Below are 57,011 nucleotides of genomic sequence, written 5' to 3'. Positions count from 1 at the left end.
CTCTTTTGCCACGCCCAAAATAGCCATAAGTTCTGGCTTTGAGCCTGCTTCTAAGCCAACAAGCCCGCTTGGATGCGCTAATAATTTACTTACTACAGAGCGCTGTTGATTTACTTTAATTGGATAAACACAGGTGTATTTGCCGTTATATTCACGATTTGCTCGCGCTTGCGTAAACGCGTTAGTAAGTGTGTCTACACGATTTTTTAAAATATCAGTAAAGCGCACTAAAACCGGCAACGTTAAACCTTGTTGCTTAAACTGCTCAGTTAATTGCGTTAAAGAAATGGCCGGTTTTGTTTGGTCGCCATCTGGGTAAGCCACCAGTTCGCCTTGTGCATTAATATCAAAATAACCATCACTCCAATGAGCAACGTTGTAAGTGGCGCGTGCTGTTTCTAAACCCCAGGTCATGGCAACTCTTCTTTAGTCAATTAGGTATAAAGGCGCATTTTAATACGTCACTATCCACTAGGCTAACAAAAATTGAACTTTCACTCACTCCTAACTAACTTTATTCGTCAAATCAGTTAAAATGTCATTGAGCAAAACGCCAAGCACTGGCAGAATTGCCCCTTTTTCATACTCAACCTAAAAAGTGTAATAGTAACTATGGCAAATTTAGATCAAAGTAAGTGGTTTACTGAAATTAGCGACCGCGATGGCAGCGCATTTTCATTACGTATTAATAAAAAGTTAGATGAAAAACAGTCTCCTTTTCAAAAGGTAGAAATGTTTGAAACCACAGACTTTGGTAATTTAATGATCATCGACGGGTGTACTATGGTAACAACCCGCGAAAACTTCTTTTATCATGAGATGATCAGCCACCCTGCACTTTTAGCGCATCCAAACCCTAAAAACGTCGTTATTATTGGCGGCGGCGACTGCGGTACTTTACGCGAAGTATTAAAACACCCAGGCGTAGAAACTGTAACGCAAATAGATATAGACGAAGTAGTAACGCAAATGTCGTTAAAATACTTCCCAGAGCTTTGTGAATCTAATAACGACGCCCGTGCAACGGTTATGTTTGACGACGGTATTAAATACATGCGCGAAGCCGCTGGCGAATCTATCGACGTGGTTATTGTTGATGGCACCGATCCGGTAGGTCCGGGTGAAGGTTTATTTAACCATGCGTTTTACACAAGCTGTTTAGATGCACTGCGCCCAGGAGGTATTTTAGTGCAACAAAGTGAATCGCCACTTATGCACATGCCATTATTAGTTGAAATGCGCGAAGCAATGCTAAGCGTAGGCTTTAACGATTTACAAACATTACCATTCCCACAACCAATTTACCCAAGCGGTTTATGGTCAGTAACACTTGCACGTAAATCACAAGCATTTGACGGCTTTAGAGAAGATGGCGCGGCACAAATAGCCGAGCACAGTGAATACTACAATAGCGGTATTCATCATGGCGCACTCGCTACACCTAACTACATGAAACGCGCATTCGATAAAAAATAATACCAATCTGCTTATATATGGGGTCTATTTAACGTTAAGAAAATTACGCTAGAACTAGGCAAAAATTTTTGTATCTAGTTGTTCTAAATAAAAAATTTTTAACGACGTTATAGTGCAATTTAATTCGTTAAATTGATCAAAGATTTATGCAGGTTGGTATAATCTATACCAATTTTATTAAACTAAAAAGGGAGCTTTAAATGCTCCCTTTTTTATACTTTTAAAAACGCCATTGCGCATTTAGCATTATTTGCTGCTGCGAGATTCGTTCATTAAATCCAATTGGCTCTCTATTTTTAGCAACACTTTTAAGGGCTGAGCCTTCAACCCCTATTTGTAGTTTATTAGTAAGCTGGTATCGCCATGTTGCTGTTAAACCTTCGCCATTGCTTGCATTAGGGTCAAACGCGGTTGTGTCGTTGTCAGCAACTTTAAAATAATCGTAACGTACTGAAACTCGATGTTTGCCTTCTTTATGGCTTAGCATTAAATAATGACTATAAAAAGCATTATCAATTAATGCGTTACTGCCCATTTCAGTTTTGCCATTGAGTGCCTGAGCAATAAAACGTGTCTTGCTGTTAAATTTATAAAGCCAAGCGGCGCTCGTAAATCGAGTATTCCAAGCATATTGCCCGGAACTATAATTAACAGTATTAGGATCACCATTATTATCATAATAGTAGATTCTAAATTGAGACTGCTTTAAGTAATCCCAATGTATACCGGCGTAATAACCAAAGCGCCCGTCTACTTCCTCAAACGGTAAAACCTGATTAGCTTGCCAGCGTAATTCGTATTCGTTTAATGCCGCTACAGGCGCAAATTGCACGCTTTCGTTAAACGTTGTTTGTCTATCGTGTAATGCAAAGCCACGCCATGCGAGTAAAGTACCTGCGGGGTCATTGCCTTTAAATGTCGCTCCTACAAAGCTAAAGCTATGTCTGCTGTTAAAACGTTTTGCTGGGCGCTTAATGGTCACTTCAGCACCAACGGTACGCACTTCCTCACCTATCCAGCTATTAATAGCTGAATTTGTATAGTTATAAGGAGAAGTCCAGCCTATGTCAGGGTTTTCAAGCGACATAAGCGGATAAAATCCCCCTACGCGCACGTGCCATTTATAGTTACTGTTAGATAGTGGCTGATACTTTACAAAAGCTTGCGTAAAACCAAGGCCAACGTCAGGATCTTGATTCGCATTTAACACGCCGTGAGCCGACCAGCTAGATGCTAAATCAACATTAAAATCTAAAATACCTTGCGATAGAATAAGCTCATCACTTTTAGTATCGTGCCGATATAGTCCGATACCGCCTTCTTGAAAACTAAGCGTATTATCACCCTGCGCGGCTCTAATTTGTATTAAGCCTTTTACTTGTGCATACAACACATTACTAAAACATAAAGCACCGGCTACAAGTGCCAGTCTAATTAGCCTATTAATAATCATCAAATTCATCCGTAGCAAAATCAATTTGCTCCGCTATTTCCTGCTTTACTTTATAAGTGATAGGGTTGGTAGCCACAGTAATAGTTTGAGATTCAATCTTACTAATATCGCTAAACCCAGAATGCCAAACACTTAACGTGTATTCGCCTGCATTGGCATTTAAATCTACATGTCCATTTTCATCAGTGATTGCAAAAATAGTGCTATCTACCACCACAATATAGCCTAACATCCAATCATGAATATTACAGCCAAGCTCAACAACACCCGTTTGATCAAAAGTAATGGGCGCTTTTGGGTGCTCCTTATATAGCTTTAATTCAAATGTTTTAGCTTTAGAAAATGAATAAACATGATGCATGATTGAGTCCGCATTCGGAAACTCTACCTTTGCATTTTGTGGGACAACTAAAATACGCGGCTTAAATTCTCTATTTTGCTGGGTCATCGCATAAGGTGCTTCTGGAGGAATAACGCTAGAGGGGCCTCCTGCAGTTAGCCATACAACAGCATTAGGTAACGGGTCATTATTAGCATTTTTAATTGTAATATTTGCTGCAAAAACTCCAGTACTAACACTTAGTAAAAATACACAAAGTAAGCTTTTTATCATTTTCTTGTCGCTATTATCAATTTGTTTACATTATAGACCGATTAAGCCAGCAAATTCTTTCTATTTTTTAAAACATTGAATACGTATGTAGGCAGTCGTATTAATCATCAACAGTCATTATCCTTAAATGTCACCACCGACTCATCTAAGGACACACCATGAGAATACCAGCACTTGTGCTTTTAGCCTTTGCTAGTAATAGCTACGGACAAACCGTAGAGCTAAAATCGCCAGACACACAAATAACAGTAAGCATTTCTGACGAAAACAACACGCCAAGCTACGCAATAAAATTTAAAAACAAAGCGGTTATAAACAAATCTTTACTGGGGTTTGAATTTAAAACACAAGCGGCCTTTAGCGACGGCTTTAAAATTAAAAGCATTAAACAACAAAGCGTTAATACACAGTGGCAACAACCCTGGGGCGAACGTCAAAACGTTGTTGACGAATATAACGAAGTAGCCGTTACTTTTACAAAAAAGGAGCCAAATAAAGGCACCTACACCATTCGATTTAAAGCATTTGATAGTGGGATTGGATTTAGATACGAAGTACCACAACAAGTAGGCTTCGAACATACAGAAATAACCAAAGAGCTGACTGAATTTGCAATAAATAATAGTCATGATGCAACAGCATGGTGGATACCTGCTCGTGGCTGGAACCGCTACGAATATGTTTACAACACCACCCCACTTAACGAAGCTCCACTAGCCCACACACCATTTACGTTTAAAACAAGTGATGGTACTCATATTAGTATTCATGAAGCCGCACTTGTTGATTACGCAGGCATGGTACTTAATCAGCGTCGCTCTGGTACGTTTACTGCCGATTTAACGCCGTGGTCAGATGGTGTCGCCGTTAAAAAACAAGGTGCTTTTAAAACACCATGGCGCACCATTCAAATAGCCGACAGCGCTGTTGGCTTAGTTAACTCAGATATAATACTAAATCTAAACGAGCCTAATAAACTCGGTGACGTGTCGTGGGTTAAACCTGGTAAATACGTCGGTATTTGGTGGGGTATGCATATAAACACGCAAACTTGGGGTAGCGGTAAAAAACACGGCGCCACTACGCAAACCACAAAATACTATATGGATTTTGCAGCACAGTATGGTTTTGATGGCGTACTCGTTGAAGGCTGGAATATTGGCTGGGATGGCGATTGGTATTTTAATGGCGATGTATTTAACTTTACCAAACCGTACGACGACTTTGATATAGCAGCGCTTACTCAGTACGGCAAAGAAAAAGGCGTACAACTCATTGGCCACCATGAAACATCAGGCAATGTAAGCAACTACCGTGACCAAATGGAAGATGCTTTTGCCCTTTACGAAAAATCAAACGTAAGCCAAGTAAAAACAGGTTATGTAGCCGATGGCGGAAATATAAAACGTATAGACAAAAACGGTATTGCTCGCCACGAATGGCATGACGGCCAGTTTATGGTTAACGAATACCTTTATAACGTAAAACTTGCAGCTAAACATAAAATTAGCATTAACACTCACGAGCCAATTAAAGATACCGGCCTGCGCCGTACTTATCCAAACTGGATTGCGCGCGAAGGCGCACGCGGACAAGAATACAATGCATGGGGTTCGCCACCTAACCCACCAGAGCATGTACCAATGCTTGCTTTTACCCGCATGCTATCTGGGCCGATGGATTTTACGCCAGGTATTTTTGATATGAGCTTTAATGGTTTAGGAGGCAATACAAACCGCCCACAAACCACTCTCGCCAAACAACTCGCACTTTACGTTGTTTTGTATAGTCCAATTCAAATGGCTGCCGACTTACCTAAAAACTACTTAGCTAAGCCCGATGCGTTTCAATTCATTCAAGACGTACCAACAGATTGGCAGCAAAGCATTGCTCTTGATGGTGAAGTAGGCGACTTTATTGTATTCGCTCGTAAAGAGCGTAAAAGCACTAAATACTTAGGAAACGATTGGTACTTAGGTGCTGTTACTGACGAAAAAGCCCGAACTATTGAGGTAAAACTCGACTTTTTAGAGCAAGGCAAAAAGTTCGAAGCGCAAATTTATAAAGATGGTAAAAACGCAGAGTGGAAAAATAATCCGTACGATATAACTATCGAAAAACGTATTGTAACTACAGACGATAAACTAACGCTTGAGCTGGCCACCAGTGGCGGCACAGCTATTCGTTTTAAAGCACTTTAATATAATAAAACCCCTGCATTTACTATGCAGGGGTTAATACTTTTATTGGCAAATATACTTGTGCACTTAAACCGCCTTCTGGACGGTTTTCTAGTTTTACTTTACCATCGTGCATATCAACAATGCGTTTAATAATAGCAAGACCTAAACCACTGCCTTCACTGCCTCGTGCAGCATCGCCTTGTTTGAAGGGCTCAAATACAGACTCTAATTCGTTTTCAGGAATGCCGGGGCCACTATCGTTTACAGCGATAACTACATACTTTTTGTTTGAATTAAAGTAGCTGAGTACTTCAATATTGCCCTCAGAATAACGCAGTGCATTACCAATCATATTGGTAATTACACGCTTAATAGCCACAGAGCTTAACGGTATATTGCCTATATTTGGATTACTTTTAAACGTTATAGTACGTTGATGCTGAAGCTCAGAATTGACAACCTCGGCAACTAAAGCATTTATATCTTCGCAACTTAGTTCTTCACGCTTATGGTGGCGTAGATACTCAATAAACTGATCAATAATCCCGTTCATGTCTTCTATATCGTAAATAATACCTTCACGAAGATAATCATCTTCATCAACCATCATTTCGGTGGCTAAACGAATACGCGTAAGCGGCGTACGTAAATCATGAGATACACCGGCCATTAGTAAACGGCGGTCGTTTTCGAGTGCGGCAATTCCGCGCGACATTTGGTTAAACGCACGCGTTACTTCTATTACCTCTGTTGAGCCTTGTTCTTCTAACTTAGTAGAAAAATCGCCTTTACCCACTTTCACAGCAGCTTGTTGCAGTGCTTTTAATGGCCTATTAAGGTGCCTTGCAAACAACCACCCACCCAGCACACTTAAAAAACCAATACTTGATAAGTAAAACGTTAAAAACTCTAAGTTGTTCTCTTTAAAGCCTTTAAGCGGTACTTTTACCCAATAACCTGGCGCTTGCGGTGCTTCCACCCAATAAATCAACGGATCAGTTTGGCTTATACGTACACGAGAATAACCGCCAAGTTGCTCAGTCATACTACGCGATAGCATAGAATACTCGCGGCTTTGCCCAAGCCCTTGGCGCATTGCTTCTCGCTGAGTCATCACTTCAATGCCAGTGATTTCAAAAAACTTTGCAGATACTTCGTCGTTTATTTCAACGCCATCTTCCCAGTCAATAAATACCGTTTTAATTTGCTTAGCAAGCATCAAGTTAACTTGCTCAATGGTTGGTTTTACAACATAAAAACTAACCGTAACATAAGACACTATTTGATTTATGAGTAGCAGAGCCGCCACTAAAAAAACAGTTTGTCCAAAAGCACTGCGCGGAAACATGCCCATAAATATTACTTTTCACCGTCGGGAACAAACACATACCCCAAACCCCAAACGGTTTGAATATAACGTGGATTAGCAGCATCTACTTCAATCATGCGTCGAAGTCGCGACACTTGCACATCAATACTTCGCTCAAGCGCACTGTAATCACGCCCACGCGCTAAGTTCATTAGCTTATCGCGGCTAAGTGGCTCACGCGGATGCGAAACAAGCGCTTTAAGCACTGCAAACTCACCACTGGTAAGCGATATTGTTTTATCCCCTTCACTCATTTCGCGCGTTGCCAAATTAAGCGTAAATTTACCAAAAGCGATTAAGTTTTCTTCAGCAGCAGGTGCGCCTGGCACTTCTTTTGCGCGGCGACGTAAAATTGCTTTTATGCGAGCAAGTAGCTCACGTGGATTAAATGGTTTTGGAATGTAATCGTCAGCGCCAAGTTCAAGGCCAATAATGCGGTCTACTTCGTCGCCCTTTGCTGTAAGCATAACAATAGGAATTTCATTTTCTTTTTGGCGTAGACGGCGGCAAATCGATAAGCCATCCTCGCCCGGGAGCATTAAATCGAGAACCATTAAGTGAAAGTTTTCTCGCTCTAGGAGTCTATCCATTTGCTCCGAGTTTCCTGCGGTTCTAACAATAAAGCCTTGCTCTACTAAGTAACGTTCAAGCAAACTGCGTAAGCGCATATCGTCATCAACAACTAATACTTTTGTGGTTTCGTGTCCCATGATCTCTTTCTTATTTTTATATCCAATTACTAGTTAATATAAATGAAAAACTTAATAATCAAAAACTAATTACTTGCTTAGATTGTTACTGAACATTTCAAAGCTTACTTACTCGTACTTTATTATATTTTACGCTCGACAAGTTTTGACAAATTTAATAACGTGCACACCATTAGAGCCAATAAAGAATTCACCATGAAAACAAATTTAGTTACCCGCGAAGGTTACTTACAATTACAACAAGAACACGACCAACTATGGAACGTTAAACGCCCAGAAGTAACAAAAATAGTAAGCTGGGCAGCCAGCCTCGGAGATCGCTCTGAGAACGCAGACTATCAATATAACAAGCGTTTGCTACGCCAAATTGACCGTCGGGTACGCTATTTACGCAAACGCATACCTGATTTAAAAATCATCGACTACTCTCCCGTGCAAGATGGAAAAGTGTTTTTTGGTGCGTGGGTCGAAATTGAAAACGAAGAAGGTGAAGTTAAAAAATTCAGAATTGTAGGTCCTGATGAAATTTACGACCGTAAAGATTACATATCAATAGACTCACCTATGGCGCGGGCGCTGATTAAAAAACAAGTGGACGACGATTTTGAAGTACCTACTCCTCAGGGTAAAAAGCAGTGGTATGTAAACAGTATCGATTACCAAAAAAAGAAATAAAAAGTTTTGATTCAGATCATGTTAACTTTTGATTGTGTAAATTAAAGCAATAAGCTATAACTGAATTATTCAAGTTGATTTGTTTAATTTGAAAGCAGTTAATTAAGGTCGTGGTTATGTCAAACATAGTACAGCGCATATTTAGTAATGCCGTATTGTTTGCACTTTTAATGAGTGTAAGTTTGACGCTGCATGCCAGCAACACTGACGTAAACCTTGATAACGCTAAACTATCTAATCACTTTATTGCTTGTGATATTCCTGACCAAGCAAACCTCGATTTTGACGTAGACTCTCACGTTAATACTATTACCTTTAGGTCGCTTCAACCACTTCCTAATGTCGTAGATTCTTTTTATAAGAGCACCAATCTAAACAGACCTTTTAGCACTGCATACCAACGCGGACCACCTAGCTATTTAATTTAATTCATTATTTTACAACTTAATTAAATTTTATAACTACTAAGGTGACTACTATGTCTAACTTTAAAGAATTGCGTACTCAGAATGTTTCTCACGGCGTTATAGCAAGCACATTTGCAGATGACCAACCATTGATTGATTTATCATCTCCAGCGCTAAAAATGGTAAATAACTTTACTCAAAAAACGCCTATTCGTGCAGAACATACAACAACGATTACAGATGCACTTAAACAAGTTAGTGCACAACAATCTGATTTTGTTTTAGTAACCGACGAGAACCAAAAATTAATTGGCCTAGTTTCTAGCGCCGATTTACAAAGCTCTAAAATTACTATTATTGCAGAGCGCTTAAATATGCAACGAAGCGAAGTAAGCTTGCGCGATATTATGACACCAGTTAACCGTCTTACAGGTGTAAGCATGCAAAGCTTAAGCTATGCATGCATTGGTGATGCGCTGCAAACGATGGAGCATCAGGGCACAATGTTTTTATTAGTTACAACAGCAAGTAGCGAAATTTGTGGTCTAATTTCAGCTCGCCAAATAGCTAAAACATTACATATTCCACTGCATATTAGCCCTATTGCTCACTCTTTCAGTGAAGTATTAGAAAACATTGAGCACCCTCACTAGGGCGCTCTTTTAGTTGAATTGATTTACTCCCTTCCCAACCATCTTAAAGCAAGTGAAATAGCTTGCTTTAAGAGCTTTTTATTACTACCTCCTGTGATATTATTCAAGCAATTAACGGCGCCAGTAACACGCTTCTGGTCTTATTTTATTGTATAAAAAGGTTTTTGCATGAGCGATATCTCTGCACGTTTAGCCGGTGAGTTAAACGCACAGCAGCAACAGGTTGTTGCAGCTACAAAATTACTTGATGAAGGCGCAACTGTTCCTTTTATTGCCCGCTACAGAAAAGAAGTTACCGGTGGCCTAGACGACACCCAATTACGCCTTTTAGAACAACGTCTATCGTACTTACGTGAACTAGAAGAACGCCGTAGTTTTATTTTATCGACCATCGAATCGCAAAATAAATTAACGCCAGAGCTAAGTGCCGATATAACTAATGCACAAAGTAAAACTGAACTTGAAGATTTATACCTACCTTATAAAGCTAAGCGCCGTACTAAAGGCCAAATAGCAATTGAAGCTGGTTTAGAGCCTCTTGCAGATGCACTATTTAAAGATGCTAACCTTGACCCAGAGCAACAAGCCGAGCAATTTGTAAGTGCTGAAAAAGGCTTTGCAGATACAAAAGCGGTACTTGAAGGCGCTAAATTTATCTTAATGGAGCGCTTTGCTGAAGACGCAAAATTACTTGCTAAATTTAGAAGTCACATAAGCCAAAACGGTGCAATTGAAAGCACCGTAATTAAAGGCCAAGAGCAAGCTGGTGCAAAATACCGTGATTACTTTGAGCATCAAGAACTTCTCAAAAAAGTACCTTCTCACCGTGCGCTTGCTATGCTTAGAGCCCGAAATGAAGGTGTACTTCAGTTAAATGTTAACCCAGAGCCTAGCGCTGAAAATTCAGCGCAACTATGTGCCAACATGATTGCGGAGCATTACCGTTTAGATATTAAATATAAAGCGGCAAGTCCTTGGTTATTAAATGTTGTGCAATGGGCGTGGAAAATTAAGTTAGGGTTGCACCTAGAGAATGAATTTTTTGCAGCAATGCGCGAAAAAGCAGAAGCTGGTGCAATCGACGTATTTGCCAAAAACTTAAAAGATTTATTAATGGCAGCACCTGCCGGCCCTCGTACTACTTTAGGTCTTGATCCAGGCCTTCGTACTGGCTGTAAGATTGCCGTTGTTGATAGCACAGGTAAATTACTAGCTACACAAACTATTTTCCCTCATGCTCCACAAAATCATTGGGATAAATCAGTGCGTACGTTAGAGCAACTTTGTCGTCAGCATAAAGTTGAGCTAATTGCGATTGGTAACGGTACTGCATCACGCGAATCAGATAAGTTGGTTGCTGAGCTTATGAAAGCAAACAGCGAACTTAAACTTAGTAAAATTATGGTTAGCGAAGCCGGCGCATCGGTTTACTCAGCTTCTGAGTTTGCAGCTAATGAATTTCCAGATTTAGATGTTTCTATACGAGGGGCTGTCTCTATTGCGCGCCGCCTTCAAGATCCACTTGCTGAACTTGTTAAAATTGAGCCAAAATCAATTGGTGTTGGCCAATACCAACACGATGTATCGCAAAGCCAATTAGGCCAAAGCCTTATTTCAGTAGTTGAAGACTGTGTAAACTCAGTAGGTGTAGATTTAAACATGGCATCGGTACCGCTACTTACACGCGTATCTGGTTTGAACAAAACATTAGCGCAAAATATCGTTAATTATCGCGATGCTAACGGCACTTTTACTAAACGTAGTGAGCTTAAAAAGGTTGAGCGTTTAGGTCCAAAAGCATTTGAACAAGCGGCTGGGTTTTTACGTATTAACAATGGTAGCGATCCACTAGATAACTCATCAGTTCACCCTGAAGCTTATCCTGTTGTTAAACGTATTTGTGAACGCAATAGCGTAGATGTCAGTAATCTAATTGGTAACAGCGACTTTTTAACTAAACTTGCTGCTAACGATTACACTGACGAAAAATTTGGCTTACCAACCGTTACCGACATTATTACTGAGCTTGATAAACCAGGTCGCGATCCGCGTCCTGAATTTAAAACAGCTGAGTTTAAAGCTGGCGTTGAAAAAATTAGCGACCTAAAACCAGGTATGATTTTAGAAGGCGTGGTTTCAAACGTTGCTAACTTTGGTGCATTTGTTGATGTAGGTGTTCACCAAGATGGTTTAGTGCATATTTCAGCAATCACGAATAAATTTATATCAGACCCACGCGAAGTAGTAAAAGCGGGCGATATTGTAAAAGTGAAAGTAGTTGAAGTAGACGCTGCACGTAAACGCATAAGCTTTACTATGCGTTTAGATGACGATATTGATACAAGTAATAAGTCAGCAGCTCCAGCTACGCAAAAACCACAAGCACGTGCTAATAATTCACAACCTCGTGCTGCAAAGCCTAAACGTGACAACGGTAATGCGTTAATGGGTAATGCATTTGCCGATGCGTTCGCTAATGCTAAAGTGAAAAAATAATACTTGTACAGCTAAGCTAAAACGAAAAAAACCGCGTAAGCGGTTTTTTTGTGTTCATTTTACGAAGTTATTAACCATACGCCGAAAAGCCACTTTCACTTTGTGGTGAACTCGTCATTTGATAAAAATTGGCAATGCGCCCAGCTCGAGCTTCCACATCGGCATCGCGAGATTGCTCTGTATTCGTGTCGCTTTCTGATTCTGCAGTGCTGGTTTCGTTGGCTGAAAGCTTATTACTTTGCTCATCGTCTTCGCTTTGCTCTTCTTCTGGCATCGCAAGTTCAGCTTGAGCAGCTGCCATTTTTTGTGTTGCATCAGCTGCTATTGATCTATCAGCTCCCGATGGTTCTGCAGGCGCTAATGCGGCAGCCCGCACGGTTTGCATCTTATCGATGGTGGCTTGCGGATCATTGGGGACTTCAGATACATCAATTTGTACCTCACCACTTACGGCATAGTTGGTGCCATCTGGACCGCGCTCATAACCATAGCTAGGCGATCCTGCATGTTGCCCGCCAACAGCAGCATGAGCTTGTTCGTGTACACGTACTTCTGTATCACGGGCTTTAAGTTCTTTAATTTGCTGTTGTTCTTGTTCGAGCTGTTGCTCTTCTTGCTCAGTTTCTTGTTGAGACGCTTCTTGTTCGGCATCTTGATCGGCACTCTCTGAATTTTCTGAGTTGCCTTCACGCTGCTCAATTGCTTTATCGTCAGCTAGTTTACCGGTAGCATCGTAAGTAGATACATCACTATTATTGCCTGGAAGTTTGGCTTTTTCAGCATCACTTTGCGCTTTGGTTTCTGTATTGCTTGCGCTACTAGATGCGGGAGCAGGAATAACTTCGCGTAGTTGGTTGTCACGCCGTGCAGTTTCCGTATAAACATTTGCTGTGTTTATATTGATAGACGGAAATGGCGTGACAATATTCATTATTACTAAACTTTAATATCGATTAACGTGCCAAGTACATCATCGGCCGTTTGAATTGATTGCGTGTTTGCCTTAGCATTAAACTCTTCAACTTTTAAGTTAACAAGCGCTTCATCAACACGAGCTGGTTGTGCTACTGGTGCAGTAACAGCTTCTTCAGGGCGTGCTGCGCTAAGCTGACGTTGCTGCGCTAATTGTGCATCATCTTGCTGTTCTATACTGGCACGGTTAATCTCAGCACTGGCTTTTTCAATACCTTGGCTAGCGCGATTAAACCCTTCTACACCACTGTTAAATACAGATCCGATTGGCATATTAAAATCTCCACCAAATAAACATTGTTTAATTATCGCTCAGGTTCTGCTCAAAATAAAGCTTTAAACAGCGCTATTCTTAGCTCTATTTTAAAGCATTGATTTAACGACAGATAAAAACTCACTTTTATGAGAAATAAATGGTGCGTGCGACGCTTTATCTAGTACTTCGTATTCAAACCCAGTATTTAGTACTGACATTTCACTAATTGCTTTATAAGGCACTAAGGCATCAAGTCGACCAAATACTCCTTTGATAGGTACTGGGCAGTGAGCAAATAAATCACGTAAATCGTCGTTTTGTAAAATATCCAAGCCAGTACTCAGCGCTTCGACTTTTGGCGCACTATATTGGTTTAATAATTGTTTAAGTTGCTTTATATCATCACGTGCCGACTCGCTACCCATTGCTTGAATAGCTAAAAAGCGATCTATGGTTTTTTCTCTGTGATTAACTAATTGTTCTTTAAATTGGGTAAGTACTTTTGCTTTTATTCCGGGCCAATTGTCACATTCTGCAAAAAAAGGGGTGGAAGCAATTAAAATTACTTTTGACACTTTTTCGGGCCAATGCTTTGCAATATAAAGTGCAAATAAACCACCTAACGACCATCCCATTAAAATAGATTTAGGCTTTAACTGCTCACTTAAAATTACTGCTGCATCATGTAAAGTATAAGGGCTAGGGCAAACAAGGCTATTACCAAATCCCGGTAGGTCAAGGCTACGTACATTTCCTGAATATAAAGACTCAAGTTCTGGCTGTACTAACTGCCATACGCCCTGATTCATTCCCCAACCATGTAATAACACTAACTCATTTTGCATATTTGCCTAACCTTTACCAAACTTAGGCTTATCATAACGTTTAAATAGGTGGTTGTAATGCACGGAGTGAATCAATGAAACAAGCTGTTTTAAATTGGTTATTTCCCTCTTATTGCGTGCAATGTCAAAGCCCGATTACAGCTAATTTAGGGTTGTGTGATTATTGCCTTGAAGATTTACCGTTATTTGATTTTAGTAAGTATAATAATTTACTGCACCGACCCGATATTGTTGAGATGTTTCCTAATTGCGAGTTTGATAAGTTATTTGCCTGCGCTTTTTATCAACCGTCCTTTGAGCATTGGCTTAAACGGCTAAAATTTAGTAACCAAATTCATTATAAAAAAGCATTACAGCAAACTATTAAAAAGCAATTAGCGCAGTTTTTTGAGCAAAGCCCTACCTTGCCCGATACCTTTATTATTTTACCTCTTCATAAAAGCCGATTCATTACTCGCGGGTTTAATCAAGTAAGCCAAGTTTGGCAACCATGTTTAGCTAATTACGCGCCACTGAATAACGTACTTATTCGCAATAAAAAAACACAAGCCCAGTCGGAGCTATCTAAAGCAAAGCGTATTAAAAACTTAAAAAATGCCTTTATTTGTACAGAGGATATGGGCGGTAAAACAGTCGCTATTGTTGATGATGTGATGACGACAGGGGCAACACTTAATGCGGCTACACACGCCCTAAAGCAAGCCGGCGCTAAACACGTTTGGGCTTTTACAACGTGTTTAACGCCAATTTAGTTTTAACGATTAAAAACGAGCTCTTATACCTAGGCTAACTGAACGACCAGGTAGAGGTGCCTCATCTTTTAAGTATGACGAATGTACCCGCCCTTCTTTATCAGCTAAATTCTCGCCTTTAATATAAATAGTCATATCAACATCGCCTAAATCAAGATAATAATTAGCTGAAGCAGAAAGCATAGTATAACCATCTGTATTAGTTTCATTTTCGGCTATTTTATCTTGCTTACTGTTACGGATAACTTCTACTTCAGTATGCCAATTTCCATACTCGTAGTGCACAGATGATCCAAATCTCATTGGTGGTATTCTTGGTACATTACCGCCTGCATCTAATTTAGCGCGTGTATAATCGGTAAAAACTTCTAAGCGCCAGTCATCATTTAAATGCCAATCAACTTGTGCCTCGTAGCCGTATAAGCGTGCGTCTTGCTGTGCAAACGACACAACAGGTAAGCCATCGGTTTCTTCATCTGGCTCACCTGATATAGCAACTTGCTCCTCAAAGTCAGCTGATGTAATAAAGGTACCATCGCTAATAACTAAATCTGTAAAATCTTCAAAAATATAATTATTAATCTCATTATTAAACACACTAACGCTGGCATTCCATGTATCTGCATTGTAACGATAAGTAATGTCTAAATTATTTGAAACCTCTTTGTCCATGCTTTCACCAGTTTGCACAACATTATATTGGCCATTGTCGTTATTAAGCTCAAACCCACCGCCTATTTCATAAGTGCCGGAGCCAATATGAGGACCATATGCATATATTTCTGAAGCTGATGGTGCACGTTGTGAATAGGCATAATTAAAAGCAAGTGAGTGTTTATCGTCAATACTCCAAACCACTCCAGCAGAGCCTGATACGGCTGTGTAATCTTTGTTGTCGAATGAAACAATATTTGATCCACTTAACTCAGTAAAAAATTCGTTATTTACATTATGCGTTAATTGTTCAACACGCGTACCAACTTGCCATAGCAGTGAACCCACCTCTTTTTCTTCCATTAAAAATGCGGCAATACTGTCTGTTTTTGTTGGTGGAGTAAACGCTTCTTCACCTATCGCTTCAAAGTCGCTTTTGTTGTAATGCAAACCAACAATACCTTTCCAACCATAAACAGGTGCATGTTCAGCCCATAACCTTGACTCTATGCTTTCGTTTTTAAAAGTAGTGCCAATTTCAGCACCTTCGATTTCAGAATGCTCATAGTCTGTATACGCATTTTGCCAATGCACTGCTTTAATAAAACCATCGAGATTATTCCAATCTACAACCCCTTGGTAGCGGTCTTGATTTAGCTTTATAAATACCCCCTCCTCACCCGGTAAACCGTATTCAGAGTCCATATGGCCATACGCAAGAGCAACTCGGGTATCATCTGTTATCCAACCAGCACCAAAATTATAACCGCTGGCATCAATAGCTGAGTTAGCAAGTGTAGTGCTGCCACCGTCTTCATCTATATTTGCCGGCACTGGGATTTTATAATCATCGGTTTTTCGGGTATATCCATCAACATGGAAAGCGAAATCACCTGAACCTGCATTTAAATCAGTCGACACTGTTTTAGCATTCGCTACATTATCGTATTGGGCAAACACTTCACCACTTACGCCTTCTTGTCTTTGTGTGGGCAGTCGGTTATCAACCACATTTACCACTCCACCAATTGCACCACTTCCGTATAAAAGCGTGGCTGGTCCTCTTAAAACTTCAATTTGAGTTGCTGTAGAGGTTTCGGTAGAAACTTGGTGATCGGGTCCTACGCGCGATGCATCAGAGGCACCTAAACCATTTTGCACAACCTTAATTCGCGGTCCATCTAAGCCACGAATAATGGGGCTACTTGCAACAGGACCAAAGTAAGAGCTATGTACTCCAGGTACATTCTTTAAAGTATCACCTAACGTTGCAGCTTGGTTTTGATCTAGCGCTTCACCACTCAAAATGGTTACAGGTGTACTTGATTCAAGCACGGTGCGCTTTAGCGGAGAAGCCGTAATTAACACTCTTTCTATATCTGTTTCATCTTTTTGGATGTTTTTGTCAGCTGCGTATGCCGTGCTACTCATTGCTGTTAATAAGGCAATCACTAAAGGCGAATAATTATTTTTCATGTCGTTATCTCTAAAAATACACAATAAAACTCACTCGCTATCATTGAATAACGAGCGTTTGAAATACGTTTAACTGGTTAGCTTTAAAGAACGAAAGGTGGGTCTCTGTTACCTGTAATTGCAACAAATACACTGTAAAAGTGCTGACTATTTAACTTTGTAAAAGAAAAATACTGAACGCCTGACTCAAACAGAGTCACTTTAGCGGGTATAGAATCGTCTAAATCAAGAGAACTTAAGCATAGCTCACATTCTTGACCCGCTTTTAATGCGTGAGAGGTGTCGTGCCAAGCAGAAAAAACACTGAATAGCACAACAAGCACTAATGCATATTTTATTAGTGTTGTTTGGTTTCTAAGTGAATGTAATGTAAACCTCTGCATAATAGATATACTATAACGTTACCAATGTTTGTGTCGATAAATTAATTTACTTTTTACCTACCACGTATATTAAACCTGTTAATATATTCTAAAATTATCAACTCAACAGGTTTAACCTTTTATCCTTTAAAACTATCCCACGGGCCTGTAATAGCAAGCGTTTTAGTAGGTGAATATACGTTTACAAATAGCGTTTTACCATCAGGTGAAAAGCACGCACCAGCGAGCTCTGTTTGCGCGTTTAAGCGAGCAAATGTATACACACCTCCGCTAGGTGTTACACCTCGTAAATGGTTATCAACTACGTCGGTATACTGATCCTCACATACGATTAAGTGCCCATTAGGTGCAACCGTTAAATTATCACCAAAATTAAATAATGATTCATCTTCGCTTTCTACAAATAATTGCATTGTCCCTGGTGATGAGCTTTCATTCTCTTTACCTTCAAACTCTGATGGTTGGTATTTCATAACTTGACCAAGCTGTTTTTTACCGCCATTAGTGCAGCAAAAATAAAGCTCTTTATTACCCCAATGCACACCTTCACCTCGAGCAAAAAGTGCAGCACCTTGATTATGTCCACGTACTCTTAAATCATCTTTAGGACTTTGTGGCTCATCTAAATCAACCCACTCAACATCAAAACTGGTATGTAGAGGCATTATTGCTTCACTCCAATTTCGAGTATCAAACTGTGGAGTACTCTTTATAGCCATCGCTTGCAATTTGCCACCTTTACTAAGCTTGCCAAGCACATTAGGAATAAACCGATAAAATAAGCTATCGCCTCTGTCTTCAGTAAGATAAACAATGCCTGTATGTGGATCTACTGCAGCCGCTTCATGATTAAAACGCCCCATTGCAACAAGTGGCTCTGGTTTTACCAGACCTTTTGCCGTTGCGGGCACTTCAAATATATAACCGTGAGATTTACCTAACCCATCAGCTTGATCCGCAACGGTTTCTTCACACGTAAGCCAGCTTCCCCAAGGAGTAATACCACCAGAGCAATTACGTATTGTTCCGCAGAGCGATAGAAATTCTTGTTCTTTTTTATGCTCTTTAATATTGTAAATAATGTGGCTTGTACCACCAGGGAGCGCTACACCATCATTAAATATATCGTAAGCTAAAGGCGTTTTATGCAACTTAATACTTGTTGCCGCCTGCTTAATATTTTTTGGTGAAAGCTCATGGTTACGTACCAATGCCACTCTTTCATTATCAAGCGCAATACAGCCCATACCATCGGCTTTATCTGGCACAGATAAGCCATCGTCCATTTTATCGCCCAGTTGAGAAATAACGCGGTAACTAAAACCTGCAGGTAAATCGAGTAATTTATTAGAGTCAGGAATTAAAGAACCATATGCCAATACACTATCGGTCAAGTTAGCTAAAGTAACTTTACCAAATGCACTTCGGGAAAGACCAATAAATGCGAGTGTGCCAGCACTCAAAAGAAACTGTCTTCTGGAAATCATATTTAAGCCCTGTAAAGGTAATACTTTTAAATGAAGGTAGATAATAAATTAAAAATAATTATAAAAACGCACTCGGGCTATAAATTCATGAAAATGTCATATAGCAAGCAGGGAGGTAATATAATTAATAACTAAAAGTCATTAAACAAAAAACAGGCTATATAAAAGCCTGTTTTTAAATTCAAAAAGTAATTATTGTTCGCCATTTGCCCTAAAGGTATGTCCAAAAAATAGAGCATTGCTTAGTAACCTGCTAGTACCATACCAATACCCCCTAAACACAGGGTTATCTGTCATAGCGATAACACTTCCTCGCCCGTATGAGTGAGCAATTAAGCCTGCACCGCCAGCAACTTGCTCAACATTAACGGCATCGGTAAAGCCTGCCAATAATGGATTTTTAGTGTAGGTAAGCACATTTACAAACGGTGCATCGGAAGCTTCTAGCAACCAAGTACTGTTTTTGAATACGGGCAATGTATTACGCTTAAGTGAAAATGTAAGCGGATGAGTTAAATCTACGTTAGTATTAAAAATAGCACCTGCAATGCGCTGACGCCCTGCTAAATGATCTTTATCACCATAACTTAAACCTGTCGTATTAAATGCACTCGCTACATCTTGTCGTGATAGGTAGCTTGCTTTGAGTAATTGCTGATCTGCTAAAAATTTAGCGCCGCCTTTGTGACCCCAAATAACGCCGCCTTTTCTTACCCAGCTTTTGATAGCCACTTTGTCGGTATCAGATAAGCTATTGTAATTGCCATGAGCAAGCACAATATGGCTGTAGTCACTTAATTCGAGTGAGCTTAAGCGGTTCATTTCAACAATTGTTGGTGCAACACCTACAAAACGATCTAGGTAATACCATACCTCGCCGACTTCGTACTGGCTTGCGCCTAGCCCGCCAATAAGCAGTACTTTTGGAGCACTAACAACCGCCATTGATCGCGACCCTAAATCGGCTCCTTTACTTGTTAAGCCTGATGTAATTGGTTTAATTGCAATACCAAACTCATTTTGTGCTTTATTTAGCAGAGTAATCCAATCTGTATTTGTTTGTAGTCCTGCCGGTATAATAATACTTCCAGGTTTAAAATTAATTTCTCCTGATGTTGATTTAGCCGTTAACGCTTTTAGCGCTACACGTGCTTTTATACCTTGCTGTAATAGGCTATTTAACATTTTAGGTGCTAAATAATCATCCCACGAAAAACCAAATGCGTAACCCTCGGTGAGTGGAGAAAATGATGGGGTTGCTACTTTTTCCCATGCTTTATCAGCAACCTTTAATCCCCAACTACTTTTAACTTTAGAAAATGGCAGATTAAACGCATGCGCTAATGTCCAGCCTGATACATCGTAAAAAGTATTATCAGTAAAGTTTTTTTGCTCACTAAAAACCGCTTTTACCAAACGGTATTGTGGCTGCGCTAATGGTACAAAGTAGCTATGCGTACTGAAATTCTTACCATCTGCTTTTAATGATTTAGTAAGTGGGTAAGCGTTAATTTGATGCTGCTTTAACAATTCTAAAAAATGCTCAATACGGGTGTTGTCACTTGCACCTTCAACAACATAGCCTTCAAAGCTTTCATCACTGGCTAAATCAGCTGCCTGATTATAAAACTTAGCTTGGTAATCAAGTAAAGCAGTTCGGTTATCAACAGCCGCCTTAAAGGTTGATAAGCTCGTTAATAACTGATTTTTAATAGTAAAAGGAAAAGTCAGTGTACCGTTTATGGTTTCTTGCACATGTCCGCGAGAGCTGGCTTGCTCAAATAAAATACCGACACCACCATTTACATCAGGATAGGTTGAACCTTTACCGTAATAGAAGTCATCAAAGCTTTCTTCGGTAAAGTACAGTGCGTTGTTTTTATCTAACGTTTTTGCGTGATAGTTAGCAATCGCTTTGGTTAAAGTTACATTTTCATCCGGTGTTATTGGGTGTTTACGGCTTGGAATACCTGGTTGAAAAAAGTAACTGCTATTAGGCCCCATTTCATGAAAATCGGTTAAGACATTTGGTTTCCACTGATGAAATTTGGCAATACGCGCGCGCGATTCAGGATGTTGTAGTAATAACCAGTCACGATTTAAATCAAACCAGTAATGGTTAGTACGGCTACTTGGCCAGTTTTCAACATGCTCACGGGTTTTAGGGTCACTTGATAAGTTCATGCCTCGGTTACTGTTGGCCCAATTAGCAAAACGAGCGAGCCCGTCAGGATTAAGTGAAGGGTCAAGTAAAATAACAGTGTTGTTTAATAACTCATCAACTTCATCGCCTTGAGCTGCAGCTAAATAATAAGCCACCAGCAATGATGAGTTACTACCTGATGATTCATTACCATGAACGCTATAACCCATCCACACAACAGCGGGTTCATCTTGGGCTTTATCATTATTATTACTTAAACGTGCCAGATGAGCTTGGCGTGTTTGTTCTATGTTTGATAACTTATTAGCCGCAGTAATTGTTAGCATTACAAGCGGGCGTTGTTCATGCGTGCGGCCAATCACCTCAAAATTTATACGGTCGCTTTTATCAGCAAGTATTTCCATATAACGTACGAGCTGATCGTGTCTCACGTGCCACTCTCCTACTTCGTAACCGAGTACTTGCTTAGGAGTAGGAATTGAAGGGTCAAATTTTACATCTTGTTCAAAATAATACGAAAGTGGCTTAGCTACACTTGAAAAGCTAAGCAACACCACCATTAATGTTAATACCAAACGCATATAAATTACTCAAAAAATGTTCGTTGTTTGCACGCTACCATTGCTTAAAATAGATGCCAACTTTTTACGCTCAACACTAGCCGCAACACGATGAGCGGAGTATGATACGCAGTATCCGAGTAATTTAGTCAAGTATAGATGGTTTTATGATTTCTATTTCCGAAACAGCGCAAGCGCATTTTGCTAAACTATTAGCAGATCAATCACAACAAACCAATATTCGTGTGTTTGTTGTAAACCCTGGTTCATCACAAGCGGAATGTGGTGTGTCTTATTGTCCAGAAGACGCTGTAGAAGCGAGCGATATTCGCCTAAACTTTAACGGTTTTGATGCCGTTGTAGATGCAGAAAGTGCTCCATTTTTAGAAGAAGCTGAAATCGATTTTGTTACCGACAAAATGGGTACTCAGTTAACGCTAAAAGCACCAAATGCAAAGGCGCGTAAAATAGGTGATGATGCATCGTTAAACGAACGTGTACAGCACATGCTAGAAACCGAAGTAAATCCACAACTTGCTAACCACGGTGGTCAAGTAAGCCTTGTTGAAATTACAGCTGCAGGTATAGCTATACTTCAGTTTGGTGGTGGTTGTAACGGTTGTTCTATGATCGATGTAACGCTAAAAGAAGGCATTGAAAAAGAAATGATAGCTAAGTTTGAAGAAATCACCGGTGTTGCTGATATAACAGAGCACGAAGCGGGCGATCACTCTTACTATTAGGCCTTTTAAATGCTAAAGCAGCTTATCTATCGCTTAGGGAGCAACCCTAAGCTGAGCTTAAAGCGCTTTTTTCGCGGCTTAGCACTGTTTGTGCTAGCCGTGATATTCATATCTATTGGGTATTACACTCACTACAGCTTACAAATAATTGGCGTTATAATTTTACTCCCCGCATTATTTTTTGCCGGTTGGGGCTACTGCGGTATTTTTGCTAATCGTTTTTCACAAGTTTTAAAAGATATGGGCCCTAAACACCACGACCCCGATCTCTGGAAATAAACCATTCATTTATTTAATCTAATAGCTGATTATTTATTTTTAAGTGGTAATATTTAATGATTAATGTAACCCCGCGCATTAACATAAAGCAGCTCATAGCCAGCCATAACCCATTATTTTCCCAGTCTATAAACACCCAAAACACACCAAAAAACCCAACTCCAGCGGAAAGTATCATACTGTTACGCATGTTCTTTGCTCTTGTGAGTCCAACAAAAACACCATCAAACAAAAAGCAGCTCATGGCCAAAATAGGCAATACTATTAGCCATGGCAAATAGTGAGTTGCCTCTTGAATAACCTCTGGCACATTGGTTAAAAGCTTTATTATAGTGCTGCCAAATAATGCAAAAAAAGCGCTATATAACACGCCAAAAAGCATGCCCCAAAATACACTTATTTTAACCCATAGTTCTATATTTTTAACACTTCCTTGGCCTTTAGCTTGCCCTACTTTTGCCTCAGATGCGTAAGCAACGCCATCAAGAGCAAAACTCACCAACATTAAAAAGTTAAGTAAAACAGCATTAGCGGCGAGTGTAGTTTCGCCAATTCGCGCTGCGTAGAATGTCATAAAACTAAAACATAATTGCAGTATCAAAGAGCGAATAAATATATCTCTATTCAAACTCAATAATTCAGCCATTTTGCTAATACTTAGCCAATTCGGTACATTTAGTTCAATACCTTGCTTTTTAGCTAATTTAACCACTAAAAACAGTGCAAATACTAAAGCCGTATAATCAGCAATAAGTGAAGCCCACGCAGCGCCTGCAACTGCCCAATCTAAATAAACCACAAAATAAATATCGAGCACTATATTAACGATATTAGTGACGAGTAATAAATAAAATGGACCTCGACCATAATGCACACCAAGCATCCAACCCAGTAACACTAAATTACACAATGCTGCTGGAGCACTAAAAATACGAATGCTAAAATACTGATATGCTTGGGTGAGTACATCGCCATTGGCGGCGGAGAGATAAGCAATAGCGTGCTTTATTAATGGGGATAACACAATTAATAGCACAGCCACTGCGCTTGCAAGTAATAGGCTTCGTTTAAGTAAAGCGGCAAGTTGGGTTAAATCGTTTTTTCCGTACGCTTGTGCCACGAGTCCCGTGGTGCTCATTCTTAAAAAACCAGCAAGCCAAAATAAAATAGATATAACTGCAGAGCCAAGAGCAATACCCGCTAAGTAATGAGCGCTTCCTAAGTGCCCAATTACAGCAGTATCAACAATTCCTAACAACGGCACTGTGATATTTGATAGTATCATCGGACCCGCTAACAACAGCAAGCTTTTATGGTGTGCCTTATTATGTATAAGAAATTGTTTCATTTAGTATTATTTATCCTCATTAGTATATCTGTGCGGGCTCAAGCAGCCGTTATTTTACAGTATCATCATGTTAGTGAAACCCTGCCTGCTGTAACGAGCGTTAGCGCGAATACTTTTACTAAACATTTAAGCTATTTAAAAGAGCACAACTTTAACGTTATTCCTCTTAATGAGTTAATAAGCGCGCTTCAGCAAGGTGAAACCTTACCTGATAAAACTGTCGCTATCACCTTTGATGACGGTTATAACAATAACTATGAACAAGCTGCACCTATTTTAGAAAAGTTTGGCTACCCGTACACTATCTTTGTAAATCCTAAATTAATAGACGAAGGTATGAGTTACGTAATGGGGTGGGATAAGCTCAAAGAATTATCTAAAAAAGGGGCATTAATAGCCAATCATAGCGGACAACATGATTACTTACACCTTAAGCTTGAAAACGAAACTGATGCGCAATGGCAATCACGTATTAAGCAAGATATTCTTAGCTCTCAAAAGCGTATAAAAGAAGAAATAGGCCACGACTATAAATACTTAGCATACCCGTATGGTGAGTTTAATAACGAGCTGCAAGCACTTGTGACAGAGCTTGGTTTTGTGGGTATTGGTCAGCACTCCGGCGCTGTAAATAAAGATTCTAATTTTAGCCGCTTACCACGTTTTCCTGCATCAGGCTTTTACAGCAAACTAGAAACTCTTATTACTAAGCTTAACTCACGCGCGTTTAATATCACCAATTTAACTTATCAAGATAGCGTTACACAACAAAATCCACCCGCGCTCACAATTGAATTTAATATGGGTGATTTCCATAAGAGTCAATTTGCCTGTTACGTATCAAGCGTAGGACAAGCTGATTTAAAATGGATAAATAAAAATACAGTTGAAATAACCTCACCAAAAGTACTCAATGAAGGGCGCTCTCGCTTTAACTGTACTGCCCCTTCTATTTCAAGTCCTAGTGATTATTTTTGGTTTTCACAGCCTTGGGTAATCGAAGCGCCTAAACCTTAACGGCCTGATTTAAAAGCCGCTGGGTTATTTTATCCAGCGCAACTATTTCGTCTGCCGCATTTAGCTCAGCGGCAGCTTTAGGCATACCCCATACCACCGATGAGTACTCATCTTGAGCTAGGGTATACGCACCGTTTTGTTTTAGTGCAAGTAGCCCTTTTGCGCCATCACTCCCCATTCCAGTTAATATTGCTGCAACTACATTTTTAGCCCCAGTCTCTACTAATGAGTTAAACAACACGTCTACCGCGGGTTTATGTCTGTTGACCGGCTCGCCATCATCAAGCTGGCAATACAGGCTAACACCCCGTTTTTTAATACTTAAATGAAAACCACCTGGTGCTATATAAGCCCAGCCCGCGCTAAGCTTATCTCCATGTTCAGCCTCTTTCACATTTATCGCGCATGTACGATTCATTCGCTCAGCAAATGAAGCGCTAAACACAGGAGGGATATGCTGAGTAATTACAATGGGCGGGCAATTTGGTGGCATTTTAATAAGTACTTCTTTTATAGCCTCAGTTCCACCCGTTGAAGCACCTATCGCAATTACTTTATTAAGCAAAAACTGAAAATGAGTATTAATAGGCTCATTTGTGATGGCTACTTTTTTATAGCTTCTTACTCTTGCTCCAGCAGCTATTCGCACCTTTTGCTGGACAAGTAATGCATATTGGCTCAATTGCTCTCTTACGTTGTTAGTCGGCTTAGCTATAAAATCAACAGCCCCTAATTCGAGTGCTTCTAATGTGATAGGAGAGCCTTTTTGAGTTAGTGTTGAAATCATCACTACTGGCATTGGCCTTAATCGCATTAAGTTTTTTAAAAAACTAATACCATCCATTTTTGGCATTTCGACGTCGAGCGTTAATACATCAGGACTGAGCTTTTTTATCATTTCACGAGCTTCGTAGGGATCCTCAGCGCTACCCACTACTGTAATATCTTCAGCTTGTTGTAATATTTCAGTGAGTAAACGCCTTATTAAAGGAGAGTCATCAATTATTAATACTTTAATCATGCATACTCCTAAAACAGCTCTATATCAGTCACTACTTCTTGCTTTTTAAGATTTTGTAAATAACGGACTTCGCGTTTTTCAATCGTATTGTTGTGTAGGTTTTTAAGCTTTTTCATATGAACTTTACCGGTATTCGGATGAAAAAATATTTTCCGCGGCCATGGTCCACCCATATCGTGGGCAACTAGATTTAATGCCTCTTCTTTAATATACGCCGCTGCAAAACTAATATTACCTAGCCCTATATCCGTCATCGCACTAATAATTTTACCCCCGCCAAAAAGCTTTACTTTTAGGTTGCATCGAGACGCGCCATTTTTTAAAACTTCATTTATAAGATACTCCATAGCCCAGTTGCCGTAACGACAACTTAAACTATGCGCATTTTTAAGGTCTGCCCCTTTTTGAATTGGCAACATAAAATGATTCATGCCTCCAATTCCTAGCACTTCATCATAAACGCAAGCCGCAATACACGAGCCCAAAACAGTAGAAATCAGCTCATTATTTTTAGAAACATAAAACTCACCCGGAAGCACTTTGGCAACAACGCTACCTCTGCCTGAATCCCAATATCGTTTAATATGTTCAAAGTTAGGTAATACCGGCCTAAACTCTGTGTGCATCTTGTCCCTTTTGGTACATAGTTTTCCCTAAATTTTTAAATTGCGTATGCTCTTTCCCCATACTTTCTGAGTGGCCTAAAAACAAATAACCTTGTTCATTTAATATATTGGCGTAACGTTTAAACAGCTGGTCTTTTGTTTCTTTATCAAAGTAAATAACAACATTACGGCATAAAATAAGATCAAATGATCCTTTCATTGGCCAATTTTGCAATAAGTTTAAGCGCCTAAATGAAATAGATTCTTTCAGCCTATCTTTAACTTTATAGTTTTCACCATCTTTACTTTTTAAAAACCAACGCTTAAGTTGCACACCATCTAAGCCGTTAACATTCGCTGCGGTGTAAATACCCTTTTGTGCCTTTGCCAATACATTAGAATCTAAATCGGTTGCTAGTATTTTTACATCCCAATTGCTTGGAAATGCATTATTTAAAGTCATCGCCAAACTGTAAGGCTCTTCCCCTGTTGAGCAACCTGCAGACCAAATTCTTACTCGCTTACTGTCTTTATTTGCCTTTAAAAGAGCTGGTACAAGCTCAGATTTTATAAATTCAAAATGGTGTATTTCACGAAAAAAAGACGTTAAGTTAGTTGTTATAGCATTGATGAAGGCATCAAACTCTTTATCTTTGTGGTTATTTAAATACTCTAAATATGCTTTAAAATCAGTTAGTTTACGCTCTCTAATACGTCTTGCTAAGCGTGAATAAACCATCTCTTTCTTATGTTCACCTAATACAATTCCACACGCGTTATAAACTAAGTTAGCAATTTCTTTAAAGTCGCGTTCGGTACACAAAAACTCTTTCATTGTTCGCTCTCAATTAAGCCTACCGAATAACACCTCGCTGTGATTATGTATCCAGCGAGGTATATTAAGAAGATTGGTTATTAAAACTCTTCCCATTCATCAGCAGAGTCTACAAAGTTATCGCCTCTGGGCTTGTTACTCACAAAGTTACTTTGCGATCTATGAGATAATTTAGGCGTGTGCATAGTCGGCGAAATCATTGCCATCTCTTGCTGGCCTATTGAGAAAAAATTGAGTAGTCGACGCATCTCATTAGCTTGCTCAGCCATAGACTCGCCTGCTGCAGAAGCTTGCTCTACTAAGGCAGCATTTTGTTGCGTCATTTCGTCCATTTGGGAAATGGCTTTATTAACTTGCTCTATACCCGCACTTTGCTCTTCAGATGCCTCTGTAATATCAGAAATCATTTGTGTCACTCTTTGCACCGACACAACAATTTCTTTAAGTGTAGCGCCCGACTCATTAACTAATTGAGAGCCATCGGCTACTTTGCCTACGCTATCTCTTATTAACTCTTTAATCTCTTTAGCTGCACCTGCAGAGCGCTGTGCTAAATTACGCACTTCACCTGCCACGACGGCAAAGCCTCGACCTTGTTCACCCGCTCTTGCAGCTTCTACTGCAGCATTAAGCGCTAATAAATTAGTTTGAAATGCTATTTCATCAATGACACCAATAATGTCTGCAATTTTCTTGCTCGACTCATTAATTGCCGACATGCTCGTAACGGCTCTATTAACAACCTCACCACCTTGAATCGCTTTTTCACATGTTTCTTCTGCTAGATCGTTCGCTACTTTTGCGTTATCAGCATTTTGGCGAACGGTACTGGTCATTTCTTCCATACTTGACGCTGTTTCTTCAAGTGACGAGGCTTGCTCTTCTGTACGTTGGCTTAAATCAGCATTACCTTGAGAGATTTCTTCTGCACCACTGGCTACTAGCGTTGCCGATGAATTTATGCGATTAATCACTTCCGTTAACTTATCTGCCGTAGCATTTGCGTCGCGTTTAAGCTTATCAAATGAACCTTTATATTCTTTTTCAATACGTTTTGATAGATCACCACTTGCCATCGCATCTAGCATATTGCCAGTGTCGGCAACTGCATCATCAACTATTTTAACTAAGCTGTTTAGCCCTTGAGCCAAACGTAAAAAGAACCCTTCCTTCCCATCTTCCGCTACTCTTGTATCTAATTCGCCATTACCTGCAGCACCAATAAGCTCAGCAATCTCTTTTTCAAGCGCAACTTCATTGGTCCTATCTTCCCACTCAACAATAGTGCCTAAATGCTTTCCGTCTTGACTAATCCAAGGTGAAGCAATCAAGGTGAAAGTGACACCCGCTAAAAGTAATTCGGCTTTATGAGGCTTATCGAGATTTTTTAATAAATCGCGCTGATGGTTAGGGTGTTTATGAAAATCATCAACACAGGTGCCAATTAAATTATCAACAGAAAAGCTTGGTAATACAGTTTGTAATTCTTTTTCACGTACTTTTAGCATTTTCTGAACACGGTCGTTCACAAATACTATATTGAGATCTTTATCAGCAATCATTACATTAGCTTGGCAAACTTTAAGCGCATTTGCTAAATCGGCTGCTTTGCGAGATGCTTTTTCAAGCTCTTTTTGTTCAGTAATATCAGATGCATATTTGATCACTTTAAACGGCTTACCGTTCATATCATAAATTGGGTTATAAGAAGCCTGGATCCAAACCTCCTGACCCTGTTTCCCTATTCTTAAATATTCCCCTGAATCAAATTCACCGCGACCTAGTTTGGCCCAAAACTCTTTATACTCGATACTATTTGCATGTTCGGGGTCAATAAAAAGCCTATGGTGCTGACCTTTAATCTCACTGAGTTGATAGCCTAGCGCATTTAAAAAGTTATCATTGGCATCAATAATGGTGCCATCTAAATTAAATTCGATAACCGCTTGGGATTTACTTATAGCGCTAATTTGTCCAGAAGCTTCTGCTGAAATTAACTTTTGTTCAGTCACGTCGGTGGCAAATTTAACGACTTTTAATACTTGCCCTTGCTCATCAACAATTGGATTATAAGTTGCTTGAATCCATACCTCAGTTCCACCTTTAGCATTTCGCTTAAACTCATCTGAGATAAACTCGCCGTTACGCAAGCGTTGCCAAAAGTTTTTATAGTCGTTGCCCTGAGCTTCATCTGGGTCCACAAACATAGAGTGATGCTGGCCTTGAACCTCTTCAAGACGATAGCCCATCGCGTTTAGAAAGTTCATATTTGCAGTAATTATATTTCCGTTAGGTTCAAACTCAATCACCGCTAATGATTTATTTAATGCATCTACAATTAAATCGTTGCTTGATTTTGACTGCTTTGGATTACTAAACCATCCCATGCCCATCACCACCTTTAAGTTTATTATTCATTTAGTTTCTATTTGCTAAATATTCATTGTTTTTTGCAGGTCAATTAGCGCTACCATTTTTTCACCGACATTCACCAACCCCGCTACATATTCACAATTACTCGATTCAGATAAACTAGGGACCGCTTTCGCATCCTGCTCTGCAATACTGTAAACATCAGAGACGGCATCAACAGCAACACCTACAATTTTACTACCTAATTCAAATTCTATTTTGACAACGATAACCACCGTTAATGGGCCATAGTCGACACTTGGTAATCCAAAGCGCAACCGTAAATCAATAATTGGCACTATTGTTCCACGTAAATTAATAACGCCTTTTACAAATTCAGGCGCATTGGGCAGTACTGTAATTTCTTCCCAACTGCGAATTTCTTGTACTGTTAAAATATCAACGCCGTATTCTTCATCAGCCATAATAAAAGTTAAAAACTGTTTTACACCTTGCTGTTGCTGAAGATTTAATTGATTACTTAACTGGCTTTGCTCTGAGCTCATAACGCCTCCAAAGTGGCTTGCGTTTCAATCGTTAATTCTTGGCTACCTGGTTTTTTTAAACCTGAGAGCTTTATTAAGCCGCTAACGTCAACAATCAGTGATACACGCCCATCGCCTAAAATAGTGGCTCCTGATACGCCATCAACTTTGTGATAGTTAGCCTCTAAACTTTTAATAACAACCTGTTGTTGAGACAGTAAATCATCAACTAATAAACCGACCTTTTGATTATCTGTTTCTACAACAACAAGTAGCGTTTTATCGAGTGATTCAATGGCATTTTTATGATTAAAAATATCGTAGAGCCTTAAAATAGGAATGTATTCGTCCCGAAGCCTCAATACATCAAGGTTTTTACCCACTCGACTCACTTTAGCAATATCAATTTGCAGAGATTCCACAATAGAAATGAGCGGAATAATATAAGTATGCTGAGCCACCTTAACTAATTGCCCATCTAAAATAGCGAGAGTAAGTGGTAATCTAATAGTAAACGTAGAACCAACACCGGGCTCTGAGGTTACCTCTACTGAGCCATTTAAAGATTGAATATTTCTCTTAACTACATCCATCCCAACTCCACGACCAGATAAATCACTTACCTCATCCATTGTTGAAAAGCCGGGCATAAAAATAAGCTCATTTATTTCATCGTTATTGAGGTGGTTATCAGCTGGGATTAATTGGTTAGCGATGGCTTTTTCTTTTATTTTTTTTGTATTTAACCCCTGCCCATCATCCATTATTTCAATAACAATGTTTCCACCCTGATGAAATGCATTTAAGGTTACTGTGCCAACGGGATCTTTACCTGCCGCCAGCCTTTGCTCAACAGTCTCTAATCCATGATCAAGTGAGTTCCTCACTAAATGGACCATAGGGTCGGATATTTTTTCCATTACTGTTTTATCAAGCTCGGTTTGCTCTCCAATCAACTTTAGCTCAACCTGCTTGTTTAGCTTTTGTGCTATATCTCGCACTAATCGAGGAAAACGGCTAAATACAAAGTTTATCGGGAGCATACGAATGCGCATCACATTTTCTTGTAAATCACGCGTATTATGGGCAAGTTGCGCTAGGCCTTCTTGTAGTAAAGTGATTGTGGCTGGTGTGATTTCTTGTTCGCTAAGCTGATTTAGCATAGCTTGTGTAATAACAAGTTCACCAACCATATTTATTAACGAATCCACTTTATCAATGCCAACACGAATGGAGGTGGATTCTGGTGTACTTGCAGGTTTTTTTTCTTTATTAGCAGCCGGTTGCTGAGGCTTACTTGGTAACTCAGCTACTTTTATTGAATCGGATTCTTCAAGCTCAACAGCTTTAGATATTTCACCTTGATTAGGTTGTATTGGCTCATCATTGCCAAATAAGCCTCCGCACAATTCAATTGTTATGTCGGCATCGTCTTCAACCCATTCAAATACTTCTTTTATGGTTTTTTCATCATGGCTAGTGCTTAAAAAAAAGCGCCAATGTAAAAAGCATTCATCACTACTTAAATCGGTGATTTCTGGAACTTCATCGTAAAATGCTGTGGTTTCTAACTCGCCTAGCTCTTCAAGCTCACTGATCATATACAGTGGCTCGTTTCCTGTTTTAAATAAATGATGATGAGGTTTAAAGTCTATTTGATAGGTATTACTGCTTGTTTGCGGTTCTTGGCTTTGAGGTTTACTTGCTTGTGTTTCGTTTTTCATTCCAAGTACATGTTCAAATTGTACTTTTAACGAATCTGCCTCTGTTAAATCAGGCTCTTGCTCACCTTGAAGTGCAGCAAGTAAACCCCGTAAGCAGTCCACAGCTTTGAGTAATAAATTTACATGATCGGTGCTAAGCACACGTTCACCTTGGCGAATTTGATCTAGTAATGTTTCAAGTACATGAGTAAAATCAGCAACGGAGCTAAAACCAAATGTTCCACTGCCTCCTTTAATCGAGTGAGCAGCTCTAAAAATAGTGTTGATAGTTTCTAAATCTTCCTCACCTGGCACTAAGTTTAATAGCTCAGCCTCCATGGTATCGAGGCCTTCAAAACTCTCTTCAAAGAAAACTTCAAAAAACTGACTTAAATCTATACTCACACGGCGCTCCCTAGCGAATAACCTTTTTAATTACCGCTAATAGCTGATCGGGATTAAATGGTTTAACAATCCAACCTGTTGCCCCTGCAGCTTTACCTTCTACTTTTTTTTCTAAACCCGATTCTGTTGTGAGCATTAGCAGTGGTGTAAATTTATAACTCGGTAAAGTACGCAGCTCTCGTATTAATGTAATTCCATCCATTATTGGCATATTTACATCTGAAATAACGGCATCAAAGTCTTGCTGTTTGGCAATAGCGAGTGCCTCACTACCATCTTTAGCTTCGGTTACATCAAACCCGGCAGTTTTTAATGTAAAGCTCACCATCTGACGCATCGATGCTGAATCATCAACCGCTAAAATTTTTTTCATATATACCCCTAACTTTTACTTTCGGTTGTTAAGTATTGGCTTAAGCCAAGTTTATTAATTGTATGCGTTAAGGCCTCGCTACTGCCTACCCATATTATTTTGTGCTGTATGGTAAGTAGGTGCTTTTGTAAGGCGCATAAAAGTTGAATTGAGGCAGTATCAGCAGAAATTACATCGTTAATATCAAGACAGATATCATCGTTGCTATTGAGTTCTTGTAGTAAATCTTGATGTAGTGTTTCAACTTGCGAAATAGCAAGTTCGCTCGGAAGTTTTAGCATTAAGTAAGTGCATTCCCTGTCAATTCAATTCATAACAAAAGCTTAGCCCTAGTTATTAAAATTGCCATAAAATGCTTAATTAAATTTAACTTGTCGTTAAAAAACAAAAAAAGGAGCCTAAAGCTCCTTTAAAATTGTTAAAAAGTAAAAACTAGTTTTTGTAGTAATCAGCTATTTTTTTAAACTCTTCAGTTAAAGTAGTCGCATTAATTAATGGCACACTACCTTGTTTAAATTCTGGTTTAAAAATAGCTCTAACGGCTCCATTTTGATCAACCATAGCGACCGAGGCACTATGATCAACAGCATATTCTGATTCACTACTATCGCTAATGGCGTAGATTAAACCAAGCTCTCGAACTACAGGAAAAAGGTGTTTATGCTCTCCTGATACAGCTAAAAAGTCAGGGTTAAAGTAATCTATGTATTGCTTTCGTTTAGCTGGCGTATCGCGTTTTGGATCAACCGATAAAAACCAAACTTGCAGCGGATAATCTGCTTGTAAATTTTTATAAACAGCATTTAACTTAGCAAGTGTTAATGGGCAAATATCTGGACAGCTTGTATAGCCTAAAAATACTAAATTCCACTGCCCTAAAAATTGTTGTTTAGTCACTAATTCGCCGCGCTGATCGTTTAGCGTAAAATCAGACAGTGGCTTTGCATTTTCGTAAACTAATGCATCTACATCTGGTCGACTATTTTCATTTGAACATGCTGATAAAAACAAAACTAAAATAACAATTAATCCAAGCCATAACTGCTTCATAAAGGGAGCCATTTATCTATAAATAAGATTACAAAGAGTACCATTAAATGAATAATCGAAAAACGAAATAAGTCCATTGCAGCCTCATCATTTCCAGCAATTTTTAATTTAACCGCTTTATATATAAACACTGCATTTAATACACACGCACCTATTAAATATATTAATCCAGACATACCAATTAAATAAGGCAATACGCAAACTACAGCGAGTAAAACAGAGTAAGCAACGACGCACGTTTTACAAAAATCGATACCATGTGTTACTGGCAGCATAGGGATTTTAGCGCGTTCATAATCACTTTTTCGTGCTATAGCCAGCGCCCAAAAGTGTGGTGGGGTCCAGGTAAATATTATCATTACGAGTAACCAAGGGGCTGCTGCCATTTGGTTTGTTTCTGACACCCAACCTAATAATGGAGGCATTGCGCCAGCCAACCCACCTATAACAATATTTTGCGGCGTTGCACGCTTTAAAAATGATGTATAAACAAATGCATAACCTACCAATGCAAATAACGTTAATATAGCGGTTAAGACATTAGCCCACACCATCAGCATAATAAAGCCAGCAATCCCAATAACAGCTGCAAAACTAAGCGCATGTGTTTTACTTAAGCGCCCTTTAGCCACAGGGCGATGACGAGTCCGTGCCATTTTTGAGTCTATCTCGCTATCAACCACATGATTAATAACCGCTGCAGCAGCAGAAAGTAGCCCTATGCCTAACAAGCTAATAAACTGTACGACCATACCACGCCCCACATCGGGAGCCAGCGCTAAACCAACCCAAGCTGTTAGTACCAGCATGGCTACCACTTTAAATTTACTAATTGCTAAGTAGTCTTGCAGCAAATTATGAGTACGCGAAATTAGCGATTGAGTATTAACGGGTAGCAGTATTTTTTTATCAATTATAAGTGCCATTATATTTCCCCTTTATGTGCGTGATTTTAGGTAATAACACAACCTAACCATGCTTAATAACAGTATGGCAGCCATCAAGTTATGCGCCAGTGCAACTCCCAACGGAATATGCAAATGTACTAAAATAAGCCCTAAGCTAATTTGGCAAAGCAGGACAAGTAATACGCTCACAACGCAATTTTTAATTTTTTTAGAGTATGCTTGGCTGTATATTTTCCACATAATTAGCGCCAGAACGATGCAAGTAACCAGTGCCCAAATACGATGTAATAAATGAATAGACATACGCGCTTGCTGCGATAACACACCAAACTCATAATTACTGTGCTCAAGTGGTAATTGAAATACGCTACTTAATGAAAACGGTTGTGCGTAATTACACAATGGCAAACCACTACAATGTGGAGCGGCGTAATTTGCAGCCAGCCAACCACCAAGTGCAATTTGGATTACTAACACACTGAGCGCTACTAAACTTAAACCGAAATAGCGTTTTGCGCCGCTATCGCCACCCATAATGGGTTTTTCGGTTAGCCGTAAATATAAAAGCGTTATAAGTGACAAAATACTAAAGCCACCTAATAAGTGGCCCATTACAATAAGCGGCTGAAGGTTCATGGTTACTGTCCACATACCAAGGGCAGCCTGAAACACCACGAGTAGAAGTAAAGCCAAAGGCAATTTAACTGGCGTAGTTGGATATTGGCGCTTTAAAAAAGCCAACACAAATAAACCTAAAATAAGTAAACCTAAAGCACCTGCAAAGTAGCGATGAATCATTTCTTTCCACGCTTTTGCGGTTTCGAACATCATATCGGGGTAGCTTTGAGTTGCTAAGGCTATATCGGCCTCATGCTTAGGTACCGTTAAAAAGCCGTAACAGCCAGGCCAATCGGGGCAGCCTAAACCTGCATCACTTAAGCGTGTATACGCACCTAAAGCAACCACAATTAAAGCGAGTAACCCTGTTATTAATACTAAGTTTTTATAATTTTTATACATCAGATACTCCAACTTAAGCTCAACTTAATTAGCTAGAACGAGAATAGTTAAGTAATTTTTTTAGATCTTTTAATAACCCTTTTTGTACTAAACGGTTTTCTTGTGGCTCGGCCTTAAAGGGATATTCAAGTACCACTAACCCCATATGATCAATTAAATACAAACTTGCAGGATTTAAACTCTGTTGCTCGGTAATAATTTTCCATGGTAGATTTTTATTGTTGGGGCTTCCTATTACAGCCATATCAACCTTGCCTTGGTTTTTACCAAGTGCCACATATAAGTTATTAAGTGCATTGAGCTGTTCGCTGCATGGGGTGTTACATTCGTTTGAATAATTAAGTGCGATAGTCCATTGCTTGGGATTATTTTGCGGCCAATTTTTGAGTTTTATTTCTTGGCTTAAAAACTCGCCATTATTAGTAATTGCAGTAGGCAACCAATCAAACTTTAATGCGCCATATGCCAAAACTAATGGGATTGCGCAGCAACCCACAAACAACAAAAGGGGATTATTTTTCATTATGTGTCCTTTTTTTACTCGCAAAAATAGCAACAACAGCACATGCAACAGCAATTAAAAACCATTGCACAGCGTAGGCATTATGTTTTTGAGGGCTCATAACAACAGCCTCATAATGAGGTGTTGCAATCTCATCACCAGTACCTTGTCTGTAAGCCATAAAATTAATTAATGATTGCTGGCTTTGAGTGCTCAGCATATTCAAGTCGATAGATTGGATTCTTGTAGGTAAGTCGTTATTTGTAGTTTTATCTTCAAGCGTAAAGCTACTTAAGTTATTTTCTTTTATTTGCGCTTTAAGAATAAAAACACCTGTAGGCAGAGTAACCTTTGGCAGTATCTCTCTAGATATAGGCGCTTTTACCCATCCTAAATTAACTAAAATCACTTTTTCTTCGCTGTCTGGCTTTAGTAAAGCAAGTAAGTCGTACCCTACTTGCCCGTTATAAACTTGATTATCTAAAAGCCAATATTGGTTTTGTACAAACCGCCCTTTTAACTCAACCAATACACCTGTTTTGTTCCAGCTATCAGGCAGATTAAGTAATTGAGACCAGCTCATCACACCACGAGTCTGTTGCTTAGCAATAGCGGTTAGTTGCTGCTGTTTTTGCTCACCCCGCTCCAGCTGCCAAAATCCTAGTCGCACACACACAAGTACCACAACCACAACCATACAAAGTGTGATTAGTGAGCTAAGCTTTTGTTTGTGCCATAAAACTAACTGCATAAAGGGTCAACTCAGTGATTATTAAAATTATTATCGTACTGTTGTTAATATTTATACTTTTTAACTTATTTAGAGCATTGTTTATTATGGTGTCAGGGAAAACTGGGGGACGACCTATGTCTCACTTTTTAGGTCGTCGCGTATTGTTTTCGGTCGTTGTTTTAGTTGCTGTTATTGCAGCGCTTAAACTTGGTTTTATTAAAGCAAATAATTCGCCAATAAACGCTACAGCACATATACAAATACAAACAAACACAGCCACACCACATCAACAAAGTGCCAATACCAAGCCGCTGCTTGAAAAGCAAAATGCTTATCTTTAGTAAAGTGCCCTTTTAATATCCGTAAAAATATTACAAATAAAAGTACGGTTCCAAGAGTTACATGCATGCCATGAAAACCAGTCAATAAAAAGAACGTATTACCGTAAACACCTGCATCTAGCGTTAAGTTTAAATCGTTATACGCATGAATATATTCCTCAACTTGTAACCCTAAAAAGCAAACACCTAATAAAATAGTAGCGCCTAAAAAAACTTTAAGTGGAGTACGTTTATTGTTTTCCATCGCTACATGGGCAAAATGTAGAGTAACTGAGGAAGTAAGCAGTATTAAGGTATTAATAAGCGGCAAACCTTGCCAGCCCATAGCTTGAGTAGTTTCGCCTGCAGGTGTTGAAACTAGCGGCCAAACAGCTTCGAAAGTTGGCCATAATACTTCATTGGTCATTGCATTATTGCCTGCGCCTCCAAGCCAAGGTACCGACAATACGCGTGCATAAAAAAGCGCACCAAAAAAGGCCATAAAAAACATAACTTCAGAAAAAATAAACCAGCTCATACCTTGCCTAAAAGAGCGATCCATTTGTGCTGAGTACAAACCTTGATCCGACTCACGAATTACATTTTTAAACCAGCTAAACAACATATACACAAGCACAGCGATACCGGCATAAAGTAGGTAAACCCCGCTCCCCCCTTCTTTGCCTACACTCATAACTGTTAAGCCTGCACCTACTGCAATAAAAAACAATGCAACAGCGCCCACAATAGGCCACGGGCTTTGCTCTGGTACATAATAATGCTCATATTCTTGATTCATTTTATTTACTCCTAGTTTCACACTAGTTTAAAAAGCTAGTTATTACTTGCCACCAGCTGTTCACTAATATCAAATACGGTATAAGATAAAGTTAATTCTTCAATGTCGCTTGGCAGTGCTGTATCAACATAAAAAAGTAATTTAAATTTAAGTTCTTCCCCTGCTTTTAGAGGTTGCTGATCAAAGCAAAAACACGCTATTTTATGTAAATACTTTGCCGCTTTACCTGGCGAGACTGATGGTACAGCCTGCATTACTTTATCTAGGTTGCTGTTATTTTTAGCACTAAACATTACTTCACGCATTGCACCGGGTTTTACCACAACACTGTATTCTTTTGACTTAACTTCAAACGGCGCACCTCTTTGCGCGTGAGTAGTAAAACTAACGCCAACTTCTCGGTTTTGTATTATTTGCGTACTTTGCTCTGCTTGCTCAAGCGAAGGTTTTCCATTAAGCCCTGTTACGTCGCAAAACACGTCATACAAAGGTACTAAAGCAAAGGCAAAGGCAAACATACCTATGCAAATAAGTACCAAACGTTTGAGTAGCGGTGCGTGTGTCATTACTTGATTACCGGCGGCTTAGAAAAAGTATGATATGGCGCTGGAGAGTCAACTTCCCACTCAAGCCCTTCTGCCCCTTCCCATACTTTTGCAGGTACTTTATCGCCACCGCGTGCACATTTAATTACCACAGCTACAAACAACAATTGCGATAAACCAAAGGCAAATCCACCAATACTTATGATTGCGTTAAAGTCGGCAAATTGGAGTGCGTAATCGGGAATTCGACGCGGCATACCGGCAAGCCCTACAAAATGCATAGGAAAAAACAGTACGTTCACGCTCACCAGTGATAGCCAAAAATGCCATTTAGCTAACGTGATATTAAACATATTGCCCGTCCACTTGGGCAACCAGTAATAAGCCCCTGCCATTATCGAAAATACGGCCCCTGTTACTAATACATAATGAAAGTGCGCCACTACAAAATAAGTATCGTGATATTGAAAGTCAGCAGGTGTAATTGCTAGCATCAATCCCGAAAAACCACCTAAGGTAAACAGCACAATAAACGCAATACTAAAAAGCATTGGCACTTCAAAAGTTATTGAGCCTTTCCACATTGTGGCAACCCAATTAAATACTTTTACGCCTGTAGGTACCGATATAAGCATGGTCGCGTACATAAAAAACAACTCGCCAGCGACTGGCATCCCAGTGGTAAACATATGATGAGCCCATACAATAAAGCTCAATAGTGCTATGGAGGATGTGGCGTATACCATTGAGGCATAGCCAAAAAGTTTTTTACGAGAAAAGGTAGGTACTATTGTAGATATAATGCCAAAGGCAGGAAGAATCATTATGTATACTTCGGGGTGACCAAAAAACCAAAAAATGTGTTGGAACATCACCGGATCACCACCGCCTGCGGCATCAAAAAAGCTGGTCGCAAAGTACTTATCGGTAAGCACCATAGTGACAGCCCCTGCAAGCACAGGCATTACCGCTATTAATAAAAAGGCAGTAATTAACCACGTCCATACAAATAAGGGCAACTTCATCCATGTCATGCCGGGGGCACGTAAGTTCACTATGGTTACAATCACATTGATTGCGCCCATTATTGAGCTAATTCCCATAATATGTACGGCAAATACAAACAATGCAGTATTATCATTACTGTATGTTGTGGACAGTGGTGCATAAAAAGTCCAACCAAATGCAGGACCCCCACCAGGCATAAATAACGATGCCAATAGGATTAAAAATGCAAACGGTAAAATCCAAAAGCTCCAGTTATTCATTCTTGGCAATGCCATATCTGGCGCGCCAATCATTAGCGGTATCATCCAATTAGCAAGGCCTGTAAAGGCCGGCATAACCGCACCAAACACCATAATTAAACCATGCACTGTGGTCATTTGATTAAAAAAGTGAGGGTCGACCAACTGTAAACCAGGTTGAAATAATTCAGCTCTGATCACCATGGCCATTCCACCACCAATTAAGAACATGGTCAGCGAAAAAATTAAATATAAACTACCTATATCTTTATGATTAGTTGTGTAAAGCCAGCGTTTAAAACCTTTAGCTGGGTGATGAGCATGATGAGCTTCATTGGCGTTAGGTTGTTCTACTATGCTACTCATTAGTTCGCCTCCACTTTGGCATCAAGTGCTGCCTGTATTTGACTCGGTTGAATAACATCACCCGTATCATTACCCCACGCATTACGTTTATAAGTAATAACCGCTGCTAATTGCTTTATAGATAACTGCTTGGCAAATGCTTGCATTGCCGTACCAGGTCGTCCATGGATAACTACATCAATGTGATCTTTTATATCGCCAAGCACTATCGGGCTGCCTTTAAGTGCAGGAAATACACCCGGTAATCCCATGCCTGTAGGCTGATGACATGCAGCGCAATTGGCCATATATACTTGTTCGCCTAAAGTCATTAATTCTTCTTTTGGGAGGGTTTTATCAAGTAATGCGGCATCTGCTAATGCTGCTTTTTGTTTAGCCTGCTTTGCATCTGCAAGCCATGTTTTAAAATCAGCCTCAGATTTAGCAACCACCACAACGGGCATAAAGCCATGATCTTTACCACACAACTCAGCACATTGGCCTCGGTAAGTACCTTCTTCGTTTATGTTCGTCCATGTTTCGTTTATAAAGCCGGGATTCGCATCTTTTTTAACTGCAAAATCAGGTACCCACCAAGAGTGGATAACATCGTCAGAAGTCATTAAAAATCGTACTTTTTGATTTATTGGCAGTACGAGAGGTTTATCAACCTCAAGTAAGTAGTTAGGATTTTTATCTGCAAGATTAGCGATTTCATCTTGCGGGGTAGATAAAATAGAGTAGAACTCTACATCTTCGCCCATATATTCATAATGCCATTTCCATTGTGAACCTGTAATTTTAATAGTGAGATCAGCTTTGCTGGCATCTTCCATTGCAATTAGGGTTTTAGTAGCTGGTACTGCCATAGCAATTAAAATAACAAACGGAATTGCAGTCCAAAGTATTTCTACTTTAGTGCTTTCGTGAAATTGGGCAGGTACAGCCCCTTTAGATTTACGGTGATGAATAAGTGCCCAGAACATAATTGCGAACACTATCACCCCAATCACACAACATATTATAAATATGGTCATGTGCAGCTGATATACATTATTGCTTATATCGGTTACGCCTTTGCGCATATTGTATTGGCTGTTAGCCAAAACTGGGTGCGAAAAAACACATAATATAAGCCACAAGGTAGAGGTCAGTTTACCCATGTGGTGGCTCCTTTGATGCTATTGCGAATGCAAAGCGAAGAGGCATACGGCTTAAACGCCAATTCGTTATTTTTATTTTTTTAGCCAATCTCATTTAATATTGATTGGTTTTGCTGCGCCAACAACGTGTTTGTGTATATTGTGTGTTCTCAAAACTAAAAAGCTGTGAGTTATTATTAGCTCAGCACATTAATAATTAGCTAAAAAATGAACAACAAGCAAGTTTTAGTATAAAAAACAATCAGGTTGTAATTGGGTAATTAACAAAAAATCAGCAACTAGCTAGGCAACAGGAAGTTCAAAAGATGAGAAAAACAAAGGGGTTTAACGCATTCGGAGGGGAAATTATAAGTGCAAAAAAGTTTACAGGTTGAATAGTCAGTGGGCTGTTTGCACCCTATTTTAGTACAAATTTTAAAACAAAAATGCGTACTAATTAGTACGCATTTATAAAACTGCTTGTTTAAAAGCTATTTTTAAAGTCACATCCAATCAGCGTTTCTTATAACGCCAACGGCTAAGCCTTCAATATTAAAAGACTCATTCTCAAGATCTACTTCAATAGATTCAAAATCGTCGTTTTCAGCATGAAGTAATACTTTACGACCTGCTTTCTCAAGACGTTTTACAGTTACGTCTTCGTCTAAGCGTGCAACAACAACTTGTCCGTTTTCAGCGGTTTGAGTACGATGTACTGCAAGTAAATCACCATCCATAATACCAATATCTTTCATGCTCATACCGTTAACGCGTAGTAAAAAATCTGCAGCCGGTTTAAACATTAATGGATCGATTTTGCAGTGACTTTCAACGTGCTCTTGCGCCAAAATAGGTGAACCAGCAGCAACACGCCCTATAAGCGGTAAACCTAATTGTTCTGGCTCTTCTTCTTCAATTAACTGAATACCACGGCTTGCACCTGGCTTCATTTTAATTGCGCCTTTTTTAGCAAGTGCTTTTAAATGCTCTTCAGCAGCATTGGCACTTTTAAAACCTAATGTTTGCGCTATTTCAGCACGTGTAGGAGGCATACCAGTGTCTTTAATAAAAACTTTAATTAGTTCGAGTATTTGAGCTTGGCGGTTCGTTAATGGTCGCATACAACTGGTTTTCCATACAGTACATTTAACTGTGAGTATATACAGTTAAATAAAAATCGCAAATTTAAATTAAGCCTTAAAATAGCCAAAGTAATTTCACTTGTGTACATTTTAGGGATATAACTAAAACTAAGTTTATAAATGATAAAAAAAGCAAAGGAGTCATTATGAGTATTTGGTATCAACCTATTACTTTAGAGTTTTGCAAACAGCTTGATGAAGGTATAAATGGTCAAGGTACGCTGATGAAAACTATGGGGATAGAAATCACAGAGATTGGCGATGATTACTTGGTTGCCACAATGCCGGCAATTCCTGAGCATCATAACCCAATGGGGATGGTTCACGGCGGTGCTAACGTTGCACTTGCCGAAACAGTTGCCAGCTATGCAGCTAACTTTGTTGTCGATTTTACAAAATTTTACTGCGTGGGACAGGAAATTAGCGCAAGTCATTTAAAAGCGTCTCGCAACGGCACTTTAACAGCCACGGCAAGAGCATTTCATATCGGTAAGCGTAGTTCAGTATGGGAAATAAAAATTACAAATAGCCGCAATGAGCTTTGCTGCGTATCTAAAATGACCGCAGCAGTCGTAGAGCGAAGATAGTTACTTTTCGATTGGGTAAATTGTAATTTCCATACCCGCACCAATCGCAGATATACGTAGTAATGTATCTGCATCTAAGGCTTGATTAAAGCACTTAGGGGAAGTGCCTGATTCAAAACCAATATCAAACGTTCTACGTGAACAGCTTAACCATTGCTTTAGCGCGTTACGCGAACACGATTCAATAAGCTCACATATATGGTTTATTGCTTTGTCAGGCGTGTTTACTACACCTGTTGCTTCAATACGCGCTAATTGACGGTATTCGTCTTTGTCATAATGTAAAATCGTAGCGACTTTTTTCAAGTCCGCCACTAGCAAACTAATATCTTGCTTTGATTCAAGCTCAAGATCTACATTTAAAAATTGAATTTCCGACATCGTTTCGTATTTATCCTCTAATAATTTCATTGCAAACTTTAACGCAGTTTTACCGTTATACCAAATCAACTATGCTCTATTAACCACTTTATATGGATATTTCGCAGCTTTTAAGTATTTATTAGCATTTAAAGCTAGCTGGATATCAAACATTCAGCTCAATTGTACAAATAAATCATGTTAGCAATTTAAGTGTAATCTTTTTTATTTTTAAATGATTACAGTAAGCTATAGTTTAAACTGCGACAAAATGTCGCAGTAACTTATCTCATTAATGTAATAAACTAGCCTCTAAAAATAATAAGACTAAAACATGAATAAAAAAATATTTAAACATGCTCGCAAGTTACATAAATGGTTAGGTTATTTATTAGCATTACAAATTTTAGCTTGGCTATTAGGTGGTTTAGTAATGAGCGCTATCCCTCTTGATAAAGTTCATGGGGAGCATCTTGCAACACGCACTCTTAATAACCCATTTACGCAGGCTGATTATGTGGCCTCCCTTGACGATATTGCATCTCAGGTGGCTAATCCAACACAAATAATTTTTGAGAACTTCTTAACCACACCTATAATTACAGTTATAAATAAAGATGAACAACAAAGCTTTAACGCTATAACAGGCCGGCCTTTTGAGCCGCCAACTAAAATACAAATTACCGCAAATGCTAAAGCACACTTACTTATTGATGCTCAAGTGACAAGCGCTGTATTGCTAAAGCAAGGTATGCGAGAAGTTGGATATAAAACCAATGTTTGGCAAGTACAATTTGACGACACATTTAACACCACACTGTACTTGTCAGAAAATAACGGCAAAGTTGTTACCATTCGCAGCACACTCTGGCGAATTTTCGACTTTTTTTGGATGTTACATATTATGGATTACGATGAGCGAGAGGATTTTAATAATCCGCTGCTTATTAGTTTTGCAGCAACCAGCGTACTTTTTTGTTTAAGTGGAATATTACTACTTATACAAAATATACGACTAAAACGATTTATCCGAATTAAAAGTAAGAATAAATCAAAGTAGTCATATTGGTTTTTGAGAACTAGCTCACTCTCACCATAGAGTAAGTAAGCCCTAGGAAGTACCCAAGGGCAGATTTTATTCCAAGTGTTTAAATCGACTCAAATGTCGCTTTAACATTTCGTTTTCGAAAATCAACTCATCACGCTCATCCAGTAATTGTAAAACTAAGGCTATTGCCGACCAATCTAACGAAAAGTCATGTTGAATACGGGCCGCTTTTTTAACTAAAGTCACTGCAGATACCGTAAATTGCCACTGCGTAACATGATCCCCCTCAATTGGAACCGCAATATTATGCTCAACTAGCTCATATAAAATTGCTTCGCTAATATCACTGCTCAAACATAGCTCTTTGCTAGTAAGTAAATCGTCTTTTTGTGTCACGATAATTTGCATTATGGTTTGCTCCAGTTATTACGGGGATCAAAGTGAGCTTTTTCGGCTAATTCTTCCCACAGTTTTTTACTGGCATCATCAATAGATGTTGGATTAACAATTTTAAGCACAGCAAATAAATCACCTTTGGCTTTTTTACTCATTAATCCCTTACCTTTAATACGCAAGCGTTGACCAGACTGACTATTAGATGGAATAGTTAATTGGATTTTGCCTGCCAACGTAGGTAAATTTATTTTTGTACCAAGAGCCGCTTCCCATGGAGCAAGAGGGACGACTATATTTAGGTTATGGCCTTCAACATCAAATAATGGATGAGGCACTAAACTAATTTGTAAATACAAATCACCATTTTGCCCATTCGCTGACCCTAATCCGCCTTGCCCTTTTAGTCGAATTCGCTCACCATTTACTGAACCTGCAGGAATTTTCACTTTAAGTGATTTTTTAATTTCAGAGACACGCCCACTGCTATCTCGCTGCGGTAACATAAACTCAACAGGCTTAACGGTATCAACTAAAGTCTCTTCAAGAAAAATTGGGAATTCTATTTCCACATCTTGTCCTTTTTGCGCGCGAGCGGCGTTACTTCTGCTCTGCCCGGAACGATCGAACCCACCAGCTCCGCCAAACATTGAATTAATAAAATCAGAAAATTCCTCATCAGTTTGCGGATCACTTTGCTGATAATTACCTTGTGAAGAACCAGCGCTACCGCGATAATTTGTTTGCTGTTGACGAGCACGATTTTGCTGGTGACGACGTAACTCGTCGTATTTTACACGTTCTTCTTTGTTATGAATGACTTCGTAAGCTTCTGCTATTTCTTTAAACTTATCTTCTGCTTGAGGCTCTTTGCTTACATCTGGGTGATATTTTCTGGCTAACTTTTTATAAGCTATTTTAACCGCTTTATCGTCTGCATCAGGCGATATTCCAAGCACTGCATAATAATCAACAAATTTCATTTGCAATCCAAATCCCCATATTGAGTAAGCTTTAAGCATACTCCTTAACGGGTAATCTTGTGTGGTTAAAATACGATAAATAGTAAGAAATAAATGAATAGTGAAAATAACTTTAAGTAAAAAATTAATCAGACACCTTTTAGTAATATAAGTACAGGCCTTAAGTTAACTTTATCTTTTATCTTCAAGGCTTTAAACTGCCTGTTCCTGTAGTTCACATTTGTGATGGATATGACTCGATTTATTCTGGCCTTACTGGCTTGTTGTGTGTGCGTTTCGGTATCTGCCGAACAATTTACCCGTTTTTCAACGGCTAAAAGACATTTAATTAAAACCCTACCAGACAACGCTAAAAGTATTTACTGCGGTTGTGATATTAAAAAAGAAGGCAAAAAACTCATTCCTGATCCTTCTAACTGTGGTTACATTCCTCGAAATACACTTACCCGCTCAGGTAAAGTAAATGTGCGAGCACTACGCATTGAGTGGGAACACATTGTTCCGGCGTGGGAATTTGGTCACCAGCTACAGTGTTGGCAAGATGGCGGACGTAAAAACTGCCGTAAAGTAAGTGCTAAATTTAGAAAAATGGAAGCTGATATAAATAACTTAGCGCCAGCTATTGGCGAAATTAATGCCGATCGCTCTAATTATCGTTTTGGCATGCTTAGCGAAAACGCCACACAGTATGGTCGCTGCGAAGTAAAAGTAAACTTTAAGCAACGTGTAGTTGAACCGCCTGTTTATGCACGTAAACGTATAGCCGACACCTACACTTACATGCAAAAAACATACGGTTTAAAAATCTCAGATAAACAGCAAAAGTTATTTAATGCATGGCAAAAGCAAGCATTCGCAGATACAAGTAGTGCGAGCAAGCTCTAAGCTTTAACACTCATTTACATAAATCAAAGCTATAAATGTTGAATAAATGAGCGAGTGTTGTAATATTTTAAACAACTTATTTACAGAAAGTCCTTAACTATGTTTAAAAATAATAAAACCTCGCTAGCCATTTTTGCAGCACTTTCGGGCTTTGCTTTAACGGGTTGTGGCGGCGGTAGCGGCATCGACTCTGCTCCTGTAATTACTACGCCTATCGTCACAACACCTGTTAGTAGCAGTCCAACATGGACAGCGGGGGTATTTGAGCCCTCTAATGATTTAAAAAACTTTTGCGAAACCCCTCGTACGGGTAACGATCCCTTTAATAACAACGAGCCTTACCCAGATCAAGCAGGTTCTGCCCTTTACGAAAAACTCTGGCTTCGCTCTTGGAGCGACGAAACCTATCTTTGGTATGATGAGATTGCCGATAACGATCCTGAAAGCTTTGGCACAGTAGCCGATTATTTTGCCCAATTAAAAACAGAGCAGCTTACCGACTCAGGGGCAAAAAAAGATAACTTTCATTTTTCAGAACCTACTGAAGATTACTTTCAAGAAGCGCAATCGGGCGTTACTTCTGGTTACGGTATAAATTGGGCGTTTATTGGCGATACAGCCGACCGTATTTTACGCGTCGCTTATCTTGAAGATGATTCACCTGCAAGCCAAATAGGCTTTCAACGTGGTGATACTGTACTTTCAGTTGACGGTGTTAGCATTAATACCAATACAGAGTCGGGTGTAGATACGCTTAACGAAGGCTTATTTAGCCCAACTAACGGCGATTCACATACTATTGTTGTACGCAGTAACGATGGCGCCGAAAAAACATTTAATGTAACCGCTGGTAATATTGAGCAAACACCAGTTCAAAATGTTAAAACGATTACAACCGCAAATGGTTCAAACGTGGGTTACATGCAATTTAATAGCCATATAAGCATTGCTCAAGAAGGCCTTATTGCTGCGGTAAATAAGTTTAAAACCGATGGTATTGACGAGCTTGTAATCGACTTTAGATATAACGGCGGCGGGTTATTAGCGCTATCAGCGCAATTAGCTTACATGATTGCTGGGAATGCTAACGTGAACAACCGCTTTTATTATCAAACTCAACAAAACAATAAACAGCCCGTAGATTCGCCTTTTCCATTTATTGATGAAGAAATAGATTACTCTACTTTTTTTAGCACAGGTGAAAACCTACCTGATTTAAACTTATCGAAGGTTTATGTATTAAGCACATCAGGCACCTGTTCGGCATCAGAAGCTTTTATTAATGGTTTAAAGGGTATAGACGCAGAAGTTATTTTAATTGGTGATACAACCTGCGGTAAGCCCTATGGCTTTACCCCAACCCATAACTGCGCAACAACCTATTACACTATTCAGTTTAGTGGGGTAAATAGCAAAGGATTTGGCGAATACTCTGCGGGTTTTACACCAACCCCTACGCCACAATTTGATGCTGATGTTCAAGGTTGTGAAATTGAAGACGACTTTGATCATCAGTTAGGCGACAGTGACGAGGCTGTTTTAGCCACCGCATTATTTCATGTTGAAAATGGCAGTTGCCCAGTTAGAACGGCTGCTGCAAAAGCAGAGCCAGCTAGTTTTTCAGGCTCTCGTGAATCCCTCATTCCTTTAAATATGCCTGAGCAATTTACCCAGCGTAATATGGACTTAACTTGGCCAACACTGAGTGAGGAAAGATAGTGGCTAAATTATTACTCCCATTAGCCATCTTGCTCACTTTAGGTGGATGCCAAAGTGTAAATAGTGAGCCCGCTAAACCCGCTATATTAACGAGTGTTAACCCTAGCGTTGTTGCAACACTACAACAGGCAATTCAACACGCTAAGGGAGGCGCATTAGTAACGCTTGCCGATTCGGTATTTACTAAGCGCAGTGAGTTGCTAATTGATCATGCAATGAGTAAAGGGCCTGATGGCAGAGTAATTATGGGGGCGCATAATATAAAATCTGAGAAGTTTATTTTGCAACTACGTAATAACCAATGCGAACTTTACTATCCTAAAAAAGAGCTTACTACAGTACTTAAAGGTGTTACTTGTAAAGAGTTATGAGGCACTTTATTAATGTTTATAAATTAATAAAAAAGGCGCGCAGCATATCGCTGCACGCCTTTTTCTATTTTAAAGCGTTATTACAAGTCTTGATGCGGACCAAACATTTCATAATGAATCTGCTCGTTTTTAACACCTAGCTCAAGTAACTGGTTTTTTATAAATACCATAAAACCGGCAGGGCCACATAAGTAAAAGTCGCCATTACTCAATGGTAGCTGTGCTTGTACTGCATTTAGGTTCATTAACCCAGTAAAGTCAGCGCCCTCTGTCGTTTGGTTAAACCACGTCATTGTTTGTAAGCGGTTATAAACTGCATTTAACTCATTTAAATATTTTGAAAACGAATGCTGCTGAGTATTTTCGCAGGCATGTAAATACATAACCTCTTGATTAGAATTATCACTTAATAGCGTTTCAAGCATAGCCAGCATTGGCGTTTGCCCAACACCTGCTGAAATTAGTACCGCTGGGTTTGTATTATTACGTAAAAAGAAATCCCCTGCCGGCGGGTATAGCTCAACAATAGTGCCTTGCTCTAATGAGTGTAAATGATTAGACACCATGCCAGGCTTTGGCTGTAGCTCTTTTTTAACACTAATACGGTAGTTTTTAGCGTTACTTTTTTGTGAAATAGAATACTGGCGTATTTCTTCATATTCAGCGCCCTCGGGCTTAACTTTAATACCTAAATACTGCCCTGGTTTATGTGTAATAACAGCTTCGCCATCAACTGGCGTAAGTGTAAAGCTTGTTACTAATTCTGATTCAACTTGCTTGTTGGTTATTTCAAACTGGCGAGTGCCCGCCCAACCACCGTGTTTATTTTTACTGTGCTCATACAAAGCAGCTTCTTCGGTAATACAAATATCGGCAAGTACGCCGTAAGCTTCGCGCCATGCGTACTCAACATCGGGAGTAAATTGCTCAGGAATAAGCTCTTTTAGCGTACCAATTAAATGCGCACCTACAATAGGGTAATGTTCAGGTAAAATATTTAAGCTTGTATGCTTATGATTAATACGTGTTAGCGCTTCTTTTAATACGACTAAATTATCAATATTTTGTGCATACGCAGCCAATGCATTAAAAAGTGCAAATTGCTGACGACCTGTATCTTGATTCGCCATATTAAAAATATTTTTAAGCTCAGGATTATGGCTAAATAAACGCTTATAAAAATGATCGGTAACAACCGTACCCGCCTGCGCTAGTAACGGAACAGTGCTTTTTACAATCTCAATGGTTTTATCAGATAACATATGTGTTTCCTATGGATGAACTAATCACGACGCCCATCAACACGACGCCGCGTTAATATAGGTGTGCAGTGAATTAAAAATAATAAAAAAGCCACTAACCACAGCACAGCACTTATTTGCCAAGCAAGGTGAGGCCCAATAATAAAAGGGAGTAATGAACGAGTAATAGCGGCCACAAGCAAAAACGCAAAAGCAACAGCCATGTAATGAGGAATAGTGAGTGTCCGCCCTGTATGACCATGTGATACACGCGTCATCATTGCTAAAATCATCATACCTATTGTGCCAATAGTGATTAAGTGCAGCGCATCTTTAAATTGTATTGCACTGCTATAAAAGCTGAATGCAACCATCATTAACCCTACGCCTAACGTAAGGTAGGAGAAATGCAAAGACCATAACAACGGCACTCTCAATACCTTGCTGTCCCACCAAAAACCAGCCCTGACCAGGTGAAGCGCAGCAACAGTTGCAACAACTAACGCAGGGTTAATCGTGTTCAAAAACAACTTGTTGATAAAAAATAAAGTGATAGCCACAATAGATAAATACATCACTGCTTTATCTATTTTAGGCGTGCGAACTTGCTCGGTTAAACCCAGACCTTTAGCGGTAAAAAATGGTAAAACGCGACCCGCAACAATGCCAACTAGTAAAGTAATGACGAGTACTGCGGTATCAACCACACCAAGTGCAAGCTGCATGTTTTGCTGTAAAGTGAGTATTAAATACAATACATTGAGCCCACAAAGCACAGCTAAAATAGCTAAAAACGGGTAGTTACTTTTGCTATTGGCTTTTAATAACATATTAGCCAATACAGCTATGGCGCCTAGCCACCAAATAACTTGTAATGTAAGTGCAGCATATAAATTAAAATGAGCAATATCGGGCAATATCACAAAAAAGGCTAAGCGCGCTGCAAGCCATATAAACGTAAGCCACATAAGAGCTTTGCCACTTATGCTCGCAACGCCTGTCCATGTTTGTGCTGCGGTAAGTAAAAAGCCAACAGCTACAACTCCTGCAAAGCCAAACAGCATTTCGTGCGCGTGCCATAATGTCGCAGGTATCGATAAGTGCCAACTTGCATGGCCTGTTAAAATAAGTAGCCAATACCCCACCGACAAAAATGCCAATAAGCCACCGCCTAAAAAGAAAGGTCTAAAAGCGAGCATCCATAACGGCCATTGAGATACTTGATGAATAGCAACGCGTGCTGGCATTGGCTCAGTTAAGTTTATAGGGAGCATTATCGTACCTCCTGCCCTAAACCATGTTGTGCAACACAGCGCAGTACGTAACTTACTTTTAAAATAGCAGCAATAACAATAGTGCCAATATGAGCTGATACTTGCACCGCAATAGAAAAGTACTCTGCAAACGGGTAGCTAATTAAAATACTGGCCGTAATACACACTAAACTCACAGCCAATGCCGTATTGGCAGCAAATAATACTGTTTCGTATAGTGAACTGAACTGTGTTTGATTGTTTAAATTATTCAGCATTAGTGTGTTCATAGTGACCTCTGTAACTAACTACGTTACTTAGCTATTACACATACTGTGCCAAAAAATTTATTCAATTAAATTCAATAGGTTAAATTAAACCACTTTACACTATGAGTCTTTATGACCTACTATAAATTAACTCAAAAAACACGAATAGGTCATTTTGACATGAACCAGCAATTCAACCTTACACAAGTTGCTCTAGAGCTTGCTCAAAGTACACTGCACGAGCATAGCTTTGATCAATTACTAGCAACGGTTGAACGGGTGATCCCTAGTGATGCAAGTGCGTTATTAGTGCTTCAGGGCGAGCAATTAAAACCACTGGCAATTAAAGGATTAATGTCCGACAGTCTTGGCAGACGATTTAAAATAGTAGAACACCCTCGCCTAGAAGCTATTTGCAAAAGCACACTCGCGTTACAATTTGCGCACGACTGCCCACTACCCGATCCATACGACGGATTACTATTAGCTAAAACCGGCGACATACCGGTACATGCATGTTTAGGCTTACCTCTTTATGATAAAAACGCGCTACTTGGCGTACTTACGTTTGATAGCCTTAACGCCAATGCATTTAAAAGCATAAGTACTGATACACTCAATACTTTACAAACGCTGTGTAGTGCGCACTTTAAAACAGCTTTAGAGCTTGCCCATTACAAACAGCATGCACAGCACTCAAGTGCATTAGTGCAAGAACTAAATCGTGAAGCGTTAACACGAGATGGCGGTGAAATTATTGGCCAAAGTCCGCTAATGCAAACACTTAAGAACGAAATTAAACTCGTTGCAGCATCTAACTTTAGCGTGCTTATATTAGGTGAAACAGGAGTAGGGAAAGAACTTGTTGCGCGTAATATTCACTTAAATTCAGCTCGAAAAGATCAACCGCTTATTCACTTAAATTGTGCATCGCTCCCTGAGAATCTTGCCGAAAGTGAATTTTTTGGTCATGCAAAAGGGGCTTTTACAGGCGCACAAAATTCGCGCCAAGGTAAATTTCAATTAGCTGATGGAGGCACGTTATTTTTAGATGAAATTGGCGAACTGCCTCTTGCCATGCAAAGTAAATTATTACGAGTGCTACAAAGCGGCGAAATACAAACGGTAGGAGAAGACACGCCAAAGTACGTAGATGTACGCGTCGTTGCCGCAACCAACAGAAATTTAAAAGAAGAAGTAGAACAAGGTCGCTTTAGAGCCGATTTATACCATCGTCTCAGTGTCTACCCTATTACTGTGCCACCACTTAGTAAACGGGAGCACGACATAACACTCTTAGCTGGTTATTTTATTGAGCAAACAGCCCGTAAATTAGGGATAAAACAATTAAAACTGAGCCCTGAAGCGCAAGTATCGCTTAATCAATACAACTGGCCAGGTAACGTTCGCGAGCTTGAGCATGTCATTAGCCGCAGCGCCCTAAAAGCAAAACAAAGCCAATGGCAAAATCCAATAATAACCATTACAAGCGAGCACTGTGATTTAACACCGAGTGCGCCGAAAAACTCTTTAGTAGCAAGCCAAAGTACAACCAACACCTTAATCAACCAACCTTTAAAGCAAGCTGTAGAATCGTTGCAATACAACGTAATTACTGAGCAATTAAAGAAGCATAACTACAACTGGTCAGCAGCAGCAAGAGTGCTTGAATTAGATAGAGCTAACTTAGTACGCTTGGCTAAACGCATAGGGATAGAAGTAAAAAAAACACTATAATCATCCAAAACACAGCTAAAATTATTGATTAGCAGCCAACTTACTAAAGTGTGTTTTTAACAACCCTGCAAAAGCTTGTACTTTAGCAGTGCGATGTACTAGGTGATGCGTGACTAACCATACATCTGTAGGCCAGCTTAACTCACTGTGTAATATAGGTACTAAATCAGAATATTGCGCCGCCACATCATGTTGTAATCCGCCAATGCCTAGCCCTTTAATTATTGCACGAGTTGCTTCTGCGGTTTCAGACACTCGCAGCTTTATTTGCGATGCGGGAATATGTTCATCAGCCCATGCAAAATAAGGCACGCGGGCATTAAAACCCGCCACACCTGATACAAAATTATGTTGTTGTAAATCACTTAATAATTTAGGCATGCCGTATTTATTGATGTAACGTTTATTAGCGTATAAACCCGATGAAAGCTGCGCTAAATGCTGAGCAATATAATCGCCCTCATCAGGTCTTGGGCCTGCACGCACTGCAATATGTGCTTGTCCGTGATCAAGTCTTAACCTTTTTTGTTCTAAAATAACCTCAAGCTGCACTTGTGGATGTAGTGCCTGAAATTGCTCACATACATCACCAAGTACATCCATAAAACCACTTACCGTCGTTAGTAATAAACTCCCTCTAAGGGTGCTATCGGCCGCTGCTATATCGTTATGTAACTGCTCTAAGGAGCTATGGATAGTTTGTGCTGTTGCAAATAACTTGGTGCCAATTTCAGTAACCTTGTAACCACGGGCATGGCGATGAAAAAGGCGTGTATTTAAGTTTTTTTCAAGATTATTAATTCGCCTAAGAACTGTGCTGTGGTGCACATTAAGCTCTTCTGCCGCCGCCGTTAACGTGCCTAATCGTGCTACTTCAAACGCTACTTTGACGTCTTGCCAATCTTCAAATTTTATCGCCATGCTACTTACCTTATACTTATGTGCATTTACGCACATAAGTGTTGCGTTTATTGGGGTTTTCTACAAGCAAAATTTTGCTACATTAGCGTTGTAATTTTAAACACTAAAAGGTCACTAGCATGTCAGCACCAAAAATTATTGCCCTAGCAGGAAGCCTTCGCCAAGAAAGCTTTAATCAAAAAATTATTAATGAGGCAGCACGTTTTGCTCTACAAACAGGTGCTGAAGTAGAAGTAATAAAACTAAACGAATTAAACATCCCACTATTTAACGAAGACATTGAAGCACAAGGTACACCAAGCGATGTACAGCTTTTAAAAGACAAACTACGTGCAGCTGACGGTATTTTACTAGCAAGCCCGGAGTACAACGGCTCTATAACTGCAGCGCTTAAAAATGCGATTGATTGGGCATCGCGTACAGAGCAAGGTGCTGTTCCTGCTTTTCGTAATAAAGTGGTGGCGCTGTTTTCAGCATCACCAGGTGGACTTGGTGGGTTGCGCGGTTTAAATCATGTACGAGATATATTAAGTGGTATTGGATCGTTAGTGCTTGCCGATCAACTTGCAGTACCCGCTGTACACACATTGTTTGATGAAAGTGGGCAAATTAATGAACCTGTTACAGCTGAAAAAGTGTCAGCACTTGCTCATCAGTTAGTAAGCGTTGCAAGTAAGTTAAAATAACTTGCACGCCTAAATAACTAAATAATTACTTTGTCGCCGCGATTTTTGCGGCGATAAAATCGGTATGCGTTACATATAAAAGCCCCGCTACTTTACGTATTACGTAGTCCTCCTGGGGATCTATTTCTCCATCAGCATAAGCCAAGCGCCATAGTAGTTCTATTATTTCAATGCGCTGAACAGCACTACAATGCTCATTAATTTGTTTTGAAAACTGAAAGTAGTCAATAGCACCATCTAAACTACTTGCTGCGTTATTAGTAAGCTCTTCAACTTCTGCATCTGTTAAATTAAAGTATTTTTTTAAGGTTACAGTCAGGGTTCGTTGTTCATCATGGTCAAGCTTAGTATCAGCACGCATAACCTCAATAAGCAATGCAGCGACCGCTGTTTTTAAATCATGCTGCTCTATTCTAGGTTCCTGATCATCGAATACAGCAAAAAGCTGCTTTATTTGTTTGAACATCACATTATCCCTTTTTGGGTGTTAGACTAATACGTAAAGAAATCGATCTTATTACTCTTATTAATGGGTATAAAGTTCGCAAATTAAAGGATACATTTTATGAAAGGAATAAACACACCACGCTTATTTATAGGCGCTACACTGGTGGCTCTTTCGAGTGCAAATACTGCACTTGCTGAAAAAGCCGAAACAGAGAAGCTCTACGACTTTGACAACAAAGTGCATTACTACCAAACAAAAATTGGCGAAGACAACTATAAAATAGAAATCCAGTCAGACGATTACAAACACTTTACCAATCAAAGTGTATTTTTATTACGCCATGCTGACCGTCTATGCCGCGGCAATACCTTTATGTTGAAAATACTTGAAGGCGTGCAAGAGTACGAGCGCTTTCCAACAAAACCACGTGCTTACCAACCAGATTTAAGTGTTTTACTACAATGCGAAACTAAAGAAGATACAAACAAGGGTAAGTAACCTTAGTCTTTATAACCCCAAGGTGCTGATGGTGGAGTAATCGATTTCGTTAAATCAAAATCCACCTTAAACTCACGTCCTTGGCGAATTAATCGATAAGTAAATACTTCTGGGTAAATATACATTTGCCATGTATTACCTACAGACTGTGCAATGCCTTCTTTTATGAATAACTCTTTAGAGTATTGGTCTGCTGGAAACGACTGCATTTGCGCAAACCCTGCATCAAGCGTATGGCCACCATACATAGTTGATGCGTCGTCTGTTCCATCTTTATGACGATGATCGTGCTTTAAACTCAAGCCACTACCCGTTTTAGTTATGATCCACGTACGTGATGCATCGTCACCTACATGAAACGGTACTTGTAACTCAGTCTCACTACATTTACGTACATGCATAACCAGCTTTTTATCTGTAAATGAGCTTGGCCCCTTCGCGTTATCTACCGCTACTTCACCTTCAAAAGCTTTACCGCAATGCGCTGCAATACTATTAAAAAAGGCATCGTGAGTAGGAATAGACACTAAAGGTGCAGGGCGTGAAAAAGCTGTCGATGAAGCAAGTATTAGAGTTGCTGCTGTTAATAATTTCATATTTTTCTCGTTATAGTTATTTTAAAACACCTGTAATAGTACAGCTTTCTTTAGTGCTTTATTAGAAGTATCTCTACCTAATTAAATATGCAATTCAGTTGAGTGTTTAATGGATAATTAAATGAACCATAATAACTCACGCATTATTTTCTGCAGACGTAAAAAAGCCCGACTATTTCGAATCGGACTTTCTACAATGTTAAGTCGGTGAGCTACGCAGTAGGATGTCGTAGTGCCCACAGCGGTAAAAAGTCACCTAGCAAATGCTACACTATCTTTTGTCGGAGCGGCCTTACTACTGAGTACGGTTTGGGCTCTTGGCTACAACTTTTAATTTTACTTTTCTGCAGACGTAAAAAAGCCCGACTCTTTCGAATCGGGCTTTCTACAATTTGAAGCCTGGTAATGTCCTACTTTCACATAGCAAATGCTACACTATCATCGGCGCTGTTT

At 39.5% G+C, this 57,011-nt stretch carries 59 protein-coding genes (1 of these 59 running past the window's edge); 19 read left to right on the top strand and 40 right to left on the bottom strand.

What is annotated here, in order from left to right; genetic code table 11:
* Window positions 1-414, bottom strand: partial view of a biosynthetic arginine decarboxylase gene (speA, locus tag WNY79_RS16240; RefSeq protein WP_342876397.1) — the beginning only. The gene continues 1,467 nt to the left of window position 1, outside the view; the window shows 414 of its 1,881 coding nt (coding positions 1-414); the start codon lies at window positions 412-414; the stop codon falls past the left edge of the window.
* 198 nt (window positions 415-612) lie between these two features.
* On the opposite strand from speA, the gene speE reads away from it, so the two are divergent.
* Complete coding sequence (gene speE, locus WNY79_RS16235) at window positions 613-1,476, top strand: polyamine aminopropyltransferase (RefSeq protein WP_010554937.1); 864 nt, start codon at window positions 613-615, stop codon at window positions 1,474-1,476.
* Between the two features lie 220 nt (window positions 1,477-1,696).
* Here speE and WNY79_RS16230 read toward each other — a convergent pair whose 3' ends face one another.
* Both WNY79_RS16230 and WNY79_RS16225 read right to left on the bottom strand, forming a co-directional pair.
* Window positions 1,697-2,929 carry a hypothetical protein gene (locus tag WNY79_RS16230; RefSeq protein WP_342876396.1) on the bottom strand — a complete coding sequence of 411 codons (1,233 nt, stop codon included), beginning with the start codon at window positions 2,927-2,929 and terminating at the stop codon, window positions 1,697-1,699.
* Window positions 2,919-3,542: a methylamine utilization protein gene (locus WNY79_RS16225; protein ID WP_197113278.1), complete on the bottom strand. Its 624-nt coding sequence runs from the start codon at window positions 3,540-3,542 to the stop codon at window positions 2,919-2,921. The genes WNY79_RS16230 and WNY79_RS16225 overlap by 11 nt, the downstream gene beginning before the upstream one ends.
* Before the next feature lie 158 nt (window positions 3,543-3,700).
* Between WNY79_RS16225 and WNY79_RS16220 the strand changes: the two genes are divergently transcribed.
* Window positions 3,701-5,743 carry a glycoside hydrolase family 97 protein gene (locus WNY79_RS16220; RefSeq protein WP_342876395.1) on the top strand — a complete coding sequence of 681 codons (2,043 nt, stop codon included), beginning with the start codon at window positions 3,701-3,703 and terminating at the stop codon, window positions 5,741-5,743.
* Between the two features lie 22 nt (window positions 5,744-5,765).
* On the opposite strand, the gene envZ is transcribed toward WNY79_RS16220, so the two are convergent.
* Together envZ and ompR are read right to left on the bottom strand one after the other, a co-directional pair.
* Window positions 5,766-7,079 carry a two-component system sensor histidine kinase EnvZ gene (gene envZ / locus WNY79_RS16215; RefSeq protein ID WP_197186160.1) on the bottom strand — a complete coding sequence of 438 codons (1,314 nt, stop codon included), beginning with the start codon at window positions 7,077-7,079 and terminating at the stop codon, window positions 5,766-5,768.
* 5 nt (window positions 7,080-7,084) lie between these two features.
* Entirely contained in the window at window positions 7,085-7,804 is a 720-nt protein-coding gene (gene ompR / locus WNY79_RS16210; RefSeq protein WP_002959552.1) for a two-component system response regulator OmpR, read from the bottom strand.
* A 195-nt stretch (window positions 7,805-7,999) separates the two neighbouring features.
* On the opposite strand from ompR, the gene greB reads away from it, so the two are divergent.
* The 4 genes from greB (at window position 8,000) to WNY79_RS16190 (ending at window position 12,035) form a co-directional block, all read left to right on the top strand.
* Window positions 8,000-8,479, top strand: a complete 480-nt coding sequence (gene greB / locus WNY79_RS16205) for a transcription elongation factor GreB (RefSeq protein WP_076925836.1) — start codon at window positions 8,000-8,002, stop codon at window positions 8,477-8,479.
* 116 nt (window positions 8,480-8,595) lie between these two features.
* On the top strand, window positions 8,596-8,907 hold the full coding sequence (locus WNY79_RS16200; protein ID WP_024599664.1) for a hypothetical protein: 312 nt from the start codon (window positions 8,596-8,598) through the stop codon (window positions 8,905-8,907).
* A gap of 50 nt (window positions 8,908-8,957) precedes the next feature.
* Window positions 8,958-9,539 (top strand): CBS domain-containing protein, encoded by a 582-nt coding sequence (locus tag WNY79_RS16195; RefSeq protein ID WP_024599663.1) that lies wholly within the window; start codon window positions 8,958-8,960, stop codon window positions 9,537-9,539.
* Between the two features lie 168 nt (window positions 9,540-9,707).
* Window positions 9,708-12,035, top strand: a complete 2,328-nt coding sequence (locus tag WNY79_RS16190; RefSeq protein WP_076925834.1) for a Tex family protein — start codon at window positions 9,708-9,710, stop codon at window positions 12,033-12,035.
* Between the two features lie 70 nt (window positions 12,036-12,105).
* Here WNY79_RS16190 and WNY79_RS16185 read toward each other — a convergent pair whose 3' ends face one another.
* From WNY79_RS16185 to bioH, 3 genes are all read right to left on the bottom strand, one after another.
* Window positions 12,106-12,966 carry a putative metalloprotease CJM1_0395 family protein gene (locus WNY79_RS16185; RefSeq protein ID WP_170072829.1) on the bottom strand — a complete coding sequence of 287 codons (861 nt, stop codon included), beginning with the start codon at window positions 12,964-12,966 and terminating at the stop codon, window positions 12,106-12,108.
* Window positions 12,967-12,971: 5 nt separating this feature from the next.
* The gene (locus tag WNY79_RS16180; protein WP_024599660.1) at window positions 12,972-13,280 is read right to left on the bottom strand and encodes a hypothetical protein; all 309 of its coding nucleotides are present in this window, start codon (window positions 13,278-13,280) and stop codon (window positions 12,972-12,974) included.
* 90 nt (window positions 13,281-13,370) lie between these two features.
* Window positions 13,371-14,108 carry a pimeloyl-ACP methyl ester esterase BioH gene (gene bioH, locus WNY79_RS16175; protein WP_342876394.1) on the bottom strand — a complete coding sequence of 246 codons (738 nt, stop codon included), beginning with the start codon at window positions 14,106-14,108 and terminating at the stop codon, window positions 13,371-13,373.
* 74 nt (window positions 14,109-14,182) lie between these two features.
* Here bioH and WNY79_RS16170 point away from each other — a divergent pair, with 74 nt between their 5' ends.
* Window positions 14,183-14,860 carry a ComF family protein gene (locus WNY79_RS16170; RefSeq protein ID WP_342876393.1) on the top strand — a complete coding sequence of 226 codons (678 nt, stop codon included), beginning with the start codon at window positions 14,183-14,185 and terminating at the stop codon, window positions 14,858-14,860.
* Between the two features lie 9 nt (window positions 14,861-14,869).
* Here the strand turns inward: WNY79_RS16170 and WNY79_RS16165 are convergent, their stop codons facing one another.
* The 4 genes from WNY79_RS16165 to WNY79_RS16150 all read right to left on the bottom strand — a co-directional run bounded on the left by WNY79_RS16165 (window position 14,870) and on the right by WNY79_RS16150 (window position 21,605).
* Window positions 14,870-16,990 carry a TonB-dependent receptor gene (locus tag WNY79_RS16165; RefSeq protein WP_342876392.1) on the bottom strand — a complete coding sequence of 707 codons (2,121 nt, stop codon included), beginning with the start codon at window positions 16,988-16,990 and terminating at the stop codon, window positions 14,870-14,872.
* Window positions 16,991-17,073: 83 nt separating this feature from the next.
* A complete protein-coding gene (locus WNY79_RS16160) occupies window positions 17,074-17,373 on the bottom strand; it encodes a hypothetical protein (RefSeq protein WP_342876391.1) in 300 nt (99 codons plus the stop codon).
* 119 nt (window positions 17,374-17,492) lie between these two features.
* The gene (locus WNY79_RS16155; protein WP_342876390.1) at window positions 17,493-18,860 is read right to left on the bottom strand and encodes an alkaline phosphatase PhoX; all 1,368 of its coding nucleotides are present in this window, start codon (window positions 18,858-18,860) and stop codon (window positions 17,493-17,495) included.
* Between the two features lie 192 nt (window positions 18,861-19,052).
* Window positions 19,053-21,605: a M14 family zinc carboxypeptidase gene (locus tag WNY79_RS16150; protein ID WP_342876389.1), complete on the bottom strand. Its 2,553-nt coding sequence runs from the start codon at window positions 21,603-21,605 to the stop codon at window positions 19,053-19,055.
* A 146-nt stretch (window positions 21,606-21,751) separates the two neighbouring features.
* Between WNY79_RS16150 and nfuA the strand changes: the two genes are divergently transcribed.
* Window positions 21,752-22,327 (top strand): Fe-S biogenesis protein NfuA, encoded by a 576-nt coding sequence (nfuA, locus tag WNY79_RS16145; protein WP_002959571.1) that lies wholly within the window; start codon window positions 21,752-21,754, stop codon window positions 22,325-22,327.
* A 9-nt stretch (window positions 22,328-22,336) separates the two neighbouring features.
* A complete protein-coding gene (locus tag WNY79_RS16140) occupies window positions 22,337-22,606 on the top strand; it encodes a hypothetical protein (RefSeq protein WP_002959572.1) in 270 nt (89 codons plus the stop codon).
* A 13-nt stretch (window positions 22,607-22,619) separates the two neighbouring features.
* Here the strand turns inward: WNY79_RS16140 and WNY79_RS16135 are convergent, their stop codons facing one another.
* Window positions 22,620-23,891: an MATE family efflux transporter gene (locus tag WNY79_RS16135; RefSeq protein ID WP_342876405.1), complete on the bottom strand. Its 1,272-nt coding sequence runs from the start codon at window positions 23,889-23,891 to the stop codon at window positions 22,620-22,622.
* A 42-nt stretch (window positions 23,892-23,933) separates the two neighbouring features.
* On the opposite strand from WNY79_RS16135, the gene WNY79_RS16130 reads away from it, so the two are divergent.
* Window positions 23,934-24,971, top strand: a complete 1,038-nt coding sequence (locus WNY79_RS16130; protein WP_024599655.1) for a polysaccharide deacetylase family protein — start codon at window positions 23,934-23,936, stop codon at window positions 24,969-24,971.
* On the opposite strand, the gene WNY79_RS16125 is transcribed toward WNY79_RS16130, so the two are convergent.
* The 13 genes from WNY79_RS16125 to WNY79_RS16065 all read right to left on the bottom strand — a co-directional run bounded on the left by WNY79_RS16125 (window position 24,961) and on the right by WNY79_RS16065 (window position 37,041).
* Complete coding sequence (locus WNY79_RS16125) at window positions 24,961-25,992, bottom strand: chemotaxis response regulator protein-glutamate methylesterase (protein WP_342876388.1); 1,032 nt, start codon at window positions 25,990-25,992, stop codon at window positions 24,961-24,963. The two genes, WNY79_RS16130 and WNY79_RS16125, sit on opposite strands and share 11 nt — an antisense overlap.
* An 8-nt stretch (window positions 25,993-26,000) precedes the next feature.
* Complete coding sequence (cheD, locus tag WNY79_RS16120; RefSeq protein WP_024599653.1) at window positions 26,001-26,618, bottom strand: chemoreceptor glutamine deamidase CheD; 618 nt, start codon at window positions 26,616-26,618, stop codon at window positions 26,001-26,003.
* On the bottom strand, window positions 26,602-27,432 hold the full coding sequence (locus WNY79_RS16115) for a protein-glutamate O-methyltransferase CheR (RefSeq protein ID WP_342876387.1): 831 nt from the start codon (window positions 27,430-27,432) through the stop codon (window positions 26,602-26,604). Before WNY79_RS16115 ends, cheD begins: the two co-directional genes overlap by 17 nt.
* An 80-nt stretch (window positions 27,433-27,512) precedes the next feature.
* On the bottom strand, window positions 27,513-29,819 hold the full coding sequence (locus WNY79_RS16110) for a methyl-accepting chemotaxis protein (RefSeq protein ID WP_342876386.1): 2,307 nt from the start codon (window positions 29,817-29,819) through the stop codon (window positions 27,513-27,515).
* Between the two features lie 45 nt (window positions 29,820-29,864).
* Window positions 29,865-30,350, bottom strand: coding sequence for a chemotaxis protein CheW (locus WNY79_RS16105; RefSeq protein WP_342876385.1), 486 nt, complete (start codon window positions 30,348-30,350; stop codon window positions 29,865-29,867).
* Complete coding sequence (locus tag WNY79_RS16100) at window positions 30,347-32,437, bottom strand: chemotaxis protein CheA (protein WP_342876384.1); 2,091 nt, start codon at window positions 32,435-32,437, stop codon at window positions 30,347-30,349. Before WNY79_RS16100 ends, WNY79_RS16105 begins: the two co-directional genes overlap by 4 nt.
* A 10-nt stretch (window positions 32,438-32,447) precedes the next feature.
* Window positions 32,448-32,810 (bottom strand): response regulator, encoded by a 363-nt coding sequence (locus WNY79_RS16095; protein WP_024599648.1) that lies wholly within the window; start codon window positions 32,808-32,810, stop codon window positions 32,448-32,450.
* Window positions 32,811-32,818: 8 nt separating this feature from the next.
* A complete protein-coding gene (locus WNY79_RS16090; protein ID WP_024599647.1) occupies window positions 32,819-33,091 on the bottom strand; it encodes an STAS domain-containing protein in 273 nt (90 codons plus the stop codon).
* A gap of 151 nt (window positions 33,092-33,242) precedes the next feature.
* Complete coding sequence (locus tag WNY79_RS16085; RefSeq protein WP_076925824.1) at window positions 33,243-33,860, bottom strand: SCO family protein; 618 nt, start codon at window positions 33,858-33,860, stop codon at window positions 33,243-33,245.
* Window positions 33,857-34,786 (bottom strand): heme o synthase, encoded by a 930-nt coding sequence (cyoE, locus tag WNY79_RS16080; protein ID WP_342876383.1) that lies wholly within the window; start codon window positions 34,784-34,786, stop codon window positions 33,857-33,859. The genes WNY79_RS16085 and cyoE overlap by 4 nt, the downstream gene beginning before the upstream one ends.
* A gap of 12 nt (window positions 34,787-34,798) precedes the next feature.
* Window positions 34,799-35,788: a COX15/CtaA family protein gene (locus WNY79_RS16075; protein ID WP_342876382.1), complete on the bottom strand. Its 990-nt coding sequence runs from the start codon at window positions 35,786-35,788 to the stop codon at window positions 34,799-34,801.
* A 28-nt stretch (window positions 35,789-35,816) separates the two neighbouring features.
* Entirely contained in the window at window positions 35,817-36,311 is a 495-nt protein-coding gene (locus WNY79_RS16070; RefSeq protein WP_342876381.1) for a transmembrane cytochrome oxidase associated protein, read from the bottom strand.
* Window positions 36,301-37,041: an SURF1 family protein gene (locus WNY79_RS16065; protein WP_342876380.1), complete on the bottom strand. Its 741-nt coding sequence runs from the start codon at window positions 37,039-37,041 to the stop codon at window positions 36,301-36,303. The genes WNY79_RS16070 and WNY79_RS16065 overlap by 11 nt, the downstream gene beginning before the upstream one ends.
* A 14-nt stretch (window positions 37,042-37,055) precedes the next feature.
* On the opposite strand from WNY79_RS16065, the gene WNY79_RS16060 reads away from it, so the two are divergent.
* Window positions 37,056-37,364, top strand: coding sequence for a DUF2909 family protein (locus WNY79_RS16060; protein WP_342876379.1), 309 nt, complete (start codon window positions 37,056-37,058; stop codon window positions 37,362-37,364).
* Here the strand turns inward: WNY79_RS16060 and WNY79_RS16055 are convergent.
* The 5 genes from WNY79_RS16055 to lexA all read right to left on the bottom strand — a co-directional run bounded on the left by WNY79_RS16055 (window position 37,267) and on the right by lexA (window position 42,542).
* Window positions 37,267-38,142, bottom strand: coding sequence for a cytochrome c oxidase subunit 3 (locus WNY79_RS16055; RefSeq protein WP_342876378.1), 876 nt, complete (start codon window positions 38,140-38,142; stop codon window positions 37,267-37,269). The two genes, WNY79_RS16060 and WNY79_RS16055, sit on opposite strands and share 98 nt — an antisense overlap.
* Before the next feature lie 35 nt (window positions 38,143-38,177).
* Complete coding sequence (locus WNY79_RS16050; protein WP_342876377.1) at window positions 38,178-38,708, bottom strand: cytochrome c oxidase assembly protein; 531 nt, start codon at window positions 38,706-38,708, stop codon at window positions 38,178-38,180.
* A complete protein-coding gene (ctaD, locus tag WNY79_RS16045; protein ID WP_024595091.1) occupies window positions 38,708-40,300 on the bottom strand; it encodes a cytochrome c oxidase subunit I in 1,593 nt (530 codons plus the stop codon). Before ctaD ends, WNY79_RS16050 begins: the two co-directional genes overlap by 1 nt.
* A complete protein-coding gene (gene coxB, locus WNY79_RS16040) occupies window positions 40,300-41,442 on the bottom strand; it encodes a cytochrome c oxidase subunit II (RefSeq protein ID WP_024594300.1) in 1,143 nt (380 codons plus the stop codon). The genes ctaD and coxB overlap by 1 nt, the downstream gene beginning before the upstream one ends.
* 482 nt (window positions 41,443-41,924) lie before the next feature.
* Window positions 41,925-42,542 carry a transcriptional repressor LexA gene (gene lexA / locus WNY79_RS16035; protein WP_007584941.1) on the bottom strand — a complete coding sequence of 206 codons (618 nt, stop codon included), beginning with the start codon at window positions 42,540-42,542 and terminating at the stop codon, window positions 41,925-41,927.
* Window positions 42,543-42,709: 167 nt separating this feature from the next.
* On the opposite strand from lexA, the gene WNY79_RS16030 reads away from it, so the two are divergent.
* The gene (locus tag WNY79_RS16030) at window positions 42,710-43,150 is read left to right on the top strand and encodes a PaaI family thioesterase (protein ID WP_342876376.1); all 441 of its coding nucleotides are present in this window, start codon (window positions 42,710-42,712) and stop codon (window positions 43,148-43,150) included.
* On the opposite strand, the gene WNY79_RS16025 is transcribed toward WNY79_RS16030, so the two are convergent.
* A complete protein-coding gene (locus WNY79_RS16025; RefSeq protein ID WP_008138697.1) occupies window positions 43,151-43,531 on the bottom strand; it encodes a hypothetical protein in 381 nt (126 codons plus the stop codon).
* A 313-nt stretch (window positions 43,532-43,844) separates the two neighbouring features.
* Here WNY79_RS16025 and WNY79_RS16020 point away from each other — a divergent pair, with 313 nt between their 5' ends.
* Window positions 43,845-44,570: a hypothetical protein gene (locus tag WNY79_RS16020; RefSeq protein ID WP_342876375.1), complete on the top strand. Its 726-nt coding sequence runs from the start codon at window positions 43,845-43,847 to the stop codon at window positions 44,568-44,570.
* A 75-nt stretch (window positions 44,571-44,645) separates the two neighbouring features.
* On the opposite strand, the gene WNY79_RS16015 is transcribed toward WNY79_RS16020, so the two are convergent.
* Window positions 44,646-44,966: a chaperone modulator CbpM gene (locus WNY79_RS16015; protein ID WP_024599636.1), complete on the bottom strand. Its 321-nt coding sequence runs from the start codon at window positions 44,964-44,966 to the stop codon at window positions 44,646-44,648.
* Complete coding sequence (locus WNY79_RS16010; protein ID WP_342876374.1) at window positions 44,966-45,934, bottom strand: DnaJ C-terminal domain-containing protein; 969 nt, start codon at window positions 45,932-45,934, stop codon at window positions 44,966-44,968. The genes WNY79_RS16015 and WNY79_RS16010 overlap by 1 nt, the downstream gene beginning before the upstream one ends.
* Before the next feature lie 231 nt (window positions 45,935-46,165).
* Here WNY79_RS16010 and WNY79_RS16005 point away from each other — a divergent pair, with 231 nt between their 5' ends.
* From WNY79_RS16005 to WNY79_RS15995, 3 genes are all read left to right on the top strand, one after another.
* A complete protein-coding gene (locus tag WNY79_RS16005) occupies window positions 46,166-46,819 on the top strand; it encodes an endonuclease (protein ID WP_076925851.1) in 654 nt (217 codons plus the stop codon).
* 99 nt (window positions 46,820-46,918) lie between these two features.
* Window positions 46,919-48,538, top strand: a complete 1,620-nt coding sequence (locus WNY79_RS16000; protein ID WP_342876373.1) for a S41 family peptidase — start codon at window positions 46,919-46,921, stop codon at window positions 48,536-48,538.
* A complete protein-coding gene (locus tag WNY79_RS15995; RefSeq protein ID WP_342876372.1) occupies window positions 48,538-48,909 on the top strand; it encodes a hypothetical protein in 372 nt (123 codons plus the stop codon). The genes WNY79_RS16000 and WNY79_RS15995 overlap by 1 nt, the downstream gene beginning before the upstream one ends.
* A gap of 80 nt (window positions 48,910-48,989) precedes the next feature.
* Here WNY79_RS15995 and hmpA read toward each other — a convergent pair whose 3' ends face one another.
* From hmpA to WNY79_RS15980, 3 genes are read right to left on the bottom strand one after another with little or no spacing between them, the layout of a single operon-like run.
* A complete protein-coding gene (gene hmpA / locus WNY79_RS15990; RefSeq protein WP_342876371.1) occupies window positions 48,990-50,171 on the bottom strand; it encodes an NO-inducible flavohemoprotein in 1,182 nt (393 codons plus the stop codon).
* Window positions 50,172-50,191: 20 nt separating this feature from the next.
* Window positions 50,192-51,424 carry an NnrS family protein gene (locus WNY79_RS15985; RefSeq protein WP_342876370.1) on the bottom strand — a complete coding sequence of 411 codons (1,233 nt, stop codon included), beginning with the start codon at window positions 51,422-51,424 and terminating at the stop codon, window positions 50,192-50,194.
* A complete protein-coding gene (locus WNY79_RS15980; protein ID WP_024599630.1) occupies window positions 51,424-51,693 on the bottom strand; it encodes a hypothetical protein in 270 nt (89 codons plus the stop codon). Before WNY79_RS15980 ends, WNY79_RS15985 begins: the two co-directional genes overlap by 1 nt.
* A 159-nt stretch (window positions 51,694-51,852) precedes the next feature.
* Between WNY79_RS15980 and norR the strand changes: the two genes are divergently transcribed.
* The gene (norR, locus tag WNY79_RS15975) at window positions 51,853-53,409 is read left to right on the top strand and encodes a nitric oxide reductase transcriptional regulator NorR (RefSeq protein ID WP_342876369.1); all 1,557 of its coding nucleotides are present in this window, start codon (window positions 51,853-51,855) and stop codon (window positions 53,407-53,409) included.
* Window positions 53,410-53,430: 21 nt separating this feature from the next.
* Here norR and WNY79_RS15970 read toward each other — a convergent pair whose 3' ends face one another.
* Entirely contained in the window at window positions 53,431-54,330 is a 900-nt protein-coding gene (locus WNY79_RS15970) for a LysR family transcriptional regulator (RefSeq protein WP_024599628.1), read from the bottom strand.
* Window positions 54,331-54,449: 119 nt separating this feature from the next.
* On the opposite strand from WNY79_RS15970, the gene WNY79_RS15965 reads away from it, so the two are divergent.
* The gene (locus WNY79_RS15965; protein WP_182197794.1) at window positions 54,450-55,016 is read left to right on the top strand and encodes an NAD(P)H-dependent oxidoreductase; all 567 of its coding nucleotides are present in this window, start codon (window positions 54,450-54,452) and stop codon (window positions 55,014-55,016) included.
* A gap of 25 nt (window positions 55,017-55,041) precedes the next feature.
* Here the strand turns inward: WNY79_RS15965 and WNY79_RS15960 are convergent, their stop codons facing one another.
* A complete protein-coding gene (locus WNY79_RS15960) occupies window positions 55,042-55,482 on the bottom strand; it encodes a TerB family tellurite resistance protein (RefSeq protein ID WP_342876368.1) in 441 nt (146 codons plus the stop codon).
* A 99-nt stretch (window positions 55,483-55,581) separates the two neighbouring features.
* Here WNY79_RS15960 and WNY79_RS15955 point away from each other — a divergent pair, with 99 nt between their 5' ends.
* Entirely contained in the window at window positions 55,582-55,962 is a 381-nt protein-coding gene (locus WNY79_RS15955) for a hypothetical protein (protein WP_076925808.1), read from the top strand.
* Window positions 55,963-55,964: 2 nt separating this feature from the next.
* On the opposite strand, the gene WNY79_RS15950 is transcribed toward WNY79_RS15955, so the two are convergent.
* Window positions 55,965-56,558 (bottom strand): hypothetical protein, encoded by a 594-nt coding sequence (locus WNY79_RS15950; protein ID WP_342876367.1) that lies wholly within the window; start codon window positions 56,556-56,558, stop codon window positions 55,965-55,967.
* Window positions 56,559-57,011 lie beyond the last annotated feature (453 nt).

The organism is Pseudoalteromonas sp. AS84 (genome assembly GCF_038900255.1).
Taxonomy (GTDB): domain Bacteria; phylum Pseudomonadota; class Gammaproteobacteria; order Enterobacterales; family Alteromonadaceae; genus Pseudoalteromonas.
Note: the sequence above shows the minus strand (reverse complement) of the source record. Positions and strands in the feature narration are given on the sequence as shown.

Excerpts from the sequence above, each read along its gene's own strand:
- WNY79_RS16190 (WP_076925834.1), top strand. The coding sequence starts at position 9,708 with ATGAGCGATATCTCTGCACGTTTAGCCGGTGAGTTAAACGCACAGCAG.
- WNY79_RS16150 (WP_342876389.1), bottom strand. The coding sequence starts at position 21,605 with ATGCGTTTGGTATTAACATTAATGGTGGTGTTGCTTAGCTTTTCAAGT.
- ompR (WP_002959552.1), bottom strand. The coding sequence starts at position 7,804 with ATGGGACACGAAACCACAAAAGTATTAGTTGTTGATGACGATATGCGC.
- WNY79_RS16230 (WP_342876396.1), bottom strand. The coding sequence starts at position 2,929 with ATGATTATTAATAGGCTAATTAGACTGGCACTTGTAGCCGGTGCTTTA.
- WNY79_RS16125 (WP_342876388.1), bottom strand. The coding sequence starts at position 25,992 with ATGATTAAAGTATTAATAATTGATGACTCTCCTTTAATAAGGCGTTTA.
- WNY79_RS16090 (WP_024599647.1), bottom strand. The coding sequence starts at position 33,091 with ATGCTAAAACTTCCGAGCGAACTTGCTATTTCGCAAGTTGAAACACTA.
- greB (WP_076925836.1), top strand. The coding sequence starts at position 8,000 with ATGAAAACAAATTTAGTTACCCGCGAAGGTTACTTACAATTACAACAA.
- WNY79_RS16105 (WP_342876385.1), bottom strand. The coding sequence starts at position 30,350 with ATGAGCTCAGAGCAAAGCCAGTTAAGTAATCAATTAAATCTTCAGCAA.
- WNY79_RS15950 (WP_342876367.1), bottom strand. The coding sequence starts at position 56,558 with ATGAAATTATTAACAGCAGCAACTCTAATACTTGCTTCATCGACAGCT.
- WNY79_RS16140 (WP_002959572.1), top strand. The coding sequence starts at position 22,337 with ATGCTAAAGCAGCTTATCTATCGCTTAGGGAGCAACCCTAAGCTGAGC.
- WNY79_RS16110 (WP_342876386.1), bottom strand. The coding sequence starts at position 29,819 with ATGGGATGGTTTAGTAATCCAAAGCAGTCAAAATCAAGCAACGATTTA.
- WNY79_RS16200 (WP_024599664.1), top strand. The coding sequence starts at position 8,596 with ATGTCAAACATAGTACAGCGCATATTTAGTAATGCCGTATTGTTTGCA.
- WNY79_RS16075 (WP_342876382.1), bottom strand. The coding sequence starts at position 35,788 with ATGTATAAAAATTATAAAAACTTAGTATTAATAACAGGGTTACTCGCT.
- WNY79_RS16030 (WP_342876376.1), top strand. The coding sequence starts at position 42,710 with ATGAGTATTTGGTATCAACCTATTACTTTAGAGTTTTGCAAACAGCTT.
- WNY79_RS15970 (WP_024599628.1), bottom strand. The coding sequence starts at position 54,330 with ATGGCGATAAAATTTGAAGATTGGCAAGACGTCAAAGTAGCGTTTGAA.
- WNY79_RS16185 (WP_170072829.1), bottom strand. The coding sequence starts at position 12,966 with ATGAATATTGTCACGCCATTTCCGTCTATCAATATAAACACAGCAAAT.
- WNY79_RS16165 (WP_342876392.1), bottom strand. The coding sequence starts at position 16,990 with ATGAAAAATAATTATTCGCCTTTAGTGATTGCCTTATTAACAGCAATG.
- WNY79_RS16095 (WP_024599648.1), bottom strand. The coding sequence starts at position 32,810 with ATGAAAAAAATTTTAGCGGTTGATGATTCAGCATCGATGCGTCAGATG.
- hmpA (WP_342876371.1), bottom strand. The coding sequence starts at position 50,171 with ATGTTATCTGATAAAACCATTGAGATTGTAAAAAGCACTGTTCCGTTA.
- WNY79_RS15960 (WP_342876368.1), bottom strand. The coding sequence starts at position 55,482 with ATGTTCAAACAAATAAAGCAGCTTTTTGCTGTATTCGATGATCAGGAA.
- WNY79_RS16135 (WP_342876405.1), bottom strand. The coding sequence starts at position 23,891 with ATGATACTATCAAATATCACAGTGCCGTTGTTAGGAATTGTTGATACT.
- WNY79_RS16115 (WP_342876387.1), bottom strand. The coding sequence starts at position 27,432 with ATGAAAGAGTTTTTGTGTACCGAACGCGACTTTAAAGAAATTGCTAAC.
- WNY79_RS16155 (WP_342876390.1), bottom strand. The coding sequence starts at position 18,860 with ATGATTTCCAGAAGACAGTTTCTTTTGAGTGCTGGCACACTCGCATTT.
- cheD (WP_024599653.1), bottom strand. The coding sequence starts at position 26,618 with ATGCACACAGAGTTTAGGCCGGTATTACCTAACTTTGAACATATTAAA.
- WNY79_RS16050 (WP_342876377.1), bottom strand. The coding sequence starts at position 38,708 with ATGACACACGCACCGCTACTCAAACGTTTGGTACTTATTTGCATAGGT.
- WNY79_RS16220 (WP_342876395.1), top strand. The coding sequence starts at position 3,701 with ATGAGAATACCAGCACTTGTGCTTTTAGCCTTTGCTAGTAATAGCTAC.
- WNY79_RS15955 (WP_076925808.1), top strand. The coding sequence starts at position 55,582 with ATGAAAGGAATAAACACACCACGCTTATTTATAGGCGCTACACTGGTG.
- WNY79_RS16085 (WP_076925824.1), bottom strand. The coding sequence starts at position 33,860 with ATGAAGCAGTTATGGCTTGGATTAATTGTTATTTTAGTTTTGTTTTTA.
- WNY79_RS15980 (WP_024599630.1), bottom strand. The coding sequence starts at position 51,693 with ATGAACACACTAATGCTGAATAATTTAAACAATCAAACACAGTTCAGT.
- WNY79_RS16015 (WP_024599636.1), bottom strand. The coding sequence starts at position 44,966 with ATGCAAATTATCGTGACACAAAAAGACGATTTACTTACTAGCAAAGAG.
- WNY79_RS16195 (WP_024599663.1), top strand. The coding sequence starts at position 8,958 with ATGTCTAACTTTAAAGAATTGCGTACTCAGAATGTTTCTCACGGCGTT.
- lexA (WP_007584941.1), bottom strand. The coding sequence starts at position 42,542 with ATGCGACCATTAACGAACCGCCAAGCTCAAATACTCGAACTAATTAAA.
- cyoE (WP_342876383.1), bottom strand. The coding sequence starts at position 34,786 with ATGGCACTTATAATTGATAAAAAAATACTGCTACCCGTTAATACTCAA.
- WNY79_RS16170 (WP_342876393.1), top strand. The coding sequence starts at position 14,183 with ATGAAACAAGCTGTTTTAAATTGGTTATTTCCCTCTTATTGCGTGCAA.
- WNY79_RS16160 (WP_342876391.1), bottom strand. The coding sequence starts at position 17,373 with ATGCAGAGGTTTACATTACATTCACTTAGAAACCAAACAACACTAATA.
- WNY79_RS16225 (WP_197113278.1), bottom strand. The coding sequence starts at position 3,542 with ATGATAAAAAGCTTACTTTGTGTATTTTTACTAAGTGTTAGTACTGGA.
- speE (WP_010554937.1), top strand. The coding sequence starts at position 613 with ATGGCAAATTTAGATCAAAGTAAGTGGTTTACTGAAATTAGCGACCGC.
- bioH (WP_342876394.1), bottom strand. The coding sequence starts at position 14,108 with ATGCAAAATGAGTTAGTGTTATTACATGGTTGGGGAATGAATCAGGGC.
- WNY79_RS16180 (WP_024599660.1), bottom strand. The coding sequence starts at position 13,280 with ATGCCAATCGGATCTGTATTTAACAGTGGTGTAGAAGGGTTTAATCGC.
- WNY79_RS16005 (WP_076925851.1), top strand. The coding sequence starts at position 46,166 with ATGACTCGATTTATTCTGGCCTTACTGGCTTGTTGTGTGTGCGTTTCG.
- nfuA (WP_002959571.1), top strand. The coding sequence starts at position 21,752 with ATGATTTCTATTTCCGAAACAGCGCAAGCGCATTTTGCTAAACTATTA.
- WNY79_RS16055 (WP_342876378.1), bottom strand. The coding sequence starts at position 38,142 with ATGAATCAAGAATATGAGCATTATTATGTACCAGAGCAAAGCCCGTGG.
- coxB (WP_024594300.1), bottom strand. The coding sequence starts at position 41,442 with ATGGGTAAACTGACCTCTACCTTGTGGCTTATATTATGTGTTTTTTCG.
- WNY79_RS16025 (WP_008138697.1), bottom strand. The coding sequence starts at position 43,531 with ATGTCGGAAATTCAATTTTTAAATGTAGATCTTGAGCTTGAATCAAAG.
- WNY79_RS15965 (WP_182197794.1), top strand. The coding sequence starts at position 54,450 with ATGTCAGCACCAAAAATTATTGCCCTAGCAGGAAGCCTTCGCCAAGAA.
- WNY79_RS16065 (WP_342876380.1), bottom strand. The coding sequence starts at position 37,041 with ATGCAGTTAGTTTTATGGCACAAACAAAAGCTTAGCTCACTAATCACA.
- WNY79_RS16020 (WP_342876375.1), top strand. The coding sequence starts at position 43,845 with ATGAATAAAAAAATATTTAAACATGCTCGCAAGTTACATAAATGGTTA.
- WNY79_RS16000 (WP_342876373.1), top strand. The coding sequence starts at position 46,919 with ATGTTTAAAAATAATAAAACCTCGCTAGCCATTTTTGCAGCACTTTCG.
- norR (WP_342876369.1), top strand. The coding sequence starts at position 51,853 with ATGAACCAGCAATTCAACCTTACACAAGTTGCTCTAGAGCTTGCTCAA.
- WNY79_RS16130 (WP_024599655.1), top strand. The coding sequence starts at position 23,934 with ATGTATAAGAAATTGTTTCATTTAGTATTATTTATCCTCATTAGTATA.
- envZ (WP_197186160.1), bottom strand. The coding sequence starts at position 7,079 with ATGGGCATGTTTCCGCGCAGTGCTTTTGGACAAACTGTTTTTTTAGTG.
- WNY79_RS16070 (WP_342876381.1), bottom strand. The coding sequence starts at position 36,311 with ATGAAAAATAATCCCCTTTTGTTGTTTGTGGGTTGCTGCGCAATCCCA.
- WNY79_RS16010 (WP_342876374.1), bottom strand. The coding sequence starts at position 45,934 with ATGAAATTTGTTGATTATTATGCAGTGCTTGGAATATCGCCTGATGCA.
- WNY79_RS15985 (WP_342876370.1), bottom strand. The coding sequence starts at position 51,424 with ATGCTCCCTATAAACTTAACTGAGCCAATGCCAGCACGCGTTGCTATT.
- ctaD (WP_024595091.1), bottom strand. The coding sequence starts at position 40,300 with ATGAGTAGCATAGTAGAACAACCTAACGCCAATGAAGCTCATCATGCT.